This window comes from Brachybacterium tyrofermentans, from assembly GCF_039526165.1.
In the GTDB taxonomy this organism is placed as follows: Bacteria; Actinomycetota; Actinomycetes; order Actinomycetales; family Dermabacteraceae; genus Brachybacterium; species Brachybacterium tyrofermentans.
This window is the reverse complement of sequence record NZ_BAAAIR010000026.1, coordinates 1-47,696: the sequence shown is the minus strand read 5'-3', so window position 1 is coordinate 47,696 and position 47,696 is coordinate 1. Positions and strand designations below refer to the sequence as shown.

The following is a 47,696-nucleotide window of genomic DNA, read 5'->3' as shown; positions in this document are numbered from 1 at the left end:
AGCCCTATTCTTCCAGGTCAGGAGCACCTTCACCCATCACGACCCACCCCTCGGACACCTCAACGATGAAAGCCCGAGGCTAGATAGGCAGGTGACGTCGGGAATCAGTCCGGGGTGCCCACCATGGTCATACCGTGGTGGGAGGCCCGGGCGAGGGGCCGGTCTCGGGGGTCTGGTCCTGTCCAGCATCGCCCCGTACGGTTCCCTCGTGAGCGAGTTGCTGCGCCTGGGTCTGGTGGGGGTGGTCGGCGGGATCGGCGTGTTCGCCCTGATCCTGGGACCTGCCCTCCTGCTCCAGCGACGCCGATTCGGCCGGGTGCGACCGAACCGCCTGGTGGGCGTGGCCGTGATCTGCGTGTACACGATGTCCTTGGCCGGGCTCACGGTCGCCCCTGCCTACGAGATCGCGGCGACCTGCCGGAATCGGGCGGGCGGCAAGCTGCACCCCTATCCCTTCAACTGGGTGACGGACCTCCTCCAGCTGCACGACAGCGGGGTGAGCATCCTGGGCCTGGCGCTGAGCTTCCCGGTGCTGCAGCTGCTCTCGAACGTCGTGCTGTTCGTGCCGCTGGGAATGGTGCTGCGCGGAGTGTTCCGGCTGGACACGACCACATCGCTGGCGATCGGCGTGATGCTGTCGGTGCTCATCGAGGCCACCCAGTACACCGGCGCCTGGGGGCTGTACCCGTGCGGGGTGCGGATCGCCGACATCGACGACGTGTTCGCGAACTCGCTCGGCGCCCTGCTCGGGGCGCTGGTCGCGCCGATGCTCACCAGGTGGCGGGTGCCGCTGTTCGTGCACGAGCGGCCGCTGGATCGTGCGGTCGACGGGGTATCGGCCGACGAAGCAGGCGGCGAGGCGGGCGACGACGCGACTGCCGCCTCCGAGGATCAGACGTCGACCTGATACCCCAGACTGAGGTCTGCGGCGTTGGCTCCGCGGATTCCCCAGTTCACCGTCGGGGTCTCGGTGATCGTCACCTCGACGCTGTGGGCGAGAATCCCGACGTCCCGCTCGAGACGTGCGAAGAGCTCGGCGATCACGGCTCGCTTCGCCCTTTCAGTACGCCCCTCGAACATCGAGATCTCGATGATCGTGTAGTCCGACCCGCGGTCCTCTGGATGGATGAAGTCCTCGGGATCGAGCGCGATGAAGCGGTGGAAGCGCTTCTCGGCGGGGTAGTCGAGTGCCGTCATGACAGCGCCATGGATCGCGTCGGAGAGCGCCGAGCGTCGTCGCTGGATGGATTCTCGGTGCCCGTACACGATGATCTGCGCCATGGGCCCAGTTTACGGAGCGGGCGCAGGGACGTCCCCGCTCCGGGCCCGTCACGCTCCGGGCCCATCCCGCTCAGGGCAGGCGCACGACCTGGCCGGCGTAGGAGAAGCCGCCGCCGAAGCCCAGGAGCAGCGCGGTGGCGCCGGCGGGGAGGCGGCCGGCCTCGCGCATCCGGGAGATCGCCAGCGGGATCGTGGCGGCGGAGGTGTTGCCGGAGGTGGTGACGTCGTCGGCGACGATGGCGTCCTCGCGCAGGTCGAGCGACGCGGCGAGCGGCTCGATCATGCGCAGGTTCGCCTGGTGCGGGACGAAGACGTCGATGTCCGACATCTCCAGCCCGGCAGCGGCGACCACGCGCTCGGCGATGCCGGGTGCCTCGCGCAGCGCCCAGCCGAGCACCTGGCGTCCGTTCTGGGAGAAGCACCCGGACGGCGGGCTGATGGTCACGGCGTCGACGAGGTCGGGGACGGTCCCCCACACCACGGGATGGATGCCGGGCTCCTCGGCGGCCTGCACCACGGCCGCGCCGGCGCCGTCCGCGGTGAGGATGCAGGTGGTGCGGTCGGTGTAGTCGGTCTTGGCGGAGAGCTTCTCCGCGCCGATGACCAGAGTGGTGCGCGAGGCGCCTGCCCGGATGCCCTGATCGGCGACTGCCAGGGCGTGGCTGAAGCCGGAGCAGGCGGCACCGATGTCGAAGGCGGCCGGGGCGGAGAGCCCGAGGGCCTGCGCGACGCGACCGGCTGCACTCGGGGAGCGTTCCTCGTCGGAGCAGGTCGCGACGATCACCTGGGTGACCTCGGACGGTTCGATGCCGGCGTCCTCGAGAGCGGCGCGGGCCGCGTGGGTGGCCATCTGCGCGACGGTCTCGGACTCGGCCGCGATGTGCCGCCCCTCGATGCCGGTGCGTCGGCGGATCCAGTCGTCGCTCGTCTCGACGATCGACTCGAGGTCCACGTTGGTCAGGATCCGTTCGGGCCGGTAGTGGCCGGTTCCGATGATCGCGGACCCTGGGGCAGGGGTGGCAGGGAGGGAGGAGTCGGTCATGGTGGTCCTTCCGTCGGGAGCCCGATGATCGGGGTCTCCCGCGCTGGTCGCAGGCGTTGCTCCATCATTCCGCACTGGGGCGTACGGGTGCGGCGGAGAATGTGTCCGCGCTGTCACACGAGCCTTCCGCCCGACGGTCCCGGATCGCGCCGTCCCGTTGTCTCCTCGCTAGGCCGTCACGCTGAGGGTGGAGCGGAAGTCCGCGCCGCGGCGCACGTGGATCTGCTCGGCGATCTGGGCCTTCATGTCGCCCACGTGGCTGACGATGCCGATCACGCGGCCGGTCTCGGCGAGCCGGCCGATCTCACGCACCACGGTCTCGAGGGTCTCCGGGTCGAGGCTGCCGAAGCCCTCATCGATGAACAGGGTCTCCATCTGCACCCCGCCGGCCTCACCCATGACGATGTCGGCCAGGCCCAGGGCGAGGGCCAGGGACACGAAGAAGGTCTCGCCGCCGGAGAGGGTCTCGGGCACGCGCACCTGATCGGTGCGCCGGTCCAGCACCAGCAGGTCGAGGCCGGTCTTGCGGGCGCCGCGGGCGCCAGTGTCCCGGAGCAGCTCGAGATCGGAGCCGGAGAACAGGGCGAGGCGGGCGTTGGCGGCCTCCACCACGGCGTCCAGGCGCCACATGAGCACATAGGTGGACAGCTGCACGCGGTCGCCGTCGCTCGATCTGCCGGTCGCGAGGTCGGCGACCCGCACCACCACGCCGGCGTCCTCGCTGACGGTGCGCACCTGGTCCGTGGCGGTCTGCAGCACCGTGCGGGCGGCTGCGCCGCGTTCGGCGACGGCGCCGAGGCGGGCGGCGAGGCCACCGGCCTCCTGAGCCGACTCCTGAGCAGCGGTGTGCGTGGCCGTGGCCGCGGTGAGGGCGGCGTCGGCTGAGTCCTGGGCCTCGGCGGTGGCGACGGTGGTCTCGATGCCCTCCTCGGAGAGGCCGTCGGTGAGCCGGGACTCGTCCACCGCGCGCTTCTGGACGAGGGCTTCGAGGCGGCGGCGCTCCGATGTCTCGAGCACGGCGGCGCGGGCGTCCTCCGCGGTGGTCAGCTCGGCGGCGGTGAGGGCGGTGGTGGCTTCCTCGGCGAGCTCGTCGGCGCGGGTGGAGGCCTCGGTGCGGGTGCGCAGTGCCTCGCGCAGCGCGGTGGCGGCGCGGGCGCGGGTGAGGTGGGCGAGCCGGCGGGTCGCGATGGAGTCGTCCTCGCCGCGGGCCTCGGTGACCTTCGCGCTGTCGGCCGTCAGGGCCCGGGTGGCCTCCTCGATGGCGGTGCGCTCGCGTTCGACGGCGAGGCCGTCGGTCTCCTTGCGCTGGGTGAGGCGGTCGGTCTCCTCGTCGAAGGCCGTGATCGTCGCATCGATCTCGGCGGCCTTCTTCTCGGCCTGCTGTGCGACGGTGACCTGCGAGGTCGCGGCGTCGACGGCGGCCTTCGCGGTCTCGGGGGTGAGGTCGCCGGCGGCTTCGCGGAGGCGGGTGAGCTCCTGGTCGGCGAGGGCGTGGGCCTGCTCGGCGCGGGCATGCGCGGCCTCTGCCTGCTGGCGGGCCTTCTCGGCGGCCTCGACCTGCTCGGGGCTCACGGCGTCCTCGGCGGCGCCGGCCGGATGGGGATGCTCGAGGGCGCCGCATACCGGGCAGGCGTCCCCGTCGGCGAGGTCCACGGCGAGCTCGGCGGCGATCCCGGCGAAGCGGCGGCGGCGCAGATCAGCCTCCGTGGCGGCGCGGTCCTGGGCGGTGCGCAGCGTCGCGACGGCCTGCTCGTGGGCGACCTGGACCTTCGCCTGCTGGGTCGCGGCGGCTGTGGTGGCCTGCTGGCGCTCCGTCGCAGTGCGCAGCGCGAGCCGGGCGTCGCCGAGGGCGCGCGCGGCGGTGCGGGCGGTGTCGCGGGCGGTGACCTGCTCGGTGCGCTGGGCCGGGCGCGCGCCGAGCTGCTCGGTGAGCGCCCTCAGCGCGGCCGTCGTCTCCACGAGGGTCGAGCGGCGCGCGGTGAGCTTCTGTTCGCGGGCAGGGAGGGCGGCTTCGAGGGCGACGAGGTCGGCGAGCGTGCCGGCGGCGGTCGTGGCCTCATCGGCCGCGGCGGTGAGCGCGGTGGCGGCGTCGTCGGCCTCGAGCAGGTCCACGAGCGAGGGATGCTCCGGGCGTGTGGTGGTGGCGAGCTGGGCGAGGGCCTCGATCGCGGTGGCGGCCTGGGCGGCGGCGAGGTCTCGACGGCGCAGGATGTCGGCGACGGGGCGGGCGGTCTCGTCGCGCTGCAGGGAGCGCCGGGCCGTCTCGACGGCGGGCTTGTCCGCGGTGAGCCGCGCCGAGAGCGCATCGAGCTCGCGGCGGCGGTCGATGCGCTTGCGGGCGGTGCGGGCGGTCTCGGCGGCCGTGCGGGCGGACTGCTCCGCGGTCGTGGCGGTCTGGGCGGCGTCGCGTGCCGCGGAGGCACGGGTGGTGACGGCGGCGAGGTGCTCGTCGGCCGCTGCGGCCAGCGGTTCCAGGCGCAGCGCCTGGGCATGGTCGTCCAGGGCGGTGACCTGCTCGGTCTCCAGGGCGGTGGCCTCGGTGAAGCGGGCCAGCGCGGTGCCGAGGGTCTGCTGCGCCTGGTCGACCTGGCGCTTGGCGGTCTTGCGCATCTCCTCGAGCTGCTTCTCGACGGCGGCGTAGGTCTCGGTGCCGAAGACGCGCTGCAGCACCAGCTGCCGCTCCCCGGTGCCGGCGCGCAGAAAGCGAGCGAACTCGTTCTGCGGCAGCAGCACGGTCTGCGTGAACTGGTCACGGGTCAGGCCCACGGCGCGCTGGATCTCGCGGCCCACCTCGTCGATTCGGGTGGCGATCGCGTCGACGCCTCCCCCGCCGCCCACCTCGTCGGCGATCACGGAGGGGATGAGCTGTGGGGAGCCGATCCGCCACAGCACGGCCTTGGCCTGCTCCTTCGTGGTGCCCGTGCCGCGCATCTTGGGGCGCTGGAACTCGGGCTGGCGGCGCACCCGGTAGATCCCCGAGGAGGTCTCGAACACGAGGTCCACGACGCTGGGCTCGGTGGGCTGCGCGAACTGGGAGCGGATCCGGGCGTCGCTGGTGACGCTCCCGGCGACCTGCCCGTAGAGCGCGTAGGCGATCGCATCGAGGATCGTGGACTTGCCAGATCCCGTCGGCCCCTCGAGCAGGAACATGCCGCTCGCGCCGAGCGCGGCGAGGTCGACCTCGACGGTGCCGGCGAAGGGGCCGATCGCGGTCAGGCGCAGGTGGTGGAGCTTCATGAGGCCTCCTGCTGGCGACGCACGTGGCGGTAGGCGCGCTCGATCACGTCATGCTCGGCGCTGGTGGGCGCGCCACCGGTGACGTCGGCGAGGAACTGGTCCATCACCTCGAGTGGGTTCGCCTCGCGTCGCACCACAGGAGTGCCCTCCCGCGCCTCCCGACCTTCCGGGGCGTACTCCGTGAGCAGCAGGTGCGGGTACCCCTCACGGAGCTGTTCCTGCAGGTGGGCGGGCCGCGCAGGGTCGGTGACAATCGCCTTCACCCAGTCGCTGCCATGCTCCTCGCTCTGCGCGAGGATCTGCTCGAGGGTGCCGCGCAGCTCGGTGAGGCGGCGAGGCACGGGAGTCTCGATCCGTTCCACGGCGACCACGGCGCGGTCGCCGTCGGCGGCGCCGGGTGCACCGAGGTCGACGAGCAGCACGGACTTGCGATGGGCCTGCTCCGAGAAGGAGAAGGCCAACGGGGAGCCGGAGTACCAGGCCGGTGCCCCGACGGTGCGCGTGAGGTCCTGGCAGCCGTGGAGGTGGCCGAGGGCGAGATAGTCGATGCCGCTCAGCACGCCGGCGGGCACGGAGTCCACGCCGCCGACGGACAGGTCGCGCTCGGAGTCGCTCGCCTCGCCACCGGTGACGAAGGTATGGGCGAGCACGACGGTGCGGGCGCCGGGATGAGCGGTCGCGCGCTCGCGCACCCTCTCGAGGGCGGCGCGGGTGACGGCCTCGTGGCTGCGGGCCAGCGGTGGTTCCCCGTCGGCCACGAGCTCGGTGCGCACACGATCCGGTTCGAGGTAGGGCAGGCCGAAGAAGAGCACCTCGCCGTGCTCGTCCTCGACGGAGACGGGATGCTCGATGCCGGGGACGTCGGTGAGCAGGTGGATGCCGGCCCTCATGAGTCCGCGGCCGAAGCCGAGCCGCTCCGGGGAATCGTGGTTGCCGGAGGTCAGCACCACGGTCGCGCCCGTGCCGGCGAGCCGGGCGAGGGCGGAATCGAGCAGCTTCACGCTGGTCACTGCGGGGACTGCACGGTCGTACACATCACCAGGGATGACGACCACGTCGACCTGCCGCTCCGTCACGAGGTCCACCAGCCAGTCGAGGAAGGCGGCCTGGTGCTCGTGCAGATCGACCTTGTGCAGCGTGCGCCCCAGATGCCAGTCCGAGGTGTGCAGGATTCTCATGCCCCGAGCCTACGGAGAACGTCCGACAGTCGAGCGTCCGGCGCGCAGCTGTGAATTGTCGGGCACTGGGGAGGAAAGACGCGGATCCCTCGTCAGCAGGGACGGAGCCCCGTCCGGTCACGGGTGCTCGCCCCGGAGGACACGGAGTGCCCGCACCCCGTGACTCCGCCCTGAGCCAGGCGTAGCGTGCCGACATGGCTTCCGATGCACAGTCCTCCCCCTCAGACACCGCCGCCGACACGACCGATGCCGCCACCAGTGACGCCCCCGAGACGCCGACCGACACTCCGTCCGTGATCACCGCCGATGTCGTCGTGATCGGTGGCGGTCCCGTCGGCGAGAACGTCGCCCAGTACGCGATCGAGGGCACGGATCTCACCGCCGTGCTGATCGAGGGCGAGCTGCTGGGCGGCGAGTGCTCCTACTACGCGTGCATGCCGTCCAAGGCCCTGCTGCGGCCGCTCTCGGTGGCCGATGCCGCCTCGCATCTGGAGGGCATCTCCACCCCGGAGGTCGACCGCGACGCCCTGCTGGCGCGACGCGACATCTGGGTCTCGCACTACGACGACACCGGCCAGGTGCGGTGGGCCGAGGGCGCTGGGATGCAGGTCGTGCGCGGCCACGGCCGGCTCGTCGGCGAGCGCGAGGTGCGCGTGGAAGGGCCCGACGGCGGGGAGCGGACGCTCGTGCGAGCGACCCGCGCCGTCGTGATCGCCACCGGCTCCCAGGCCGTCATCCCCGAGCCCCTGCGCGCTGTGCAGCCATGGACCTCCCGGGACGCGACCGGCGTGCAGGACGTACCGGACGAGCTGCTGATCGTCGGCGGCGGCGTGGTCGCCGTCGAGGCCGCGACCTGGATGGCGGCGCTCGGCTCCCAGGTCACGCTCCTCGTGCGCGGCGCCGGATTGCTCACGGGCTTCGAACCGTTCGCCGGCGAGCACGTGCTGGAGGCGCTGAGAGACCTCGGGGTCACGGTGCAGCTCGACACCTCGGTGCTCTCCGGCCAGCGCACCGACGCCCGCGACGCCGGGCTGGGCCGGATTCATGGCGGCCGCGTGAGCCTGCAGCTCCAGGACGCGCAGGGTGACCGCGAGATCGGCGGGGACGAGGTCCTGGTCGCGACCGGGCGCACCCCGCGCCTGAGCGACGTGGGCCTCGACGCCCTGGGCCTGAGCGCCGACGACGTGATCGAGGCGGAGCATCCGGCGACGGGCGGCTCTGCGGGCGCCGACTCGGCAGGCGACAGCTCGGAGAGCACCGCCCTGCCGTCGTGGCTGCACGCCGTGGGCGATGCGAGCGGGGACGCGCCTCTGACGCACTGGGGCAAGTACCGCGCCCGGGTGATCGGGCAGGCGATCCGGGCCGGCTCGACCGACGGGCGGCTCGAGCCAGTTCCCGAGATCGTCCCGGTCCCCCAGGTGGTGTTCTCGGATCCACAGGTCACCAGCGTGGGCCTGACCGAGAAGGCCGCGCGCGACGCCGGCCACGACGTGGTCACCGCGCAGGTCCCCTTCGGCGGGGCTGCCGGTTCCTCCCTGCTGCGGGACGACGTCACGGGCACCGCCCAGCTGGTCGTCGACCGGAAGACGGGGACTCTCGTCGGTGCCACCTTCGTGGGCCCGGAGGCCTCCGAGCTGATCCACGCGGCGACCATCGCGATCGTCGGTCAGGTGCCGGTGCACGTGCTGCGCCACGCGGTGCCGAGCTACCCCACGAGCTCCGAGCTATGGCTGCGGCTGCTCGAGGAACTGCCCCAGGAGCTGCGCGCCGGCTGACCCTGCCTTCCCTCCTTCTACAGTCCTCCTTGTCCAGTCCTCCTCGGCCAACCCTCGGCCAGCCCTCATCCCTTGGAAGGAGATGACAGATCGCACTGGTGCCGTCGGCCCCTGGTCCGGTGCAATGGGTGCTGAGGGCGGGACGACGATCCGCCCCGAACGGCCCCGGGAGGATCATGTTCACGCGACTGCGACGCTCACGGCAGCTGCGCCGCGCCCGTCCGGGGGACGGCAGCGCGCTGAAGCGCTTCCGCTGGTGGCAGCTGGCCACGCGCACCCTGTTCGATCTGGAGCCGGCGCCCGACGGCACCCGGCCCGCGAGGTACACGGTCGACGTCCGCTATCTCGCCGCCGAGCTCGAGGGCGGGAAGATCCCGGAGGGCTCGAAGCACGCGCAGGTTTCGCTGTACCGCGACGGGGTGCAGGAGCACATCGCGAATCCGCCGGTCGCCTTCGCCGTGCCCGACGGGGTGATCGAGGTGGCGACCAGCTCGTACGGGCTCACCCGCATGCACCACGTGCCCGAGGGCGGGTCCCCGCAGGTGCTGCGCCCGCATCCGCGGACGCTCGAAGGGCTGCGGGCGCGGTTCGGCCGACGGTTCCCGCGCGCCAGTGCGGTGATCGGGGCGATCGCGATCGTCGTGCTCCTGGTGGGGCTGGTGATGATGGTCCCCCAGGCCGCCGAGCTCCTCACGCAGATCGAGGTGGTCGCCGAGAAGGTCGGCACGTTCACCTCCCCGATCTCGCTGCCGGCATGGCTGAACGTGTCCCTCCTGGTGGCCGGTGTGCTCGCGGCGACCGAACGGGCGCTGACCCTGCGCAACCACTGGCTGATCGACGCGGACACGACCTGGACCTCGTTCGCGTGACCGCGGGGTGCGCGAGGGCTGACGGCTGACTGCTGACTGCTGACGGGCGAGAATTCGCTGGTCACGCCGCCGCGGGGCCTCTACCGTCGACCCTGTGACCTCTGAGAACCCTGCACCGCAGCACGCTCCCGGCACCAGCGCCAGCGCCAGCGCCAAGGCCAAGGCCAAGGCCAAGGCAGAGCCTGACGCGATCTTCGCTGATCCGCGTCTGGCCGCCTGCTACGACACTGTCGACGGCGAGCGCGACGACCTCGACCACTACGAGACCATTCTCGCCGAGCTCGGCGCCCGCACCGTGGTCGACGTGGGCTGCGGGACCGGCGCGCTGGCCGTGCGGCTGGCCGCCGACGGGCTCTCGGTGACCGGGGTCGATCCGGCGCTGGCCTCGCTCGAGGTGGCGCGCACGAAGCTCGGTGCGGGCCGCGTGGACTGGATCCACGGCACCGCCGAGAGCCTTCCCGCGCTGGACCCGCCGCTGCTCGCTGACGCCGCCGTGATGACCGGGAACGTCGCCCAGGTGTTCGTGACCGACGAGGCCTGGGCGAGCACGCTGCAGGCGATCCGCGCCGTGGTGCGCGAGGGAGGTCATGTCGTGTTCGAGGCCCGTCGGCCGGAGCGCCGTGCGTGGGAGGAGTGGCAGGCGGATACCGCTGAGTCGGTCCACGAGGTGCCCGGGCTGGGCCGGGTGCGTTCGCGCCCCACGCGGTTCGACGTCGACCTGCCCCTGGTCACCTTCGCCGACGAGTTCCTCTTCGCGGACGGCACCACGATCACCTCGACCTCGACGCTGCGGTGGCGCAGCGAGACCGAGCTGCGGGACTCGCTCGCGGCCGCCGGCTTCGCCGTCCAGGAGATCCGGGACGCCCCGGACCGGCCGGGCCGGGAGTTCGTCGTGATCGCCCGGGCGGCCTGAGGCCGGGGAAGGGGCCGACGGGGTCGGGCTCGGGCACTCCCCCGAGCCTGAGCGTCGTCAGGCCCCGGTGCCGGTGCCGGTGTAGAAGCCGTAGGTCGCGTCCGCCAGGCGCTGAGCCGTGTCGGCGTCCGCGCCAGAGGCGGAGTGGGCGACGGCCCAGCCGTCGGCCGCACCGCGGTAGAACGAGCGGCCCTCGTCGGTGCCCGCCCAGGCCTCGGCCTCGGACGGGGCGAGCGAGCCCTCGGTGGCGCCGAGGTGCAGCGCGAGGCCCAGCAGGCCGCCATCCCAGCCCACGCCGGTGGCGCCGGGGCCGAAGGTCTCCCACATCTCCGCGGGGATGTCGGCGGCGTGGGAGGTGTGCTCGAGCTCGAAGCGGGTGGCTTCCTCGCCGTCGGCGGCCAGGCGGATCGTCAGCCAGGACACGGCGCCCATCATCTCCCAGGTCACGGAGTACTCCGCGAGGCCGTCGGCCGGCGGCTCGCAGGTGAGGATCTCGCCGCCGGCGTTGCCCTCGAACTGGTAGCGGCCGCCGAGCTGCAGGTCGCCGCTGATGGGCAGGAACCAGCGCTGGATGCGCTCGGCGGTGGTGACCGCGTCCCAGACGTCGGCGAGCGCGGCGGGATAGGTCTGTTCGAGCGACTGGACGTGCGCGGGCTGGCCGTCGCGGTCCTCGAGGCGGTAGGAACGGGTGACGGACTGCAGCTGGGTGGGGACGTCGACCATGTCAGGACTCCTTCGGAGAGTGTGCCGCTGCGGGCCGGATGCCCGGCGCGGCGTCGGGTGGTGCGGAAATCGTAGACGGGGCACTCGGGGGCGTGCGGCGGGTGCCGAGACAGGTCGCGGGGACAGCTCCGGCTTCAGCGGCGAGCTCTCACCACGATCGCACGGTACGCGACGCCGATCGCCACCAGGGCCACGCCGGCGACCACGGTGCGCCCGGGCAGCGCCGCCACCAGCACGACGCAGCCGATCAGTCCCCCGATCTGCATCGCCGTGGGGAACAGTCGCCACTGCCCGGCCTGGGTGAACGCCGCAAGATTGCCGATCGCGTAGTACAGCAGCACCCCGAAGGCGGAGGCGGCGATCGCGACCAGCACGTCCGAGGCCAGCAGCACCAGCGCGAGCACGGCGAGCGCCGCGACGATCTCGGCTCGCTGCGGCACGGCGTAGCGGTTGCTGGACTTCGCCAGGGGCCGCGGCAGGTCGCCGCCGCGGGCCATGGCGAGCATCGTGCGGGACACCCCGGCGATCAGGGCCAGCAGCGCCCCGGCGGCGGCTGCGACCGCACCGATCGTGATCACGACGGACCAGGCGCCGCCGGCGCCCACGGATTCCAGAGCGGTGAGGAACGGCGCGGGCCCCCAGCCCTCACCGCCGGGGGCGGGGCCGACGAGCACCAGCAGCGCGGACAGGCCCAGGTACAGGGCGCACACCATGGCGAGCGCGAGGAGGATCGCGCGCGGGATGGTGCGGCGCGGCTCGATGACCTCCTCGCCGAGGGTCGCCACGCGGGCGTATCCGGCGAAGGCGAAGAACATCAGCGCCGCGGCCTGCAGCACGACGAGGGCGACGCCGACGATCCCGCCGGTGCCGGCTCCGAGCACGGCCGCCAGTCCCCCGTCCCACAGCCCGGTGGCGGCGTCGGCGAGCGGGCCGGGCACGCCGCCGAACGCGGGTCCGGCCGACGTCATGTCCGCCGGTCCCGCGCCCTCGAGGATCCCGGCGCTGGGCCCGTCGCCGCGCACGAGGCCCACGAGCAGACGGCCTGCGGTCAGGAGCAGCGCCGCGAGGGCGATGGTCACGAGCACGCGGGCGAGTGCGGCGGTGCGGGTGATGCCCACCAGGTTCACCGCGGTCAGCGCCATCACCACGAGCACCGCGACGATCCGCTGGCCGGGTTCGGGCACCAGGTAGGCGGCGATGACCAGGGCCATCGCCGCGCAGGACGCGATCTTGCCGATCACGAAGCACCAGCCGGCCACGAAGCCCCACCAGGGACCGAGCTGCTGGCTGCCGAAATGGTAGGTGCCGCCGGAGCTGGGGTGCTGGGCGGCCAGCTGCGCGGTCGAGGTGGCGTTGCAGATCGCGACCACGGCCGCGATCAGCACGGCGACAGGAGCCAGCGCCCCGGCGAGGTCCTGGGCCGCGCCGAGGGACACGAACGCACCGGCCCCGATCATCGAGGCCAGGCCGATCACGATCGCGTCGCCGAGGCGCAGCCGACGGGCGAGCCGGCCCGGCGTCGGCGCTGCGCCGAGGCTCAGCCCCGGATCCAGCTCGGAGCCGGGGCCGAAGTCGCGCCCCCGGCTCGGGCCTGCGCCGCGAGCAGGGATGGCGTCGGCCCGGGATCCGGCCGTCGGACCGGGACCGGCTGTGGAGCTGGGGCCGGTAGCTGAACCGGGACCAGCCCCGGGATCCGCGTCAGGATGCGGGCCGGGGCCGGTGCCGGGACCAGATGAGGACGTCATGGGGTCCAGTCTCGTGGATGGGGCGGGTCAGCCGTTGCGACCGTTCGCGTTTCCGTTCCCGTTGCCATGGCCGTTCCCGTTGCCCTTTCCGTGGCCGTTGCCGCTGCCGTGCCCGATCCCGCTGTTCTCGCCGGGGCCGGAGCCGTTGTTCTTGCCCGGTCCCTTGTTGTCGTTCTCGCGGGGACCATTGCCGTTGCCATTGCCATTGCCGTGACCCTTGCCCGGGTGCTCACCCTCGCCGGGGTTGTCACCCTCGCCCGGGTCCTCGCCGTCCTCGCGGAATCCGGCGTCCAGGCCCACGATGATCGGGTCGTGGTCGGAGGAGCCGAACACGCCGGGCTCGTAGAGGTCGGTGGTGTTGTTGAGATAGCGCGAGTACTGGGTCATGACGGACTCGGCGCCGTTGATCTGCCAATCGGTCGCGCCGGTGACGCGCTCGGAGACGGAGGCGTTGCCCAGGACGTGGTCGAGGGAGCCGACCATGCCGCCGTAGCTGTAGGACCAGCCGGCGGGGTCGTGGGCCTCGGCGAGGTCCTGGAACCCGTCGGCGTAGAACTCCTGGAGGGGCTCCTCCTGGGTGTAGGCGTTGAAGTCGCCGCCCAGCAGCACGTCCTCCACGCCGAGCTCCTCGGCGCGCTCCTGCGACCAGGTGTGCAGCGCCTCGGCCTGCTGCAGGCGGGAGGTGCGGGCGTTGCCCTGCACCGGGTCCGCGGGCAGGTCCGCGTCCTCGGCGTCCGCCGAGCCCTTGGACTTGAAGTGGTTGACGACGAAGAGGAACGGCTCGCCCTCGACCTGCTGATCGCCCTCGCCGGTCACCGGCACGAACACCTGGCCGATGGGCTCCCGGGCGTTGTCGAACGCCGGGTCGCCCGTGAGGATCTGGGCGTCGCCCTGCAGCTGCACCTCGGCGCTGCGGTAGATGATCGCGTTGGTGATCACGTCCTGCCCGCCGTCCACGCCCTGCGCGGCGTAGGCGTCCGCCGTGGGGACGTAGTCCCAGGTGCCCGCGCCGTCGTGCTCGTTCAGCGCGGCGACCAGGGTGGCGGTGGCCTCGTCGGCCTCCTCGCCCAGGCGGGCGGAGTTCTCGATCTCCATCAGGCCCACGACGTCGGCGTCGGTGCCGGAGATGGCCTCGACGATCTTGCTCTCCTGACGCTCGAGGTCGTCGGCGCCCCAGGCGCCGCGCAGGTCGCAGCCGCCGCGCACGGTGGTGCCGTTGCCCTCCATGTCGGTGTACGGCTCACAGCCGGGGGTGTCCTCGCCGAGGGTGGTGAAGTAGTTCAGCACGTTGAAGGTGGCCACCTGCAGGTCGCCGCCCACCTCGTCCGGGGCGTCCTGGCGGGTGTCCTCGAAGGCCACGCCGTCGGCCTCGGAGCTCTCCCAGGGGCTGGTGACGTTCAGCCGCCACTGGTCGAAGGAGTAGGTGACCACGACGGGCTGCTCGAAGCTGGGGGCGGCGCCGACGCGCACGGGCTCCTGCGTGGTCAGCCAGCTCATCGGCAGCTGCGCGTTCCGCGAGAAGTCGGTGGTGCGGCCGTCGTCCAGCAGCACCAGGTTCTGCGCCTGCTCCTCGAAGTAGGCGGTGGCCTCGGCGCCGGGAGCCATGATGTCGCCGGCCTGCTGGAGGGGCTGGTCGCCGATCGCGAGGCCCACCTCGCCGAACGTGTTCGTGGAGTAGACGTCGGTGACGGTGAAGTCGCCCTCGCCCGGCAGGTAGAGCATGTGCTCGAGGCTCTCGCGCTGGGCCTCCTGGGTCGGGAAGCCGCTGTCGATCGTGGCGGGCTCCACGGGCTCGAGGGCCTCGGGAAGCTGCTCGAGGCCCTCGGCGCCGACGGTGACCTGGGTGGAGTCGTGATACTCGGCGACCTCACCGGTCACGCGCACGGAGTCGCCGATCGCGACCTGGCCGGCGGTGTCCGGGGAGTACACGAACACGGCGGTGGATCCGGTGTGCTCGGCGAGGTCCAGGGCGCCGCCGGTGCCGCCGGTCTGGATGATGTAGCCGTCCAGCCCGCCGGTGGCGTACACCGCGGTCACCACGCCCTCGGTGATCACGGGCGTGCCCGCCAGCTCGGAGGCGGCGCCGGTTCCCTGGATCTCGGCGATCGTGGCCGGGACGGGGTCGACCGGCTCACCGGGATCCTCCGGGTCGCCCGGATCACCGGGGTCCGGCTCCTCGGCGCCCGACGGGGTGGGCGTGGGGGCGCCGGCGGTGAAGTCGGTGGAGTTCTCGCCGGTGGCGGCCACGCGGGAGACGGAGGTGGCGTTGGTGGTGGCGGGCGCGGGGGCCTCGCCCGAGAAGGTGGCGGCCTCGCCCCAGCCCAGGAGGTCCACGACGGCCGGATCCTCGGCGCAGGTGGCGCCGGTGCAGGCGAGCTTCCCCTCGGCGTTCGACAGCGCGAAGACGCCGCCGGTACCGAAGGCGTTGATGCCGGCCGTGAGATCGGCGCCGGGCAGCGGGTCGCCGTTGCCGTTGCCAGCGGCGAGCTGCACCAGGAAGGTGCCGCCGGCGGGGACGCTGCCCTGCAGCGCGAGGGTGTTGTGGAAGGCGCCGGTCTTGGAGGCGTACTGCAGGGACCAGCCGTCGATGCTGAGGTCCTGGTCGGTGGTGTTGCGCAGCTCCACGAAGTCGTTCTGGAAGCTGGCGCCGGAGTTGCCTCCGCCGCCGTAGGCCTCGCTGATCTGCAGGTCGCCGGGGGCGACCACGGCGGCCTGGGCGGTGGAGATCAGGCTGGGGGCGAGGCTGAAGCCGAGGGCCAGAGCAGCTGCGGCGCTGCCGACGCGGGTCATGTGCGTCCGCAGGCCGGAGCCGTGGGTGGTGGCGGTGCTCATTCGGGGTCTCCTGGTGAGGCGGGGGTGGGATCGGCCCGGGGTGTGGACCTGGGGTGGGGCCAGCGGGTGGGTCGGGCGGTGGGGCTCGGCAGGAGGCTGGGCGCCGGCCGGAAGGCGGCAGATCATGCGGTCCGCACGACGACGGGGCCGGGCCGGTGGGGCTCGGCCCCGTCGTCGTGCGGGGTTCGATCAGCGGCGGGTCAGGCGGCGCCGCAGCCCGAGAGCGCCGACGCCGGCCAGCGCGATGACGCCGATCGCGAGGGCGAACGGGGCCACCTCCGCGCCGGTGCGAGCGAGGTCCGACGGGCCGTCGGCCTGGACGTCCGTGGAGTCGGTGTCCGCCGCGTCGGTGCCGCTCGTGTCGGTGCCGGACGAGTCGGTGCCCGTGCTGTCGGTATCGGCCGTGTCGGCATCGGTCATGTCAGCGTCCGAGCCGCCGGTGGTCGGCGGCACGGTGGTGTCGTCGGACGCGTCGTCGGCCGCATCGTCGGCGTCGTCCGCCGGCGGTGTCGTCGCGTCGTCCGCCGGCGGTGTCGTCGCGTCGTCCGCGTCGTCGGCCGGCGGGGTGGTGTCCTCGCCCTCGTCGCCCGCGTCGCCCTCATCGCTCGGGGGCGTCGTCGTGTCGTCGCCGTCCTCGCCGCCATCGCTGGGCGGAGGCGTCTCGTCCTCGCCGCAGACCTCCGGGGCGCCGCCGGCGGACCAGGTGAAGGACGGCAGCTCATAGGTGATCGCCGTGCCCTCGTCCGGGACAGCGGTGATGGTCAGCGGCACCACGGTGCCCTCGGGCACGCACAGCCAGTCCGTGAGGGCGACGTCGCCGACGTAGCGGCCCTCGTCCTCGAGGTAGGCGTAGGGCGCCTCGAAGGTGCCGTGCTCGCCGGCATCCACGCTCACCGAGGTGATCTCGGGGGCACCGAGGCTGAGGGACTCCAGCCCGCCCAGTCGCAGCACCGGATCGGTGTCCACGCCGGCCTCGGAGTCGTACTCACCGCCGTCGAGGATCTGCAGGTCCAGCTGCTGCTGGGAGTAATCGGGGTCGAGGTTCTCGTGCGCGCCGAGGTAGTCGATGAAGGCGTCGCGGTCCAGCACGCCGGAATCGCTCACGTTCTGCGCCTCGGACAGCGCCCACATGTTGTCGCCGCCCTCGAAGAGGAAGCTCGCGGTGACGATCGTGTAGGTGGCGTCGGGGTCGATCGGCTCGTCGTTGATGCGGATGTCGACGATGTGGTCGTCCATCTCGCGGGTGCTGTCCATGACGTACTCGACGTTGTTGGAGACGTTGAAGGCAAGGAACTCACTGGTGGGCGCACCCTCGGCGTCGCGCTGCCACTGCTCCTCGAGCATCTGCTTGAACTGGGCGCCGGTGACCTCGCCGGAGTTCAGGGTGTTGCCGAAGGGCACCATCGTGTTGGCCTCGGCGTAGGTGACCACGCCGTCGCCCTCGGCGCCGGCCGCCTCGTTCCACAGCTCGGCGCGGATGCCGCCGGGGTTCATCCATCCGATGACCTCGTTCTCGCCGTCCAGGCCGGCGTCCTCGAGGTACCACTTCATGGAGTCCGCGAGCATGGTGCCGGCGGCGGAGTGGCGGGAGCGGTCATCGCCCTTGGTGGTCGCCTGGTCCGTGACCGGGGCGAGGGTCTGACGGATGCCGTTCTCGTCGTACTCGGCGACGGTGGAGCCCCACGAGGTGGTGATGTCGTCGGAGATCGTGCCGACCGGCTCGGCGCCGAGCACCTCGGCGTTGGCGATCGCGTCGGCAATGATCTGGGAGGCGGCGTCGTAGGTGGCGGTCCCGGCGCAGGCGTCGAGGTCGGCGTTCTCGGTGGCGATCAGCTCGGTGCCGCCCTCGACCACGTCCCAGTCCTCGTCGTCCCCGAGCGTGAGGGTCACGGAGCCGATGTTGGCGCCGCTGGAGCCGGTCTGCACGACGGGGCGCACCTCGCCGTCCTGGCCGGGCACCGGGGCGTCGAAGGCGTAGGTCTGGTGGGAGTCGCCGTTGAAGATCGCGTCGACCTCGGAGGATGTCTCCGTGACGATCTCGTCGAAGATCGGGTCGGAGTTGCTGGGTGCGGAGCCGGGCTCCCCGTTGCCGGAAGCGCCTTCGTGGTACGAGGCCACGAGGACGTCATACTCCTCGCCGGACTCGTTCAGCTCGTCGATGGCCTTGTTGACGCCCTCGACCGGGTTGCCGAAGGTGAGGCCCTCGATCGCCGAGGGGCTGACCTTGCCGAGGGTCTTGGTGGTGACGGCGCCGATCACGGCGACCTTGACGTCACCCGCCTCGACGATCGCGTAGGGCTCCAGGGCGTGGCTGCCATCGGCGTGGTACACGTTCGCGGCCAGGTCCGGGAAGTCGGTGCGCGGGGAGATGCGATCGGTCAGATCGTCCTGGCCCTTGTCGAACTCGTGGTTGCCGATCGCGCTCGCGTCCACGCCGAGGGCGTTGAGGAAGTCGATGGTGGGCTCGTCCCCGTCGACGGCTGAGGCGAAGGCGCTGCCACCCACGTTGTCCCCCGCTGAGAGCAGAGCAGAGTTCGGGTGCTGCGCCTGGGTGCTGGTGATCGTGCAGGCGAAGGCGTCGCCGGCCCCGAGGGCGCCGTGGAAGTCGTTGAAGGTCAGCAGATTGACCTCGTCACCGCTCTCAGCAGCGACAGCAGCACCGAGCGGGACGACGGCCGACGCGACGACGACGGCGGCGGCCCCGAGGCCCACGGACGCGCCGCGCGCGAGGCGGCGGACGGGGGGAACGAACATGAAGGTCTCCTGGGAGTGATGTGTGCGCACGCCGTGCGCCTGGGGATATCTCATCCCATGGATTTCGCAACACGCTCGGGGTTCCCCGTTCCGGTTTCGACTTGTCACCGCGCGTTTACCGATCCCTGTGACTCGCACCTCGTTCATGACTGCCGCAAGGGGACGCCTTGACTGTTCCATGACGATCGCTCGCGCCCAGCGGGGTGGGGATCGTCCGTTCCGACCGATGGAGTCGACCGAGCCGACGGGCCGAGTGACCGACGGGCCGACGGGTCGACGGGCCGACGGGTCGACGGCCGTCGGGCAGACCGTCTGACCGACGGACGGACGGAGGGGCCGACGGGCGGACGGGCGGAGGGGCGGAGGGGTCGACGGACCTGACGCAGTCCCGAGAGAGAGGCGGCGATCACGGAGCATCCGCCCTGAGTGCGCTTTCCTTGTGACGCACGACGTGAGAGCCGGGGGATACGGTTACGTGACGGTCCGCGAAGTGGGTAGCATCGGTGAGTACTTCGGACGACACGCCTCCTCGCGCACTCGTCTCTGGCCCCGGGCCCGACCGGTCGTCGAGCTCGCCTCCCCGGGTCGCACCCGGCATCGTCCGCAGCTCGTCGATCCTCCTCAACCTCCAGCCGACGCCGGCTCCCCTGTCCAGGGACGCCATCGGTGCCCCGCCGGGACGCCGACCACCGTCACTCCAAGGAGTCAGTTCCCATGGTCCTGCCGATGCCGTTCCTCTCCCGCCGACCCACCGTTCCCGCGAAGGACGGCGCGAGCTGGCCGCACGTGATCATCCTGGGCGGCGGGTTCGCCGGGGCGCACGCCGTGGGGGCCCTGCGCGATGCGCGGGTGCGCGTCACCCTGATCGACCGCAACGTCTACAAGACCTTTCAGCCGCTGCTCTACCAGGTGGCCACGGCGGGCCTAAACCCGGGCGACGTCACCATGTTCCTGCGCGGCCTCTCCCTGAAGGTCCCGAACATGCGGTACCGCCAGGGCGAGGTCGAGGGGGTGGACCCCGAGCGCAAGGTGGTCAAGCTCGACGAGGGCCAGAAGGGCATCCACGAGCTGTCCTACGACTACCTGATCGTGGCCAACGGCGCGACGACCACCTACTTCGGCACCCCCGGCGCCGAAGAGCACGCGATGCCGATGTACACCCGCAGCCAGGCCCTCGCGATCCGCGACCGCATCTTCTCCGAGCTCGAGCGCTCCAGCCGTGAGGACGTCCGCGGCCACGACAAGCTGCACGTGTGCATCGTCGGCGGCGGTCCGACGGGCGTGGAGATCGCCGGCGCCCTCGCGGACTTCCGCATGCAGGAGCTGGACATCCTCTATCCCGAGATGGACCCGGGGACCTTGCAGGTCACGGTGCTGCAGCGCGGCGACGAGCTCATCAAGGAGTTCAGCCCGAAGTACCGCGAGTACGCCGCCGAGGAGCTCAAGGACCGCGGTGTCACCCTGCGCCTGGGCCACGGTGTGAAGGAAGTCGGCTACGACCACGTGGTGCTCGACGACGACTCGATCCTCGAATCCGACATCACCATCTGGGCCGCCGGCGTCGCCATCCCCGATTCCGTCAAGGACTGGGGACTGCCGCAGGACACGCGCGGCCGCCTCTCGGTGGACGACTACCTGCAGGTCAAGGGCTATCCCGGGGTGTACGCCGCCGGGGACATCGCCGGTCAGGACGAGGCGCTCCCCCAGCTCGCCCAGCCCGCGATCCAGACGGGACAGGCCGCTGCGCGCTCCATCGCCGCAGAGGTCGCCGGCAAGCCCCGCCAGAAGTTCAAGTACACGGACCTCGGCACCATGGCCACCATCGGCCGTCACGCCGCGATCGCCGAGATCCCGGTTCTCGGCGGGCTCTCCGGCGCGATGGGCTGGGCCGCCTGGCTGGGCGTGCACATCACCAAGATGATCGGGCACCGCAACCAGCGCGCCGTCGCGATGAACCTGATCTCGCTGTACTCGGGTTCCCGAGCCACCCACCAGCCGAACCCCGTGGTGGGCGAGGTCAACTCGCTGCGCGCGGCCCGGATCTTCGAGGAGCAGGCCGCCAAGCGGAAGTTCGGCAAGGGTGCCTGCGCCGATGCCCTGGCCGACGAGGCAGCGGCCGAGGCCGCCCCCGGGGCCAGCAGCGTCCCGGGTCCGACGAAGGACTGATGCGCACGGGGCACGGACCTCGTGTCCGCTGCCCCGTTGCCCTGCAGGCGCGCCGCCCCGCTGCCGCACCGCCCCGCTGCGTCACCGCAGAGCCACGTCCGGCTCCGGCAGGCGCCGACGGATCGCCTCGGGCCACTCGAGGCGCACCCTCAGCTGGTCACGGAGCAGCGCCTGCAGCTCTGCGACCAGCTCCGCATCCGCGTGGACGGCGGCCGGGGCGACGCCGTGCCGACGGCAGATCTCGGCGAGGGCCCCGACCGCTTCACCGATGGACCATTCGACGGGATGGAGCCGGTAGGCGCCGTTGGTGATGTGGGTGGTGCCGATGTTCTTGTTGGCCGGGAGCAGGTTCGTGACGTCGGCCGGGATCAGTGCCCCCAGCGGGATCTGGAAGGGGAACGAGTCGATGTCGACGTAGGTGCGGGCCGACGTCGACGGGTGCAGGTCGATTCGGTAGTGCCCCGTCCCCACGGAATCCGCGAACTCTGCGGGGCCGGTGAACTCGCCGCGCATCTCCCGGCCGATGTGCTCCTCCGTCACGGTGAAGAGCGCTCGGATGCGGCGGGACTCGCGGATGTAGGGCTGGCGGGCGAGCCCGTCGGCGGTGCCGAGGACGTCTCCGCGCATCCGCAGCTCCGGGTATCCCCGCCCGCCTCCGGTGCGCGGCGCGTCCGTCTGCAGCCAGTGGACGAAGGACAGGGTCAGCTGGCGCGCCTCGTGCTCGGCGCGCGCTCTCCCCTCCGCGTCGACGCCCAGCAGCGGGAGATCCCAGAAGTCGATCTGGGGCCAGTTGACCAGGCTGATCTCCCCGCCCGGGGTACCGGGTTCGAGGACCTCGCGGGAGCGCACCCGGCGGTAGTGCCACATGCCGCGGCCGTCCTGGACCCCCTCGTCGCCGACGGGATCCTTCAGGAAGACCGGGCGATGGCGCACCTCGAGCGTGATCGGGTGGACGTCGTCGAAGGAGAGCTGCGGGCCGGGCCAGAAGTCGGGGACGACGGTGGCGTACCGCTCGTACAGCTCGGGTCGGGGCACCTGATCCTGATTCCCCGGTGCCCATTCGAGCGCACAGCACCAGGTGATCGCCTGCTGGTCCAGCGGGTCCGCCCGCTCGGGAGCGTGGAGTTCGCCGTGCTCGCTGCGGGCTTCCGCGCCGATCACATGGTCGACCCCTCCGAGCTCGAGCAGATCACCGAGCTCGGTGGCGTCGACGATCAACGGAGCACTCAGAATCGTCTCCGCACCCGTCCGGAGATCGTGCACGACCACGGAGCGGATCCGGTCCCCGTCACGCTCCACCGCGACGGGCTCATGCTCGCGCAACCAGGTGATCTGCCCGCTGGACAGCAGCGGGGAGAGCATCTGCTCGAGCACCAGCGCACCGACGCGGGGCTCGTGGCAGAGCCTGGACACGAAGCCCTTCCCGGGGTTCAGGTGAAGATCGGCGCGGGCGCTCTGTGTGAGCGGGAAGTTCTGCCGATAGTGCTCCCGGACCGCCTCCCGGAACTCGGCGTAGCTCGCCGAGTTCGGGTGGGACTCCACCCACGCCGATTCATCCGGTGGAACGCCCTGCACCGTGAGCTGGCCGCCGAGCCACGGATCCACCTCCGTGAGGATCACGCGATGGCCGAGCCGCGCAGCGGTGAGAGCGGCCGCGACCCCTCCGAGCCCGCCACCGATCACGACGAGATCGGCCGTCAGCTCTCGCTGCGCGGGTGATGGCGCTGGTGCGGGTTCTGGTGCTGGTGCGGCCCTGTCGGGAGTGGTCATCGGGACGTCCTGTCCAGTAGAAGGTGGTGGCGGGGCCGTGTTGAGGCGGGGCGCATGCGGTCAGCTGCACTCGGGGTCACGGCTTCTCTCGATCACAGGTGCATACGGTCGCAGGTGCGTTCAGTCAGGGGCGGAGGGGAGCGATCGTTCCGAGGTGGTGCGGCGCGCACTGCACCGTCTCGTGATGCCCGAGCGGGAGCTTGCCGTCGAGGATCGCGGCGAGGAGCGAGACGCTGCGCATGCCGACCTGGCGCTTCGGGATGACCAGGTGGGACCAGCTCGCGGAGCGCCCGCTGCGCAACGGGGTGTCGAGGCAGGCGGCGGAGAAGTCCTCCGGGATGCGCAGACCGGCGCGGACGACGATCTGCTCGACCTTCTCCGCGAGAACGGGGTTCTCGGTGACGATCGCCGTGATGCCGGCGTCCTTCCACCCCAGGAGGGCGGCCTCGTCGAGCTCGGACTCCGTGAGGACCGCGGTGATGTCGCTGCGGGTCGAGCTCTGGAAGGCGCTGCGGCGGGACAGCGAGGGCAACCGGGAGTCCTCCCCCTGGATGTACCCGAGACCGTGATGCCCGGCCTGGCGGAGGTCGGCGACGATCGTCGTCACCGCACTGTCGTAGTCGACCTCGACCCAGGCGGCGTCGGGCACGGGATCGTAGCGACCCACGCTGACGACCGGGTAGCCCTCCGCGGTCAGCCGAGCCAGCTCGTCGTCATCCCGGTACATCCCGAGGATGACCGAGCCATCGGCTCGCTGGAGGCGGCTCGCGCCACCCGCGTAGATGCTGCGCCGGCCGTCGGCCCCCTGCGCCGAGGAGAACAGGACGAGATCCTGACCGTGATCCGCGGCCGCCATCTCGATCCCGACGAGGAACTCGTGGAAGTACTCGTCAGGTCGCGCAGGAAAGATCGGCTCATAGGTGAACACCCCGACGAGACCGCTGCGACCGCCTCGCAGCGAACGAGCCGCGGCGTCAGGCACATAACCGAGCCCCTCCATCGCGGCGCGGATCCGGTCCTGGGTGGTGGTCGAGATCCCACCCTCGGACGCGCGACCGCTGACGACGAGGGACACCGACGCCTGCGAGACCCCAGCAGCCTTCGCGATATCCCGCTGACGTACTCGCATGATGCCTCTTCTCGTATTAGCAAACTGCGCAGACCGTAGTCGACCGACACCACGGAACTCAAGGGTCGGCGACCTTTCCGCACCCTTGACCTGCAGACCTGAGGGACTCTATGCTCCCGATCAGTTGCTGATACGTAACAGTACATTATCGGTGGCGGTCTGCAGGATCGGCTCGGCCCCGGCCGAGAAGCGTCTCGCCGGCACCGCGAACGGCCCGAGGTCCGCCCTCCATGCATCGATCCCTGTTGTCACAGTCGACACCGAGAAGAGGAACCCCATGCACCACCTCAACAGACGTACCGCACTGACCGCTTCGGCCGTCCTGATCGGCGCTCCCTCGCTCCTCTCCGCCTGTGGTGGAGGCGGCTCCTCGAACGGCGGGGATCCCGACGGCGACCTCGTCATCTGGTTCCCCGGGGTGAACCCCGCCGAACAGACCTTCGTCAACGAGGTGCTCATCCCGGCCTATACGGAGGCGTCCGGCCGCGGTGCGACCGCGACCTTCATCGACTGGCCCGACATGTCCACACGGCTCAACGCCGGCTTCTCGGCGGGAACCGGCCCCGACATCTACGGCCACGGGCCCGCGGCCGTCGCGGACCTCGTCGGCTTCGGCCGTGTCGAGCCCCTGGACAGCTACCTCGAGGAGCTCGACCCGTCGGACGTCGAGGATCTGCAGGCCGGCCTCGACGGTGGCGTCGTCGACGAGGTGCACTACATGTTCCCGATCGCCGCCACCGGCCGACAGGTCATCTACAACGCCGCCCACTTCACCGAGGTGGGCCTGGATCCGGATAAGCCGCCGACGACCTTCGAGGGCCTGAAGGAGGCCGCGGACGCCCTCGCGGTCCGCGACGGCGACGACCTCAACCGGGCCGGGATCGTCTTCAACACGGAGATCGCGGCCCTCCAGCAGGCCTTCTCGAGCATGCTCTGGGCCCACGGCGGGGAGATGTTCAGCGAGGACACCACGTCCGTGCTCTTCAACTCCCCCGAGGGCGTCGCGGCGCTCGAGTGGTACGTCAGCCTCTATCAGGGCGACTCCCCCGTGGACAACGGGCTCGGCGGGACCTGGAACGACCTCCCGCCCGCGCAGTCGCCGCTCATCACCGAGGACACGTCGATGACCTTCGTCGACCCCGCGACGGCCACGCAGATCATGGCCGCCGCGCCGGAGCTCGACCTGCGCATCATGGACGCCCTGTCGTTCGAGGGGTTCGAGCCGGCGGCGTTCGGCGGCGCCGCCACCGGGTTGATGATCAACCCCGACAGCGCCCGCAAGGACGCGGCCTGGGAGTTCTTCACCGTCTTCGCCGGCCCGGAGCTCAGCAGCCAGTACGCCGAGGAGGTCGGCAATGTGCCGGTGCGCGCCTCGGCGATCGACACCGAGTACGTGAAGAGTTCACCGGCCATCGCCTCGGCGGTGGAGAACTACGACGCCTTCCGGCCGAACCCGAACGTCGCGGGCTGGACCCAGATGCGTGACACGCTCGGGAAATATCTTGAGCAGGCCCTGAACGGCCAGGTCAGCCCTGCCGAGGCGCTGGACACGGCCGCGGCAGAGGTCGAGACGATCCTCGCCAAGAACAGCTGACCCCATGTCCAGCGCAACTGCCCCACAGCGTTCGGACGCGCAGCCGCACGCGGCTGGGGCGCCCGGCGCCGGCCTTCCAGCACGGCGACGCAGGTCCCTGCACTCCGCCCGGGCTCGAGCCGGGATGCTCTTCGTGGCCCCGGCCGCCCTCTATGTGCTGATCTTCCAGCTCGCGCCGGTGGCCTACGGCTTCGTGCTGAGCTTCACCGAGTACAGCCCGCTCCAGCGCGGGGCGCCGACGTTCATCGGGCTCGAGAACTATCTCGGACTGCTGGGGGATGCCGACTTCAAGAACGCGCTCTGGGTGACGGTGCGCTACACCCTGCAGGTCCTGCCGGTCACTGTGGCGATCGCCCTCGTCCTGGCGATGCTGGCGAACCGTCCCTTCCGCGGCGTCGGCCTCTTCCGCACCGCGCTGTACGTGCCGCACATCGTCTCGCTGACCGCCGTCAGCATGATCTGGCTGTGGATGTACTCCCAGAACGGCCTGTTCAACGAGCTGCTGGGCATGATCGACCTCGGCCCCCAGCGCTGGCTGAACGAGCCCGACTCGGCGCTGAACGGCGTCTCGGTGATGCGCGTCTGGAAAGCGCTCGGGAGCAACATGGTGCTGCTCCTGGCCGGCCTGCAGACGATCCCCAAGGACCTCTATGAGCAGGCGAGCATCGATGGTGCGCGCCGCTGGCAGCAGTTCCGCCACGTCACCCTGCCCGGCCTGCGCCCGATGCTCGTCTACGTCGTCGCGATGGACATCATCTACCTGTCCCAGAGCTTCGCCGAGATCTTCGTCCTCACCTCGGGCGGGCCCCTCAGCTCCACGACCACCGTGAACTATCTGATCTACACCGAGGCCTTCGACTACAGCCGCATGGGCTCCGCCTCGGCGATGGCCTTCGTGCTCTTCGCGTTCATCGCCGGGCTCACGCTGATCGCCCTCCGAGCAGGGAGGGAACGATGAGCGCCGCCACCGACTCTCGATCCTCACGACCCGCACGACGGTTCCCCATGACCCGCACCCGCCGCGCCGGGCTCGTGAACATCGTGCTCCTGCTTATCGTGACCGCGCTGGTGCTGTTCCCCTTCCTGTGGATGATCAGCCTGGCGTTCACCCCTGCTGAGGCCGCCTTCCGCGACGTGAAGATCTGGCCGGACAACCCCACCTGGAGCAACTTCCTCACCGCACTGTCCGTGGGGAATCTGGGCCGGGCGTTCGCGAACTCAGCGATCGTCGCGATCGTCGCGGTGATCTCGAACTGCGTCATCACGGTGGCGGCGGGCTACGCCTTCGCACATCTGCCCTTCCGAGGCAGCAACCTGATCTTCTATGTCCTGATCGCGACCGCGGCCATCCCCGTCGCAGTCACCCTCATCCCGCTGTTCCTGATGGTCGCCAACTTCCCTCTGGCCGGCGGGAACGATCTCCTGGGGCGCGGGGGTAGCGGCCTCGCAGACTCCCTCGGCGGACTCGCGATCCCCTACCTGGTCGGCACGATGAGCATCTTCCTCGTCCGCCAGTTCTTCACGGGCATGAGCCCGGATCTCGCAGAGGCCGCACGGCTCGATGGCGCCAGCGAGTTCCGGGTGTTCTGGAACATCTACATGCCGCTGTCGAAGCCGATCATCGCCGTCGTCGCGATCTTCTCCTTCACCGGCGTCTGGGACGACCTCCTGTGGCCGCTGGTCGTGTCGTCATCGCCGAAGAGCCAGACGGTCCAGCTCGCCCTGACCGGGTTCAGCCAGAGCGGGAACATCCAGTACGCACCGTTGATGGCGGCGACGATCCTCGTGACCATCCCGGTGCTGCTGGTGTTCCTGTTCAACCAGCGCCACTTCATCTCGGGTCTGTCGGAAGGCGCCGTGAAGGGCTGATCCACCACCTCCGTCGCCAGCGACGGCGCAGGGCGCTCACCGCGAGGTGGGCGCCCTGCGTCGAGCTGCCCGGGAAGGGCGCCGAGGACCACTCCCGAGAGGACCCTCGTTTCCCGCGAGCGCCCTCGTTCATCTCCGCGAGGAACGGCGTTCACAAGCGTGAGGAATCGCGTTCACGACCCTGGGGGATCGGATTCTGGTCCGGGAGATCGAGTTCGCAGCCGGGGGTTGACAGGGGTCACACGTCGGCCCTAGGTTCTGGCTACGTCCTTACGTAACCTCTTCTCATCTCCACTCCGAGCAGCGCCATTCCCGCTCGGAAGCTTAGGTGTCCAGGCCATGAACACTGCCCAAATAGCCACGAAACAGCTGAGAGTCGGCCTCGTCGGCTCCGGCCAGCGTGCCGCCTCCTACTTCCGTAACATCCCGACAGATATGGCGGGTTCCGTCGACCTGTCGGCGATCTCCGATCCGGATCATGAGCGTCGTGAGGCCTTCGCCGGTCTGTTCGACGCGCAGCCCGACTTCCATGACGACGGCGTGGAGATGCTGCACGATCGCCACCTCGACGCCGTGGTCATCGCCTCCCCGAACGACCAGCACGTGCCGTACGCGGTCGAGGCGATGCGGCAGGGGCTTCCGCTGATGCTCGAGAAGCCGGTCGCGACCACCGTGGAGGGGCTCTCCGCGCTCTGGTCCGCGGAACAGGCACGAACCGCGTCCCGCACCGTCGTCGGATTCGTGCTGCGCTACACGCGCTTCTACGAACGTGTGCGGGAGATCGTCCGCTCCGGCCGGCTGGGCGAGATCCTCTCGGTCCAGGCCGACGAGAACCTCGGCACCGGGCTGACGCTCATGCAGTACCAGGGCTGGCGACAGGACGTCGGGCATTCCGGCGGCTGGATGCTCGAGAAGTGCTGCCATGACCTCGACGTCCTGGGATACGTCCTGGGCAGCCGCCCCGTGCGTGTCCACTCCATGGCCTCCGCCCTCGCGTTCCGGCCCCGCCCGGAGACCGAGCAGCTTCCACGATTCCGCCCGGCGGCCGGACCCGGCGAGCTCGACTTCGGGGACGAGGCGACGAAGGACGCTCTGCGCTCGAGCACTCAGCACTCCCCCTATTCCCCGTCAGGCCTCCCTGATCGCCAGGTTGCGACCTTGGAGTTCGACACTGGCACGCTCGCCACCTTCACCTCCGTGATGGCGCAGCCGCGCTCCACCCGTCGGCTGCGGATCTTCGGGACCGAGGGTCTGCTGGAGGGCGACCTGAGCGCCCGCACCCTCGACCTGTCCTTCCCGGACCCCGCCGGTGGAGCCGGGTCCACACAGGAGCACGAGAGCGTGCAGATCGGCGCGAGCGGGCACCACGGAGGCGACGAGATCCTCGGTGAGCTGTTCTGGCGTCTCGCCGCCGGGGAGGACCAGACCCCGCGGGCCGGTCTCGCCGAGGGCATCGACGCGGTGCTGTGCGCGATGGCCCTGCAGGACTCGGCCCGCACCGGAATGCCGGTGGAGCTCGCGGATCTGCGCCACACGGTCTTCGGCGCCTCGGAACCGGTCGCCTGATGTCCTGGGCGACCCCGTCGGCCACGCGTACGTCGACCGCGTCCCCGCCGGCCGACCAGCCCGCGGCGTCGTTCCCGCAGCCGTCGCGCCGGCGCCGGCTGCGTCGGCGCGTGGTCGCGAGCTGGCAGCTGTATCTGCTCGCCGCCCCCGCTCTGATCTTCTTCCTGATCTTCAACTACGTCCCGATGTACGGGGTGCAGATCGCGTTCAAGGACTTCATCGCGAGCAAGGGGATCTCGGGTAGTCCCTGGAGCGGATTCGAGAATTTCGAGCGATTCTTCGGCTCGTTCTACTTCTGGCGCCTGTTGAAGAACACGCTGGTGCTGAGCGTCTACCAGATGCTCCTCTTCCCGCTGCCGATCATTCTGGCGCTCGCGCTCAACGAGCTGAAGAGCAAATTCTTCAAGCGGTTCACCCAGACCCTCACCTACGCACCGCACTTCGTCTCCACGGTCGTGGTGGTCGGCATGCTGTTCGCCTTCCTGGATCCCAACACCGGGCTGCTGAACCATCTGCTCGAGCTGGTCGGGCTCGATCCGATCCAGTTCATGCAGGATCCAGCCTGGTTCCGTCACCTCTACGTGTGGTCCGGGGTGTGGCAGTCGCTGGGGTGGAGCACGATCATCTACCTCGCCGCACTGGCCGGCGTGAACCCCGAGCTGCACCAGGCGGCGGAGGTCGACGGCGCGAACCGCCTGCAGCGGATCCGGCACGTGAACATCCCCGCGATCATGCCCACGGTGGTCATCCTGTTCATCCTCGACTTCGGCAGCTTCATGTCCGTCGGCTTCGAGAAGGTGCTGCTGATGACCAACAACCTCAACGCCGAGACGGCCGACGTCATCCAGACCTTCGTCTACGAGACGGGTCTGATCCAGGGCCAGTACAGCTACGCAGCTGCCGTCGGGCTCTTCGACTCGGTCATCAACATCATCCTGCTGATCACCGTGAATCAGCTGGCCCGCAAGTTCTCCGAGAACAGTCTGTGGTGACCCCATGAGCACGACGACCCAGCTGCGCCCCGGCGGCGCACCGTCCGACGACTCCCTCAACGGGTCTCCTGTCGAGCACCGCGCCGTAGGCAGCCGCGACGATCAGTGGTTCGACCGCTTCAACGTAGCGTTCGTGCTGTTCGTGGTGCTGGTGATCGGCTATCCCCTGTGGTTCGTGGTGATCGCCTCGATCAGCGACCCCCACGCCGTGCAGACCGGGAAGGTCTGGCTGTGGCCCGTGGACGTGACGTTCGACGGCTACCGCCGGGTGTTCGGGCAGGCGGCGATCTGGATCGGCTACCGCAACTCGATCGTCTACACCCTGGTGGGCGTGGCGGTGCATCTGGGCCTGATCCTGCCGTGCGCCTATGCCCTGTCGCGGAAGCACATGGCGGGGCGCACCGGCGTGACCTGGTACATCCTGTTCACGATGCTGTTCTCCGGCGGCATCATCCCCACCTATCTGCTGGTCAAGGATCTCGCCCTGCTGGACACCATGTGGGCCGTGATCCTGCCCGGTGCCGCCGGCGCCTGGTCGATCCTGGTGGCGCGGGCCTTCTTCACCCAGACGGTGCCCGAGGAGATCGGCGAGGCCGCCAAGGTCGACGGGGCGAGCGACGTGCAGACCTTCTTCCGCATCGCGCTGCCGCTGTCGGCCCCGATCATCGTCACCCTCGCCCTGTTCCACGGGGTGGGGCTGTGGAACGAGTACTTCAAGGCGCTCATCTATCTCTCGGACCGCGACAAGTTCCCGCTCCAGCTGATCCTGCGCGAGCTCCTGGTGGTCTCCGAGGACCCGTCCGCAGGCGGCGGGGGCGGCGGCGATGCCGGCTCGATCGTGGATCAGGTGCGCCTGGCGTCCCTGATCAAGTACGCGGTGATGATCGTGGCCTCCCTGCCGCTGCTGATCATCTACCCGTTCCTCCAGCGGTTCTTCACACAGGGCGTGCTGATCGGGTCGGTGAAGGGATGAGCGCCTCCCGAACCCTGGCCGGCCTGGACGCCCTGGTCCATCGCGCCGTGCAGCTGGTGTGGCTGAACCTGTGGTGGAGCATGCTGACGCTGCTGGGCGGAATCGTGCTCGGCATCGGGCCCGCGAGCGTCGGCGCCCACGCGGTGGCGAGCGCCTGGGCCCGCGGCGACCAGGACGTCGACGTGCCCCGCACCATGTGGGCGCATTGGCGATCCCACTGGGGCCGGTCCGCCGGGTTAGGCCTGCTGGCCATCGCTCTCGCGGCGTCGCTCGCGATGACGTGGTGGATGTCCCGGGGGGTCCCACCGATCCCGTCGGCCGTCACCCAGGGGATCGTGCTGCTCACCGCGCTCCTGCTGGCCGTGACGCTCCCCTACCTCCCGTGGGTCCTCGAGCAGATCGAGCCGGGCGCCCGCCCTCGGGTCTCCGTCATCGTCGCCTCGGCGCTCGCCCACGCGCTGAGCCGGCCCGTGCTGAGCATCGCCCTGGTCGCTGCCTGGGTCGGGTGGCCAACGCTGCTGATCGTCTCGGGCTGGCCCGGCCTGCTCCCCGTCGTCGGCGCCGGCGTCCCGTTCGCCGTCTCCGCGTGGTGCCTGCACCGCGCGCTCCCCCACCCTTCCACCGCCCAGCCCGTGTCCGTGTCCGCCGACGGCTCACCCGCCCCACGACCTCACGCCCCGGCCACCCGGCCGTGACGAATCCCCTGCACGATCTCGAGAGGAAATCATGACCCGTTCACCGTTCACCCGCCGTACCGTCCTCGCGTCCTCCGCCGTCCTCGCCTCCTCCACCGCTCTGGCGGCGTGCGGCGGCGGGGGTGACGAGGGCGGGGACACCGCCGAGAAGATCGAGAACCCCGACGAGAACATCAATCCCGAGGGCCTGCCGATCGTCGAGGAGGAGATCACGATCTCCTTCATGTCCCGTCGGTCCAACGCTTCGGCGGAGGACTGGAACGAGGTCGCCGCGGCGCAGACGACGCAGGAGCTCACCAACATCGAGGTCGACTGGGGCCTGGTCAATGAGGAAGCAGCTATCGAGCGTCGCAATCTCCTTCTGACCAGCGGCGACTACCCCGAGGTCTTCTACCGCACGGGGGTTCCCAGCGGCGACATCGCGAAGTACGGAGAGCAGGGCACGTTCATCCCGCTCAACGATCTGATCGAGAAGTACATGCCCAACCTGACGGCGCGGATGGAGGAGTACCCCGCGCTCCGCACCGGCCTCACCTTCCCCGACGGGAACATCTACTCCCTGCCGGGCATCTACGACCCCACAAGCCTCGGTCTGCGCTACCAGACGAAGTTCTGGATCCGCCAGGACTGGCTGGACCAGTTCGGCATGGCGACCCCGGAGACGCTCGAGGAGTACCAGGCCTACCTCGAGGAGGTCGCTGCGAGCATCGAGGGCTCGATCCCGCTCGGCGGCCAGGACATGGGCTCCATCCTGACGAGTCTGTACGGGACGTTCGGCCTCGCGAACCACGGCAACGATGCCGGCCTCATCGACCTCGACGCGGACGGCAAGGTGCGCTACTTCCCGGCCAGCGAGGAGTACCGCGACCTGTTGTCCTTCCTGGCCGGCCTCTACAGCAAGGGTCTCCTGCAGCAGGACATCTTCGCCACCGACGCCGCGGCGTTCAGCGCGAACGGGACCGAGGGGCTGCTGGGCTCCTGCGGGGTGCAGACCCCGTCGGGCTACTTCGGGAAGGAGGGCGACAACTACGTCGCGCTCAAGCCATTGGTGCGCAACGCCGGCGACGAGCCGGCCTGGCACGCCGTGCGGTCGGAGCTCTCCTCGATCGGCAACTTCGTGATGACGGACAAGTCCGAGCACCCCATCGAGATCGCCCGCTGGATGGACTTCTGGTTCGGTGAGGAGGGCGCCAAGCTGTTCTTCCTGGGCGTCGAGGGCGAGAGCTATGAGGAGGTCGACGGGCGTGACGAGCTGATCCCGGAGCTCCTGGAGGACAAGACGGTCGACGAGGCCCTGAAGCCGTACGTCCTGTACCTCGGGGGCTGGTACCCGGGCTGGGCCACGGACGACTGGTTCCGCGGCGTCGAGACCTCGGAGCAGTCCACCGAGGGATCCAAGGTCGTGGAGCCGTACGCCCTGAAGGAGGTGTGGCCCGCGTTCACCTTCACCGCAGAGGAGTCGCAGCAGATCACCACGATCGGCAACGACATCTCGAAGTACGCCGAGGAATCCCTCGCCGCGTTCGTCACGGGTGACCGGTCGCTGGACGAATGGGACGACCACGTGGCCACCTTCGAGCAGATCGGTTTGGCAGATTTCGTCGCGGCGCACCAGACCGCCTACGAGCGCCGTTCCTGAGGCCACCTCCGTCGTCGTGCCCGGCAGGCCAGGACTGCCGGGCACGACGGCCGACGACTCGACGCCCCAGGGCACGACGTCAGTGGGCAGAGCGTCCAGGGACCCAACGGGTACCGTGAACGACCTGAGGGCCGCGGACCGGACGGACCGCCGCAGTCCGGACATCGAGCCCCACCGCCGCTCCTGCGAGACCTCCGTTCCTGCTCTTCCGACCGCCCCGTCCGCGATCGATCTCAGAAAGTCCTTCCATGACGACGAGCCCTTCGGGCGCCGGCACCTCCGGCGCCGACACCACCCTGGTGCGACGGTGGAACCGCAGCACGGTTCTCGCCGCCCTGCGCACGGGTCCCGAGAGGACGCTCACGGAGATGGCCCAGGCGACCGGGCTGTCCCGGCAGACCCTCACCGCCGTGTTCACGGAGCTCGACGACCGGGGCCTGGTCCAGGTGCACGCACCGGCCACCGGGACATCGGGCCGCCCCGCCCGCCGGTACAGCTTCCAGTCCACCGCCGGCTACGTGCTGGGCCTCTACTTCTCCCCCACGCAGGTGCTCGCCCTGGTCACCGACCTCGACGGCACCATCATCGCCCGCGAGCACGCCGCGACGCCGCGTGATCTCCCTGCCCCGGACAGGCTGCGGAGGGCGCGCGAGATCTCGCTGCGGGCCACCGCGTCCGCCGGAGACGTCTGGGCGGTCGGGGTCGCCACCACCGGCGTCGTCGACCCCCAGGGCACCGTGCGCAGGGCGAGCCAGATCCCCGGGTGGACCGGGCTCGATCTCGCGGGCACGATCGGGTCGTGGTTCCACAGCGCCGCGGTCGCCGGGAACGACGGCACCCTCGCCGCGCTCGGCGAGAAGTGGCAGGGCGCCGCGCGGTACGCGAACGATGTCGCACTGATCCTGTCGGGTCGCCCCACCGGACAGGGCATTCTGCTGGGAGGACGCGCCCACCACGGCAGATCGGGCGCCGCCGCCGAGCTGGGCCGGCTCCTGCACGACCAGACCTGGAACGCCGCCGCCGTGCTCGAGGAGGCCGGCCGCAGCGCTGAGGAGGTGTTCCGCGCCGCTGCCGAGGGGGAGCAGGAGGCCTCCGAGCTGGCCGATCACCTCGCCCACCACACAGCCCGCGGCGCCTCCGTGCTCGTCTCGGTGCTGGACCCCGAGCTCGTGGTGATCGCCGGCGAGTTCACCGCCGGTGGGCAGCCCTTCGTCGACGCCACCCGGCAGCACCTGAGCACGATGTGCATCAATGTCCCCGAGGTGGCCCTGTCGGTGCTCGGCGACGACGTCGTCCCCCTCGGAGCAGCCCGGCTCGCCCTCGACCACCTCGAGGAAAGGGAGTACGTCCTGGACGCGTGACGGGGAGTCAGCGAGCGTTGCGGATCAGGGTGGCGAGGAGATCGGCGTCTCGACGCAGCGCGGGCATCTCCGGCGTCGGTTCACCCGGCGCGACCCCAACCACAGGCCCGGCTCCAGCCCCAGGCCCGGCCCCGGCTTCAGCCCCGGCCCCGGCTCCAGCCCCGAGCCCGGCTTCAGCCCCGAGCCCGGCTTCAGCCCCAGCCCCAGGCCCGGCCTTCGTCGAGTGCGACGTTGGCGCGGGTATCGAGGCGTCACGACCGCCCGAAGGTCGCACTCGATCGTCCAGGTGAGGCTCGGGGGCATGCGGGGACGCGTCGCCAACCACGCGGCTGCTCGACGCCGGCGGGGCGCCGACCGAGGCCGGCTCCGGGAGGGGCGCGGCGTACAGAGCGGCGGTGTAGGCGGACGCGATACGGGCGGCAGCGGCGCGATGCTCGTCGGTGACCTCGACATCACCCTCGTCGATCTGGTCCAGGAGGTCCCCGAGGGCGCGCGCAGGGGGCAGGGCGCCGTCGAGCGCGAGGAGCCGCGGCGGCGCGCTCCAGGCGCCGGTCCAGCCCAGCCAGCGGATGGCGACGGAGCGCACCGTCAGCTCGCGCCCCAGCTCAGACCACGCCAGCTCGCCGGCGCGGCGCCGCTCCCGTTCGGCGACGATCGCGGCATCGAGCCTGCCACCGCCGCTGCCCGGACCGCCGCCTCCACCGCTGCCGCCGCCGTCACCAGCACCGCCCTCACCACCCCCGCGCACGAGGCTGTTCCACCGCTCATCGCGCAGGGTCAGGCGGTGACGTCGGATCAGCACCACGGCCGCCGCACCGCCGGCGGCGACGAGGAATCCGAGGGTGAGACCGGTGAACAGCCCGCTCTCGACCCGCTCCACGGTGACGGGGTTGGTCACCGCTCCCCCGTCGTCGGAGGCCGAGGCGTCGGTCGTCTCCTCGGGATCATCCGTGGTGGTGGGGTCCTCGCTGGCCGGGGTCGTCTCCTCTTCCGGAGTGGGTGAGTCGCTGGGTTCCTCGGAGGGCTGCTGCTCGTCCTGCGCAGTGGAGCTGTCCGAGGTGATCCCCGGAGGCGTCACCCCGTTCGCGGCGGCGGCCGGCGTCGGCTCGAAGCGCACCCAGCCGTATCGCGCCCCGAACCACACCTCGGGCCAGGCGTGGGCGTTCTTCGCGCTCACGGACCACTCGTCGCCGTCCTGCTTCCCGGGGGTGAAGCCGATGGCCACCCGGGTGGGATATCCCTGCGCGGTCATCATCAGGGCGAAGGTGGCGGCGAACTGCTCGCAGTAGCCGATGCGGTCGGCGAGGAAGGACTCCAGCGGGTCCTCCCCCGGCGGGGAGTTCACGGTGAGGGAGTACGCGAACTCGCTGCGGAAGTAGTCCTGGTAGGCGACGGCGGTGTCGAAGGCGTTGTCGGCGCCGGCCTCGTCGGCGACGTCCACGGCGAGGTCCTGGGCGATCTGGGGGACGTCCTGGCGGGAGATGTACCCGGCGTTGAAGGGCTGCTCGAACACGGCGGGGTCCACGCCGCGCAGCTGGTCGGCGGTGGCGTTCTCCGGCGCGGTCAGCACGGTGTAGTCCAGGCGGCTCAGGTCGGCGCGTACCCCGCGCAGGGCGATCTCCCCGCTGGTCGGCTTCAGCTGCAGGTCACGGGAGATGTCCGCCTCGTCCGTCGCGATGCCGCGGATCCGCTCCGGCGCGGGCAGGCGGTCACCGGCGAGGTCCAGCACGTGGAACTCGGTGCGCAGCAGGCCCGCGTCGTTCCCGGCGGCCGGATCGGTGCCGTCGGAGGCGTCGGAGTACGCGCCGACTCCCATCGCGGGGCTTCCGTCCTCGTCGGCCGTGTTGCGGAAGGTCTCGCCGTCGAAGCTGTTCAGGGTGCGCAGGCGCAGGTATGAGGGTTCGTCCGCGGTGGTCGAGTAGCGCAGCACCTCGACGTCCTCCTGCTGGAGCAGGGAGCGGCGCACGGAGATGTCGTCGTCGATCATCACCGGGCCCAGCGACGGCATGTCGCGGTTCTGCCACTGGTTGATCACGTCCATGTTCAGGGCGACCTTCGTCGGTGCGACCTTCGGGAGGGCGAGGCCCACGGGCACCGTGAGCGCGGCGACCAGCAGGACGCACAGAGCGGCCGCACCGGTCGCGCGGGCGGGGCTGGCGAGCGGGCCCGCCTGGGGCCGACGGTCCCCTTCGAGATACCGCGGATCGGAGTGCACGGTGCGGGTGGCGAGGATCAGCAGGCCGGCGAGCACCGGCCCCATGACGGTCCACCAGGCGCCGCCGGAGGGCTGCTGGAGGGCCGGGATCAGCAGCGATCCGAGCAGGGCGAGGCCCACGGGGGTGTGCCACCCCAGGTCCACGAACACGAGGTCCAGCAGCAGAGCGCCGAGGGCGAGCACGAGCATCACGACCACGGTGCCGCGGGAGCCGAGGGTCAGCGGCGCCATCCCGCCGGCCAGCTCGTTGAAGGCGCCGGGGAAGATCGAGGCCTGGGCCTTCACCAGGGCGATCGGTCCGTCGCCGAGGCCCACGAGGCCGTGCCCCATCTCGACCACCACGAGCTGCACCATGACCACCAGCATCTGCACGAGGGGCACCAGAAGCGGGGGGCGCAGGAACTGGCGCAGCACCATCCCGGTGACGATCACGGGGGTCGAGGCGGTCAGGGTGAGCATGAACCAGGAGGAGCCGGCCAGCAGCATCGACAGCGGGGCGGAGGCGAGCAGGATCGCGATCAGCAGCAGGAGGGAACGACCCACCAGGTCCCCGCCCTGCAGCAGGGGGCGTCCCATCAGCGGGCTCATGACTCCGCCCCCGCCGTCGTCGAGCTCGCGCTCACAGCCGGCTCCTCCGCGTCGCCTGCGGTGAGCAGGCTGTCGAGGGTGTCCGCGGTGGTGCCGCGCACCAGGGTCCAGCTGCCGATCGTCGAGCGGGTGGGGTGGAGGGCCTGCCGGGCGGCGGCGAGCTTCTCCGCATGCTCCTCGTGGGCGTGCCCGAAGTCGTCGCCGTCCGCGGGGCCGATGCGACGGGCCCGACGGGGCGTCGGGGGATCCTCGATCTCGAGGGCGGGCCGCAGGGCGATCGCGGTGCGGTGGGTGGCGCGGCCGGCGAAGCGGTCCAGCTCGAGGCCGGAGAAGGGGTCGCCGACGTCCGGGCCCAGGGCGATCGCGAGGGCGGTGTGCCCGGCGGCGTGGTCGATGCCCACGCCCAGGGTGGCGACCTCGTCGTCGTCGAAGTCGACGTCGGCGAGCGCGAGCAGGGAGGCGCGGGACTCGACGGCGTCAGCCTCGCTGCCCAGCGGGGAGGGGCCGGGGATGCCGCGGCGGCGGCCGCTGCGGGTGATCTCGTCGCCGGAGGCATCCACGATGCGCACGTCCCAGCCGTTGAGGCCGAGGCTCTCGAGCACGGTGGCGGCGTGGGAGACCAGGCGATCCTCGATCTCGGGGCCCACGTCCTCGCGGCGCGTGGTGTCCAGGACGATCACGGCGCTGTGCCCGGCGGCGGGCTCGTCCTCGCGGGTCATCAGCGTGCCGGTGCGGGCGCTGGCCCGCCAGTGGATGCGACGGATGTCGTCCCCGGCCGCGTAGGGACGCGCGATGGGCCCGATCTCGCCGACACCTGGGGAGGACAGGGCGCTCAGCGGCCCGTCACGGGTGATGCCGGTGGCTCGCTCGGAGCCGGGGGCGAGCTCGGCGACCACGGGCAGGCCGGTCAGCTGGAGGCCGTCGTCGACGGTGCGGCGCAGATGGAACAGGCCGAACACGTCGCGCACGATGACGCTGTACGGGCCCAGCGGATGGGATCCCCGGTGGGCCACGCGCAGCACGTGCGGCATCCGCCGGGACAGCGGGAGGTCGCCCTGGCCGCCGAGCGCTGCGGGGAGGTGCTCCCGCACGGCGCCGCGGGCCAGCGGGATCACGGTCATCGGCGACCGGGTGAGCATCTCGAGCTGCACGCGGGCCACGGAGCCCACGGGGACGGCGACGTCGATGATCTGGCGGCGCGCGCGCAGGCCGATGCTCGAGATCCCGATCCCGATCGCGCCGATCAGCAGCGCCAGCAGCAGGGCCGCCGCGATGTAGCGGGCGGGCAGCACACGGGTGAGGTCCGCCGCGACCCAGCACAGCAGCGCCAGGACCGCGACGGCGATGCCCCGCGCGGTGGGGCGCAGGACGGTCCCGGGTCGCGGCGTCACGTCTGCGAGGTGTTCCGCAGCACCTGGTCGACCAGCTCCCCCGCGCTCGCGCCGCGGGACAGGGCCTGCGGGGTCAGGTGCATGCGGTGGCGCCACACCGGCATGATCACGGACCGGACGTCCTCGGGATCCACGAAAGTGCGCCCGTCGAGCGCGGCATGCGCCTTGGCGGCCCGCACCAGGTGCACGGCGGCACGGGGCGAGGCGCCGAGGGTGACCTGCGGGTGGGAGCGGGTGGCGGCCGCGAGGCGCACCACGTAGTCGAGGATGACCTCGGAGGCGTGGACGCGGCGCACGGCGCGGACGTGGGCGGCGATCCGCTCGGGGGTGGTGCGGGTGCGCACGGCGTCGAGGACGTCACGGTCCCCCACGGGAACCGGCCCGGCCTGCGCGGCGAGCATCCGGGACTCGGCCGACTGCACGGGATAGCCCATGGAGGTCTGGGCGAGGAAGCGGTCACGCTGGGCCTCGGGCAGCCGGTAGGTGCCCTCCATCTCCACGGGGTTCGCGGTCGCGACCACCATGAACGGCTCCTCAAGCTCGTAGGTGGTGCCGTCGACGCTGACCTGGCGCTCCTCCATGGCCTCGAGCAGGGCGGACTGGGTCTTCGGAGAGGCACGGTTGATCTCGTCGGCCAGCAGGATCTGCGTGAACACGGCGCCGGGCCGGAACTCGAACTCGCTGGTGGCCTGGTTGAAGATGCTCGCGCCGGTGACGTCGCCGGGGAGCAGGTCCGGGGTGAACTGGATGCGGTGGCGCTTCGCGCCGAGCGCCGCGGCCAGCGACTTCGCGAGCATCGTCTTGCCCACGCCGGGGATGTCCTCGATGAGGAGGTGACCGCCGGCCAGCAGCACGAGCAGCGCGGTCTGGGCGACCTCGCTCTTGCCCTCGACCACCGTGGCGATCTCGCTGATCACGGACTCGGCCTCGGTGGCGATCTCCCGCGCCTCGGCCTCGGTGAGGGCGGGGATGCCGCTGGCGGGAGCGCCGTCGACGGGGATGTCGGCAGGAATGTCGGCCGGGGTGTCGACAGCGATCTCTGCGGGGTTGCCCGTGCCCGGATCGGCGCCGGCCGCTCGGGCCCTTCGCGTCGTGGGGACCGTGGGGACCGCAGGAGCTCGGTCCGTGCTCCCGTCGCCCTCCGGGCCGGGTGCGGGTGCGTCGTCCTGCATCATCGCGTGCTCCTTCGATCGGCCGCCGATTGCCGGGTTCTTCACGAAGAATTTGCCGGGCCATGTGACCTGCTTGGGCGTACCACAGAGTGCCCTCCCTCTAGAGTATGACTGGTTGTCCATGTCTTCCGAGGAGTCTTTCTGTGACGAGTCGTCAACGCTCGGCCGCCACCGGTCTCGGTGCAGGCCTGGTGCTGGTCGCTTCGTGCGCCCTGATGCCGTCGGCGACGTTCGCCGCGCCGGTCGCAGGCGCCGCACCGGCGGCGCCGCCCGTGGTGTGCCAGGCACCCAGCGCCGGCGCCTCCCCGCAGAGCGTGGACCTCGGCGAGACGGTCTCCATCACCGGCGAGTGCTTCGGGGAGAACAAGAGCGGGACGGTGACGATCATTCCGTCCGAAGGCGGCGGCGGGACCACCCTGGACGTCTCCTCGAACGAAGCCCAGAGCATCTCGACGACGTACACCCCCGAGGCCGCGGGTGACTACCAGTTCCTGATCGACGTCGAGGGCACGCAGGTGAGCGGATCGTTCTCGGTGGCAGAGCCGACGGAGGAACCGACGGAGGAGCCCACCGAGGAGCCGACCGGCGACCCCTCCGGCGACCCCTCCGACGCACCCGCCGAGGAGCCGACGGAGGAGCCCACAGAGACCCCGAGCCCGTCCGAGAGCCCGGAGCCCACGCAGGAGCCGGAACCGACGAACTCGCCCACCGAGGACCCCGACGGGGATCAGACCGCGGATCCCACCGAGGAGCCGACGAGCGAACCCGCCGAGCCCGACGGCCAGGAGACGACGCCTGCTCCGGGTGACCCCTCCGCCGGGGACGACGGCGAGCAGGACGACGAGACGCCGGGCTCCGCGGGGACGCTCGGTCCTGATGCGCCGACTCCGTCGCCCGTCGCCCCGAGCGAGCCCTCCAGCGAGAGCACGCCGTCGAACGAGGGTGACCCGACGAACGGGAGCACGCCATCGGACACGACTGATCCGTCGGACGAGAGCACGCAGTCCGGCGACAGCACCGCGTCCGACGAGCCGGCCCCGTCGGCCGGAGGAGCGGGCTCGGCTGAGCCGACGGATGCCTCCGACGCGCAGCCCTCTGGCGCCGAGGACTCCTCCTCGGCAGACCCCTCGCAGCAGGATCTGATCGATCAGGTGCGCCGCATCGGCGCCTTCCTGAACGGGACGCACAGCGGCGTCGCGGACGGCGCCGGGACCGGGGACGACAGCAGCTCCTCAGGCAGCGCCGACGGCTCGGAAGGCTCTGGGATCTCCGAGGCCTCCGACGGCTCGGACAGCGGCCTCGCCGAGACCGGCAGCAACGCCACGGTGCCGGCCGCTCTCGCCGCACTGGCCCTGGGTCTGGGCGGCATCGCGCTCTGGATCGCCGGGCGTCGACGCTCCCACCGCTGACCGGTCTGAGCCGTCGGCCGGTCAGGCCCGTCGGCTGCGGGCCGTCTGCATCCCGGTGAGCACTGCGATCACGAGCGCGCCGAGCATCAGGCCCACCCCGCCCACGGCCACGGCGCCGCTCACCCCGACCAGGGCGCCGAGCCCGGCGAGGGTGATGCCGTTGCCGGTGCGCATGCCGCTGCCGATCATCCCGTAGACCCCGACCACGCGCCCGCGCTGGTCCGCCGGGGCGCGCAGCTGCACGATCGCCTGGCCCACCGAGGTGGCGGCGAGGTTCGCGACGCCGCCCACCACGAGCGCGGCGACGGCGATCCCGTAGTGCGAGGTGGTGGCCACGATGAGGCTGGTGAGCCCGAACATCACGGCGGCGACCACGGCGGCCTTGACGTCCGCCTTGATGATGCCGGTGGCCTCGAGCAGGAACCCGCCCACCACGCCGCCGATCCCGTTGGCGAACAGCAGCAGGCCGTAGCCGAGGCCGCCCTCGTCCCCCGCGCCGAGGGCGTCGGCGAAGTTGGGCATCGACACCGTGAGCGAGGAGCCGACGCACACCGCGATCAGCCCGGCGAGCGCGATCATGCCCACGAGCACCGTGTCCCCGGCGACGGTGCGCAGCACGCGCGGGGTGTCCAGGATCGAGATCCGCTCGCGCATCACCAGGCCGCTGCGGGAGTGCCCCGTGAACGGCGTACGGATCATCAGCAGCGTCATCGGCAGGTAGAAGGCGATGTTGGCGAAGATCCCCCACGTGGGCCCGAGCAGCAGGAGCAGCACGGAGCCGACCACCGGCCCGGCCAGCACGCCGAGGCTCTTGAACGTCGCGTTCAGGCGCACCGCGCTGGGCAGCTCGCGCGGCTCGGCGAAGTCGTGGAGCATGAGCTGCTCCGCCGGTCCCCACAGGGCGCCGGCGCAGCCGTGCAGCACCAGCAGCACGCAGGCGCTCCACATCTCCAGGCTGCCGGTCAGGAACAGCACGCCCCAGCCCAGGGACACGAACGCGAACAGCCCCTGCGCGATCTGGATGATGCGCCGGCAGTCGTACTTCTCGGCGAGGCCGCCGAAGAGCACCGACAGCAGCAGGAAGGGCAGCCAGTGGCTGATCACCTGGAAGCCGACGAGCCACGGCGAGTGGAAGGTCTGCCAGAGCACCCAGTAGGTGATGACGTGCTCGATGTTGTCACCCATCATCGAGAGCCCCGCGGTCATCAGGTACGGGCGGGAGTACTTGTCGCGCAGGGGGCCGAAGCGGCGGGGGCGCGGGGCGGCGGTGGTGATCATGACAGCTCGTACCCGACTCGGGCGACGCCTCGCGGCGCGGCGAGGGCGATCTGAACGGGCACTGGGGTCCTTCGAACGGGAGGGCGGGCCCGCGCAGAGGGAGATACAGGAGGTGCGGAGCGCGGTGAGGAGGTGAGGAGGTGAGGAGGTGATGAGGTGATGAGGTGATGAGGTGATGAGGTGATGAGGTGATGCCACGGTACTCGCGAGGCTGTGCGCAGGTCACGGAGGGTCCAGAGGGTGGCCCGACGGCTCGCCGCCCCACTCAGCTGCCCTCGGTCGCTCTCCGTCGCAATACGGTCCCCGAGGGCCGGCTGTCACGACCGGCTGGTCGAGGACCGGCGGGTGGCAGGAGATCACGCCGTCGGTGCAGGTCATGCGCCGCCATCGATGCCCGGAGCTTCCACGATCACCTCCACCGTCGCCTCCGCGCTGAGGTGGGTGGAGTCGACCCAGAGCACGTCGTCCCCGAACGCGGCTCCCATCCGTGCGAGCAGGCCCGCGTGGTCGTCGACGTCGAACCTCTCGCGTTCGTCCCGCTGCAGGTTCCGCTCCACGCAGACGGCGGGATCCGGTGCCAGCACCACCGGGCGCAGCCCCAGGCCGCCGAGCGCGCTCGTGAACACGTCGAACTGCTCACGGTCGGGCACGATCCAGTCGATGACCGGGGTGATCCCGGCGGCGGCGATGTTCCGTGCGAGGTCGCAGAGGTTCCGATTGCACAGGGCGACCTGCCGCGCGGCCTCGTCGGCGGGTTCCCCCAGCGGCCACACATAGCCGCGCACCACGAGCCGGGCCACGACGTCTCCGGCGAGCAGCGCGGAACGACTCAGCTTCTCGGCCAGCAGCCTGGTCACCGTGGACTTCCCGGCGGCGGGAGGTCCGGTGACCAGGAGGATCGAGCGGCCGTTGTCGAGGGCGGCGAGGCCCGAGAGCTGTCGGTGCGCGGGCTCGGGGTGCGTCATGCCGGAACCGTAGATCGCGCGCGGGCGGTGCCGCCACCGAATACCTGCCATCGAGCACCTGCCACCGACTGGACTCCGTGGACGTTGGGATCGTGGTGGTCGACCGCGACGGCCACGACCTGCTCATGAACCGCGCGCAGCAGCGCATCCACACGCTCGCCATGCCGGCGGGCATCGAGGATCCGGACGAGACGCAGCTGACCCTCCGATACCCGGGCACCTCCTGTCCGATCCCCCCGGAGGATCGCCCGGTGCGACGTGCCGTGAACCAGGAGACCTTCAGCAACTACGTGGTCTCGGTCGGGAATCCCGGCGACCGGGGCACGGAATTCTCCAGCTCCGCCCGGCAGATCCTGGATCGGCACGGCGATCGCGACGGCGCCGTGGTCGTCTTCTCCGACGTGACCTCCTACGTCGAGGCCGCTCGCACCCAGCAGCAGTTCGTCGCCGCCGTCTCCCACGAGCTGCGCACCCCTCTCACCTCGGTGATCGGGTACCTCGAGCTCGCGCAGGACGACCTCGACCTGTCGACGGAGACCGCGTCGTACCTGAGCGTCGCCAACCGCAATGCCGAGCAGCTGCTCGCCCTCGTGGAGGATCTCCTGCAGGACCAGGTGACACGCTCCGTGTCCGGCGGGCTGTCGCTGCGCCCGCATCGTCTCTCGACGGTGGCCGGGCAGGTCATCGAATCCGCGTCGCTGAGCGCTCAGGAGTCCGGGATCCGGCTCGTGCAGGATCTCGAGGAGACCCCGGAGCTCCCGATCGACGAGCACCGCATCACTCAGGCGCTGACCAATCTGCTCTCCAACGCCCTGAAGTACACCCCGCGCGGCGGGACGGTGACGGTGACGGTGAGCAGTCGGGCAGTCGAAGGCGCTCTGGAGATCGCCATCGCCGATACCGGTGTCGGGATGTCCGATCAGGAGCAGGCGGACCTGTTCACCGAGTTCTACCGCACGGAGTCCGCACGCACGAGCGCCATCCAGGGTCATGGCATCGGATTGGCCGTGACCCGGAGGATCGTCCTCGAGCACGGTGGGCAGATCAGCGTGCGCTCCACACCGGGCGCGGGGTCGACGTTCTCGATCCGGCTCCCCCTCGAGGCGGCGGACAGCGCAGCCTGAGCACGGCGCGCGCCGAACACCGGGCACCGGGCACTCCACGGCAGGGCACGGCACGGCACGGCACGGGCCCTTCGTCGCCAGCCCTCGTAAACTGGTGGGTGCACGGACCCGATCACGTCCCGAGGAGCACCCCATGGCTGCGAAGAAGACCGTCACCATCGAGGGCCGTGCCACGGCACGGGCGGTCGGTGACCGCCTCATCGCGCCGTTGCCCGAGGAGGCGAGCGCGCAGCTCCCCTCCCGCGGCCAGGTCGCCATGGTGGGCGCCCTGGAGGATCACGAGGTCGAGCTCGTGCTGGAGCCCGACGGCCGCAAGGGCCACTGGATCTCCCTGGACGAGGAGCTCGTGACCTCGCTCGGTGCGGCCGACGGCACGAGCATCGACTTCACCCTGACCACCGCCGCGCAGTGGCCCGAGCCCGAGGTGCCCGGCGATCTCGGGGCGGCGCTCGAGGCCGCGGACGACGTCGAGCACCAGTGGGACTCCATCACCCCCATGGCCCGCTGGGAGTGGGTGCGCTGGGTGGGTGCCACGAAGAACGACAGCACCCGCGCGAAGCGGGTGGACGTGTCGATCGACAAGCTCCGCAAGGGCAGCAAGCGCCCCTGCTGCTTCGACCTGGCCTCCTGCACCGACCCCGAGCTCTCCAAGAGCGGGAAGCTGATCGGTCTGGAATGAGCCGCTCACCATCGCCCCTGCGCACCGCGATCCTTGGCTACGGCGTCGCCGGCCGCTACTTCCACGGCACCTTCCTCGGCGTCGATCCTGCCTACGAGGTCACTATCGTCGCCACCTCGAATCCCGAGCGGGCCGCTCAGGCGCGGCAGGACCACCCCGGCGCGACGATCATCGAGGACCCGCACGACATCGCGGCCCACGCGTCGGACCTCGATCTGGTGATCGTCTGCACGCCGCCGTCCTCCCACGTCGACCTGGCCCGCACAGCCCTGCGCGCCGGCCTGGACGTCGTGGTCGACAAGCCGTTCGCCCCCACCAGTGCGGAGGGCGAGGCGCTGATCGCCGAGGCTCATGCCTTGGGTCGGCGCCTGTCCGTCTTCCAGAACCGTCGGTACGATGCGGACTTCCTGACCCTGAAAGGCCTCCTGGAGGCCGGGGACCTCGGCCGGGTCCACACGTTCGAGTCCCGCTTCGAGCGGTGGAAGCCTGCCGGTGAGCGCAGCTGGAAGGCGCACACCTCCGTCTCCGAGGGCGGCGGAGTCCTCTTCGACCTCGGCCCTCATCTCCTCGACCAGGCCGTCCAGCTGTTCGGTCCGGTCACGGAGATGCTGGCCTCGGTGCGGGCCGTCGCCCGCTCCGGCGACCGGGCAGCACCTGCCGCTGCGGGGTCGCAGTCGGCGGGTCCCCGCACGACGGCGGGCGCCGACACCGTGGTCCAGCTGATCCTCACCCACGCCGGGGGCGTCACCTCGCAGCTGACCATGTCGAGCTTGTCCGCCCTGGCAGGTCCCAGGTTCCAGGTCTCCGGCGACCAGGGTGCCTGGCGGACCGTCGGCAAGGACCCCCAGGAAGCGGCCCTGTTCGCCGGGACGACTCCGGACACCCCGGGCTTCGGCCTCGAGTCCGAGGAGGACCGCGGCGAGCTGAGCTCCGGTGACGAGGTGACGCGCACGCCCGCGGGGACCGGGGACTACGGCCGCTACTACCGCGAGCTCGCCGTCGCCCTGCGCACCGGCTCACCGGTGCCGGTGGATCCGCAGGATGCCGTCGACGTTCTGCGGCTCATCGAGGCCGCGCACCGCGCTTCCCGCTCGACCTTCCCCCCGGACCGCCTCCAGGGCTGAGCTCCACGCCCCGAGGACTGATCAGGACCTGTGGATGGTTCTCGGCGAGGTGGCCGGCGCACGGCGCTCCGTCCTGAGGCTGACCTGCACGGACCGACGGCTCTGAGCACGCAGCGGGGAAGGCCCTTGAGGGAGATCCCGGAGTTGGTAGCGTCGTCACCGCCTGCTCTCTCTGACCCGATCGTCGACCCGAAAGGACCTCCTGTGGTGGCAGAGACCGACGATGCCAGCGACTTCGTCCCGCCGACGTTCTCCTTCGCCCTCATGGGGCATCTGGCGACCGGGGTGGTCAAGGTCGTCGCGATCGCTCTGCTGCTCTGGGGGGTGGGCCTGACCGGGTGGACCGCGCGCGTTCCCGCGGGAACGGCGATCGTCACGGCGTCGGTCGTGATGATCGCCATCGAGCTCGCCACGACCGGTGTGGAGCGGATCTTCGTTCTCCGTCACCGGCACCCGGATCCCGGGAGCGTCCTGATGACGGTGATCGTCGCCGTGCTTCCGGTGCCGATCAGCTTCCTCATCGGGCTGCTCCTCGCGCCGTCGCCTTCCGGGGCTCTGCTCACGATGGGTGTCACCACCGTGGTCGATTGGGCCGCTCTGGTCGCGCTGGAGCGCCCCTGGGTCGAAGGAGACAGCCAAGCCGACATCCGCCGGAAGTACGAGCAGACGAAGGCGATGACCCAGGACCAGTTCCGGTCCGAGTGACCGGCGTTCACAGCGCTGGACAGGAGACTCCTCGGCCCGGACGTGGACCACTGCTCGACGGGGCGTGACGGCTTCTCGCGGCCCGACGGGAGAACGACGAAGGCGGCCCTGGAGGAGCAGCACGCTCCCCCAGGGCCGCCTGGCGTTGTTCAGGCCTTCGTGCCCGCACCGCCGGTGTTCTGCGGGCGAGGCCCGGCCCGTCGGCCCGAGCGCCGCCCGGAGCTCCCCCTGGAGCTCTTCTCGGCGCTGGCCTCTGCGCTCGGCTCAGTGCGGGCCTTGTCGCTCGCCTCGCTGCTCACCTCGGTACTCGCCTCGGTACTCGCCTCGGTACTCGCCTCGGTACTCGCCTCGGTACTCGCCTCGGTACTCGCCTCGGTACTCGCCTCGGTACTCGCCTCGGTACTCGCCTCGGTACTCGCCTCGGTACTCGCCTCGGAGGCAGGATCGACTCCCGCTGCCTCCGCAGCCTTCGGCCCCGCTGGAGAATCGACCGCACCCTCCCCGTCGGCGTCGTCGCCCGCAGGCTCGGCAGACCAGGCATCGACAGGAGAGCCTGCTCCGTCGTGCGCCGGTTCGACGGCCTCAGCCTCGGCAGACCCCGTGGACCGGCCCTGTGCCGACTCCCCCGTGCGTGACGAGGCAGAGCCCGTGCCCGCACCGCGGGCTGCACGCCACGCGGTGACCTTCTCCCCGAGGCCGAGGGCCAGACGGTTCTGCGTGAGGGCGGTGCGCAGCCAGGCCACGATCGCGATCCAGGTGGCACCGGAGACCAGCACGGCATCGGCCGACGCCATGATCCCGGAGAAGAACGGCAGGCCCAGCAGCATGATCAGCACGATCCGTCGGGTGATGGTGTTGAACTGGCTCTTCGCGGTTCGTGGTGAATGACCCTGCTGGGACGGGTGTTCACGCTACGGTTCTCGCGGCGCTGGTGAGCAGGATA

The 47,696-nt window shown here is 71.1% G+C and carries 36 protein-coding genes; 19 read left to right on the top strand and 17 right to left on the bottom strand.

Annotated elements, in window-relative coordinates:
• Window positions 1-208 precede the first annotated feature (208 nt).
• Complete coding sequence (locus ABD093_RS05450) at window positions 209-907, top strand: VanZ family protein (RefSeq protein WP_343922975.1); 699 nt, start codon at window positions 209-211, stop codon at window positions 905-907.
• Here ABD093_RS05450 and ABD093_RS05445 read toward each other — a convergent pair.
• The 4 genes from ABD093_RS05445 to ABD093_RS05430 all read right to left on the bottom strand — a co-directional run bounded on the left by ABD093_RS05445 (window position 892) and on the right by ABD093_RS05430 (window position 6,738).
• Complete coding sequence (locus ABD093_RS05445; RefSeq protein ID WP_343922973.1) at window positions 892-1,281, bottom strand: tautomerase family protein; 390 nt, start codon at window positions 1,279-1,281, stop codon at window positions 892-894. The two genes, ABD093_RS05450 and ABD093_RS05445, sit on opposite strands and share 16 nt — an antisense overlap.
• Before the next feature lie 70 nt (window positions 1,282-1,351).
• Window positions 1,352-2,323, bottom strand: coding sequence for a beta-ketoacyl-ACP synthase III (locus ABD093_RS05440; RefSeq protein WP_343922971.1), 972 nt, complete (start codon window positions 2,321-2,323; stop codon window positions 1,352-1,354).
• A gap of 168 nt (window positions 2,324-2,491) precedes the next feature.
• On the bottom strand, window positions 2,492-5,560 hold the full coding sequence (locus ABD093_RS05435; protein ID WP_343922969.1) for an AAA family ATPase: 3,069 nt from the start codon (window positions 5,558-5,560) through the stop codon (window positions 2,492-2,494).
• Complete coding sequence (locus tag ABD093_RS05430; protein WP_193118723.1) at window positions 5,557-6,738, bottom strand: exonuclease SbcCD subunit D; 1,182 nt, start codon at window positions 6,736-6,738, stop codon at window positions 5,557-5,559. Before ABD093_RS05430 ends, ABD093_RS05435 begins: the two co-directional genes overlap by 4 nt.
• 194 nt (window positions 6,739-6,932) lie before the next feature.
• On the opposite strand from ABD093_RS05430, the gene ABD093_RS05425 reads away from it, so the two are divergent.
• From ABD093_RS05425 to ABD093_RS05415, 3 genes are all read left to right on the top strand, one after another.
• Window positions 6,933-8,513 carry a dihydrolipoyl dehydrogenase family protein gene (locus ABD093_RS05425; RefSeq protein WP_343922966.1) on the top strand — a complete coding sequence of 527 codons (1,581 nt, stop codon included), beginning with the start codon at window positions 6,933-6,935 and terminating at the stop codon, window positions 8,511-8,513.
• Window positions 8,514-8,689: 176 nt separating this feature from the next.
• The gene (locus tag ABD093_RS05420) at window positions 8,690-9,382 is read left to right on the top strand and encodes a hypothetical protein (protein WP_343922964.1); all 693 of its coding nucleotides are present in this window, start codon (window positions 8,690-8,692) and stop codon (window positions 9,380-9,382) included.
• A gap of 94 nt (window positions 9,383-9,476) precedes the next feature.
• Complete coding sequence (locus tag ABD093_RS05415) at window positions 9,477-10,295, top strand: class I SAM-dependent methyltransferase (protein WP_343922962.1); 819 nt, start codon at window positions 9,477-9,479, stop codon at window positions 10,293-10,295.
• 57 nt (window positions 10,296-10,352) lie between these two features.
• Here the strand turns inward: ABD093_RS05415 and ABD093_RS05410 are convergent, their stop codons facing one another.
• The 4 genes from ABD093_RS05410 to ABD093_RS05395 all read right to left on the bottom strand — a co-directional run bounded on the left by ABD093_RS05410 (window position 10,353) and on the right by ABD093_RS05395 (window position 18,349).
• Complete coding sequence (locus tag ABD093_RS05410) at window positions 10,353-11,018, bottom strand: SRPBCC domain-containing protein (RefSeq protein WP_343922960.1); 666 nt, start codon at window positions 11,016-11,018, stop codon at window positions 10,353-10,355.
• A gap of 134 nt (window positions 11,019-11,152) precedes the next feature.
• A complete protein-coding gene (locus tag ABD093_RS05405) occupies window positions 11,153-12,763 on the bottom strand; it encodes an APC family permease (RefSeq protein ID WP_343922958.1) in 1,611 nt (536 codons plus the stop codon).
• Between the two features lie 27 nt (window positions 12,764-12,790).
• Window positions 12,791-15,595, bottom strand: a complete 2,805-nt coding sequence (locus ABD093_RS05400; RefSeq protein ID WP_343922956.1) for an ExeM/NucH family extracellular endonuclease — start codon at window positions 15,593-15,595, stop codon at window positions 12,791-12,793.
• 189 nt (window positions 15,596-15,784) lie between these two features.
• A complete protein-coding gene (locus ABD093_RS05395) occupies window positions 15,785-18,349 on the bottom strand; it encodes a bifunctional metallophosphatase/5'-nucleotidase (protein ID WP_343922954.1) in 2,565 nt (854 codons plus the stop codon).
• Between the two features lie 714 nt (window positions 18,350-19,063).
• On the opposite strand from ABD093_RS05395, the gene ABD093_RS05390 reads away from it, so the two are divergent.
• Window positions 19,064-20,515, top strand: a complete 1,452-nt coding sequence (locus ABD093_RS05390) for an NAD(P)/FAD-dependent oxidoreductase (RefSeq protein ID WP_343922952.1) — start codon at window positions 19,064-19,066, stop codon at window positions 20,513-20,515.
• 81 nt (window positions 20,516-20,596) lie between these two features.
• On the opposite strand, the gene ABD093_RS05385 is transcribed toward ABD093_RS05390, so the two are convergent.
• The 3 genes from ABD093_RS05385 to ABD093_RS05375 all read right to left on the bottom strand — a co-directional run bounded on the left by ABD093_RS05385 (window position 20,597) and on the right by ABD093_RS05375 (window position 23,693).
• Entirely contained in the window at window positions 20,597-22,285 is a 1,689-nt protein-coding gene (locus ABD093_RS05385) for an FAD-dependent oxidoreductase (RefSeq protein WP_343922950.1), read from the bottom strand.
• A gap of 124 nt (window positions 22,286-22,409) precedes the next feature.
• Window positions 22,410-23,414: a LacI family DNA-binding transcriptional regulator gene (locus ABD093_RS05380; protein ID WP_343922948.1), complete on the bottom strand. Its 1,005-nt coding sequence runs from the start codon at window positions 23,412-23,414 to the stop codon at window positions 22,410-22,412.
• Between the two features lie 120 nt (window positions 23,415-23,534).
• Window positions 23,535-23,693 carry a hypothetical protein gene (locus tag ABD093_RS05375; RefSeq protein WP_343922946.1) on the bottom strand — a complete coding sequence of 53 codons (159 nt, stop codon included), beginning with the start codon at window positions 23,691-23,693 and terminating at the stop codon, window positions 23,535-23,537.
• Here ABD093_RS05375 and ABD093_RS05370 point away from each other — a divergent pair.
• From ABD093_RS05370 to ABD093_RS05330, 9 genes are all read left to right on the top strand, one after another.
• A complete protein-coding gene (locus ABD093_RS05370) occupies window positions 23,692-25,008 on the top strand; it encodes an ABC transporter substrate-binding protein (RefSeq protein ID WP_343922944.1) in 1,317 nt (438 codons plus the stop codon). The genes ABD093_RS05375 and ABD093_RS05370 overlap by 2 nt on opposite strands.
• Before the next feature lie 133 nt (window positions 25,009-25,141).
• Complete coding sequence (locus ABD093_RS05365) at window positions 25,142-25,966, top strand: carbohydrate ABC transporter permease (protein ID WP_343922942.1); 825 nt, start codon at window positions 25,142-25,144, stop codon at window positions 25,964-25,966.
• Entirely contained in the window at window positions 25,963-26,877 is a 915-nt protein-coding gene (locus ABD093_RS05360) for a carbohydrate ABC transporter permease (RefSeq protein WP_343922940.1), read from the top strand. Before ABD093_RS05365 ends, ABD093_RS05360 begins: the two co-directional genes overlap by 4 nt.
• 339 nt (window positions 26,878-27,216) lie before the next feature.
• The gene (locus ABD093_RS05355; RefSeq protein WP_343922938.1) at window positions 27,217-28,443 is read left to right on the top strand and encodes a Gfo/Idh/MocA family protein; all 1,227 of its coding nucleotides are present in this window, start codon (window positions 27,217-27,219) and stop codon (window positions 28,441-28,443) included.
• Window positions 28,443-29,435 (top strand): ABC transporter permease, encoded by a 993-nt coding sequence (locus ABD093_RS05350; RefSeq protein WP_343922936.1) that lies wholly within the window; start codon window positions 28,443-28,445, stop codon window positions 29,433-29,435. Before ABD093_RS05355 ends, ABD093_RS05350 begins: the two co-directional genes overlap by 1 nt.
• A 4-nt stretch (window positions 29,436-29,439) precedes the next feature.
• Window positions 29,440-30,408, top strand: coding sequence for a carbohydrate ABC transporter permease (locus tag ABD093_RS05345; protein ID WP_343922934.1), 969 nt, complete (start codon window positions 29,440-29,442; stop codon window positions 30,406-30,408).
• Window positions 30,405-31,103: a DUF624 domain-containing protein gene (locus ABD093_RS05340; RefSeq protein WP_343922932.1), complete on the top strand. Its 699-nt coding sequence runs from the start codon at window positions 30,405-30,407 to the stop codon at window positions 31,101-31,103. The genes ABD093_RS05345 and ABD093_RS05340 overlap by 4 nt, the downstream gene beginning before the upstream one ends.
• Before the next feature lie 31 nt (window positions 31,104-31,134).
• Complete coding sequence (locus ABD093_RS05335; RefSeq protein ID WP_193118737.1) at window positions 31,135-32,742, top strand: type 2 periplasmic-binding domain-containing protein; 1,608 nt, start codon at window positions 31,135-31,137, stop codon at window positions 32,740-32,742.
• Between the two features lie 248 nt (window positions 32,743-32,990).
• Window positions 32,991-34,103: an ROK family protein gene (locus ABD093_RS05330; RefSeq protein WP_343922929.1), complete on the top strand. Its 1,113-nt coding sequence runs from the start codon at window positions 32,991-32,993 to the stop codon at window positions 34,101-34,103.
• A 7-nt stretch (window positions 34,104-34,110) separates the two neighbouring features.
• On the opposite strand, the gene ABD093_RS05325 is transcribed toward ABD093_RS05330, so the two are convergent.
• From ABD093_RS05325 to ABD093_RS05315, 3 genes are read right to left on the bottom strand one after another with little or no spacing between them, the layout of a single operon-like run.
• Window positions 34,111-36,906: a transglutaminaseTgpA domain-containing protein gene (locus ABD093_RS05325; protein ID WP_343922927.1), complete on the bottom strand. Its 2,796-nt coding sequence runs from the start codon at window positions 36,904-36,906 to the stop codon at window positions 34,111-34,113.
• Window positions 36,903-38,297: a DUF58 domain-containing protein gene (locus tag ABD093_RS05320; protein ID WP_343922925.1), complete on the bottom strand. Its 1,395-nt coding sequence runs from the start codon at window positions 38,295-38,297 to the stop codon at window positions 36,903-36,905. The genes ABD093_RS05325 and ABD093_RS05320 overlap by 4 nt, the downstream gene beginning before the upstream one ends.
• Entirely contained in the window at window positions 38,294-39,472 is a 1,179-nt protein-coding gene (locus ABD093_RS05315) for an AAA family ATPase (RefSeq protein WP_343922923.1), read from the bottom strand. Before ABD093_RS05315 ends, ABD093_RS05320 begins: the two co-directional genes overlap by 4 nt.
• A gap of 140 nt (window positions 39,473-39,612) precedes the next feature.
• On the opposite strand from ABD093_RS05315, the gene ABD093_RS05310 reads away from it, so the two are divergent.
• Complete coding sequence (locus ABD093_RS05310; protein ID WP_343922921.1) at window positions 39,613-40,878, top strand: hypothetical protein; 1,266 nt, start codon at window positions 39,613-39,615, stop codon at window positions 40,876-40,878.
• Window positions 40,879-40,899: 21 nt separating this feature from the next.
• Here ABD093_RS05310 and ABD093_RS05305 read toward each other — a convergent pair whose 3' ends face one another.
• Together ABD093_RS05305 and ABD093_RS05300 are read right to left on the bottom strand one after the other, a co-directional pair.
• A complete protein-coding gene (locus ABD093_RS05305) occupies window positions 40,900-42,156 on the bottom strand; it encodes an MFS transporter (protein ID WP_343922919.1) in 1,257 nt (418 codons plus the stop codon).
• 374 nt (window positions 42,157-42,530) lie between these two features.
• Window positions 42,531-43,121: a P-loop nucleotide/nucleoside kinase family protein gene (locus tag ABD093_RS05300; protein WP_343922917.1), complete on the bottom strand. Its 591-nt coding sequence runs from the start codon at window positions 43,119-43,121 to the stop codon at window positions 42,531-42,533.
• 77 nt (window positions 43,122-43,198) lie between these two features.
• On the opposite strand from ABD093_RS05300, the gene ABD093_RS05295 reads away from it, so the two are divergent.
• The 4 genes from ABD093_RS05295 to ABD093_RS05280 all read left to right on the top strand — a co-directional run bounded on the left by ABD093_RS05295 (window position 43,199) and on the right by ABD093_RS05280 (window position 46,753).
• The gene (locus tag ABD093_RS05295; protein ID WP_343922915.1) at window positions 43,199-44,245 is read left to right on the top strand and encodes an ATP-binding protein; all 1,047 of its coding nucleotides are present in this window, start codon (window positions 43,199-43,201) and stop codon (window positions 44,243-44,245) included.
• Window positions 44,246-44,378: 133 nt separating this feature from the next.
• Window positions 44,379-44,924, top strand: coding sequence for a YdeI/OmpD-associated family protein (locus ABD093_RS05290; RefSeq protein ID WP_343922913.1), 546 nt, complete (start codon window positions 44,379-44,381; stop codon window positions 44,922-44,924).
• Window positions 44,921-46,048: a Gfo/Idh/MocA family protein gene (locus ABD093_RS05285; protein ID WP_343922911.1), complete on the top strand. Its 1,128-nt coding sequence runs from the start codon at window positions 44,921-44,923 to the stop codon at window positions 46,046-46,048. The genes ABD093_RS05290 and ABD093_RS05285 overlap by 4 nt, the downstream gene beginning before the upstream one ends.
• A gap of 207 nt (window positions 46,049-46,255) precedes the next feature.
• Window positions 46,256-46,753 (top strand): hypothetical protein, encoded by a 498-nt coding sequence (locus ABD093_RS05280; protein WP_343922909.1) that lies wholly within the window; start codon window positions 46,256-46,258, stop codon window positions 46,751-46,753.
• Between the two features lie 149 nt (window positions 46,754-46,902).
• On the opposite strand, the gene ABD093_RS05275 is transcribed toward ABD093_RS05280, so the two are convergent.
• Complete coding sequence (locus tag ABD093_RS05275) at window positions 46,903-47,589, bottom strand: hypothetical protein (protein WP_343922907.1); 687 nt, start codon at window positions 47,587-47,589, stop codon at window positions 46,903-46,905.
• Between the last annotated feature and the right edge of the window lie 107 nt (window positions 47,590-47,696).

What these genes read in the sequence shown, in the direction of transcription:
- ABD093_RS05340 (WP_343922932.1), top strand. Translation starts at nt 30,405, where the DNA reads ATGAGCGCCTCCCGAACCCTGGCCGGCCTGGACGCCCTGGTCCATCGC.
- ABD093_RS05330 (WP_343922929.1), top strand. Translation starts at nt 32,991, where the DNA reads ATGACGACGAGCCCTTCGGGCGCCGGCACCTCCGGCGCCGACACCACC.
- ABD093_RS05405 (WP_343922958.1), bottom strand. Translation starts at nt 12,763, where the DNA reads ATGACGTCCTCATCTGGTCCCGGCACCGGCCCCGGCCCGCATCCTGAC.
- ABD093_RS05440 (WP_343922971.1), bottom strand. Translation starts at nt 2,323, where the DNA reads ATGACCGACTCCTCCCTCCCTGCCACCCCTGCCCCAGGGTCCGCGATC.
- ABD093_RS05375 (WP_343922946.1), bottom strand. Translation starts at nt 23,693, where the DNA reads ATGGGGTTCCTCTTCTCGGTGTCGACTGTGACAACAGGGATCGATGCA.
- ABD093_RS05370 (WP_343922944.1), top strand. Translation starts at nt 23,692, where the DNA reads ATGCACCACCTCAACAGACGTACCGCACTGACCGCTTCGGCCGTCCTG.
- ABD093_RS05395 (WP_343922954.1), bottom strand. Translation starts at nt 18,349, where the DNA reads ATGTTCGTTCCCCCCGTCCGCCGCCTCGCGCGCGGCGCGTCCGTGGGC.
- ABD093_RS05360 (WP_343922940.1), top strand. Translation starts at nt 25,963, where the DNA reads ATGAGCGCCGCCACCGACTCTCGATCCTCACGACCCGCACGACGGTTC.
- ABD093_RS05400 (WP_343922956.1), bottom strand. Translation starts at nt 15,595, where the DNA reads ATGAGCACCGCCACCACCCACGGCTCCGGCCTGCGGACGCACATGACC.
- ABD093_RS05285 (WP_343922911.1), top strand. Translation starts at nt 44,921, where the DNA reads ATGAGCCGCTCACCATCGCCCCTGCGCACCGCGATCCTTGGCTACGGC.
- ABD093_RS05290 (WP_343922913.1), top strand. Translation starts at nt 44,379, where the DNA reads ATGGCTGCGAAGAAGACCGTCACCATCGAGGGCCGTGCCACGGCACGG.
- ABD093_RS05315 (WP_343922923.1), bottom strand. Translation starts at nt 39,472, where the DNA reads ATGATGCAGGACGACGCACCCGCACCCGGCCCGGAGGGCGACGGGAGC.
- ABD093_RS05430 (WP_193118723.1), bottom strand. Translation starts at nt 6,738, where the DNA reads ATGAGAATCCTGCACACCTCGGACTGGCATCTGGGGCGCACGCTGCAC.
- ABD093_RS05305 (WP_343922919.1), bottom strand. Translation starts at nt 42,156, where the DNA reads ATGATCACCACCGCCGCCCCGCGCCCCCGCCGCTTCGGCCCCCTGCGC.
- ABD093_RS05420 (WP_343922964.1), top strand. Translation starts at nt 8,690, where the DNA reads ATGTTCACGCGACTGCGACGCTCACGGCAGCTGCGCCGCGCCCGTCCG.
- ABD093_RS05300 (WP_343922917.1), bottom strand. Translation starts at nt 43,121, where the DNA reads ATGACGCACCCCGAGCCCGCGCACCGACAGCTCTCGGGCCTCGCCGCC.
- ABD093_RS05335 (WP_193118737.1), top strand. Translation starts at nt 31,135, where the DNA reads ATGACCCGTTCACCGTTCACCCGCCGTACCGTCCTCGCGTCCTCCGCC.
- ABD093_RS05445 (WP_343922973.1), bottom strand. Translation starts at nt 1,281, where the DNA reads ATGGCGCAGATCATCGTGTACGGGCACCGAGAATCCATCCAGCGACGA.
- ABD093_RS05390 (WP_343922952.1), top strand. Translation starts at nt 19,064, where the DNA reads ATGGTCCTGCCGATGCCGTTCCTCTCCCGCCGACCCACCGTTCCCGCG.
- ABD093_RS05345 (WP_343922934.1), top strand. Translation starts at nt 29,440, where the DNA reads ATGAGCACGACGACCCAGCTGCGCCCCGGCGGCGCACCGTCCGACGAC.
- ABD093_RS05325 (WP_343922927.1), bottom strand. Translation starts at nt 36,906, where the DNA reads ATGAGCCCGCTGATGGGACGCCCCCTGCTGCAGGGCGGGGACCTGGTG.
- ABD093_RS05385 (WP_343922950.1), bottom strand. Translation starts at nt 22,285, where the DNA reads ATGACCACTCCCGACAGGGCCGCACCAGCACCAGAACCCGCACCAGCG.
- ABD093_RS05425 (WP_343922966.1), top strand. Translation starts at nt 6,933, where the DNA reads ATGGCTTCCGATGCACAGTCCTCCCCCTCAGACACCGCCGCCGACACG.
- ABD093_RS05435 (WP_343922969.1), bottom strand. Translation starts at nt 5,560, where the DNA reads ATGAAGCTCCACCACCTGCGCCTGACCGCGATCGGCCCCTTCGCCGGC.
- ABD093_RS05355 (WP_343922938.1), top strand. Translation starts at nt 27,217, where the DNA reads ATGAACACTGCCCAAATAGCCACGAAACAGCTGAGAGTCGGCCTCGTC.
- ABD093_RS05380 (WP_343922948.1), bottom strand. Translation starts at nt 23,414, where the DNA reads ATGCGAGTACGTCAGCGGGATATCGCGAAGGCTGCTGGGGTCTCGCAG.
- ABD093_RS05410 (WP_343922960.1), bottom strand. Translation starts at nt 11,018, where the DNA reads ATGGTCGACGTCCCCACCCAGCTGCAGTCCGTCACCCGTTCCTACCGC.
- ABD093_RS05350 (WP_343922936.1), top strand. Translation starts at nt 28,443, where the DNA reads ATGTCCTGGGCGACCCCGTCGGCCACGCGTACGTCGACCGCGTCCCCG.